Genomic DNA, 55,491 nt, shown 5'->3' with positions numbered 1-55,491 from the left:
CACGGCGGCCGACGTCGGGGTCGCCGCGCCTACCATCCTGGGGTTGCGCACCGCGGTCTGGAAGAAGGTCCGGTACTCGTCCAGCTTGCTGGCCGCGTTCTGCCCGACCTTGCCGATCTGCTGGTCCTGCTGTGGTGTCACGCTTCTCCTCGGTTGTCCCACGGCGTCGGCCTCGATCCCGGCGTCGAGCGTGATCGAACGTAGTGAGGCGCGGAGCGCCCACGCAACCCGCCGCAGCGGTGCAGTCGTGCAGCGTGACATCAATGTTGCGTGGAGTGACCGGGACGGCGTTGAGCTGCCCCGATGTGGAGTGCCCCATCGGCGGCGCGTACAGTGGAACATCGGCGCACTCGTAGCGCCGGTTCGTTGTGCCTGGGTATCCGCTTCCGAACATCCGGATCGGATCGTCATCGGTGTTTCGGGCCGGGCTGCGGTGTGCCCGTCGCGGGTGCCGGGGCCTCCGGTGCACGCGGCGGGACTTAGGTCCGCAAACCGTCACCGTCACGAAACGCGGAGGACATGGGCAAGAAAGACGGGGCCATTGAGGTCGAGGGTCGGGTGATCGAACCGCTTCCCAACGCGATGTTCCGTGTCGAGTTGGAGAACGGCCACAAGGTCCTCGCACACATCAGTGGCAAGATGCGTCAGCACTACATCCGCATCCTGCCCGAGGACCGGGTCGTGGTGGAGCTCTCGCCGTACGACCTTTCCCGTGGGCGCATCGTCTACCGCTACAAGTGACCTCCACGGTGTCCGGGTGACCGGACACGCGTCCGAGCAGGAGAGCACGACCGTGAAGGTCCAGCCGAGTGTGAAGCGAATCTGCGACAAGTGCCAGGTCATCCGCCGTCATGGGCGGGTGCTGGTGATCTGCGACAACGCCCGTCACAAGCAGCGTCAGGGCTGAGCGCAGCAGAGCGTCGCAAGCATCTAGAAGGAACTCCCTCGACCTGTCGGCCCAAACGCGGGCCGACTGACCCCCGGACCAGGCCGGGGCTCCGCACCAGTTGCGGGGGCGGCGGGGGAGCAGACCTGGACAAGAACGAAGGAGAACCGGCCAGATGGCACGGGTCGTCGGCGTTGATCTGCCGCGCGAAAAGCGCATGGAGATCGCGCTCACCTACATCTACGGGATCGGCAAGACCCGGTCGAAGGAGATCCTCTCCGCGACCGGAATCTCGCCCGACGCCCGGCCGCGCGACCTCGATGACGAGCAGCTGACCAAGCTGCGCGACTTCATCGAGAGCAGCTACCGGGTCGAGGGTGACCTCCGCCGCGAGGTCCAGGCCGACATCCGCCGGAAGATCGAGATCGGCTGCTACGCGGGGCTTCGGCACCGCCGGCACCTGCCGGTTCACGGGCAGCGGACGAAGACCAACGCCCGTACCCGCAAGGGGCCGAAGAAGACGGTCGCCGGCAAGAAGAAGGCCGGGAAGAAGTAAGCCTCGCTAGGAGTCAGGTAAGCCATGCCACCCAAGTCTCGCACTGGTGCCGTCAAGAAAGTGCGGCGCAAGGAAAAGAAGAACGTCGCTCACGGCCAGGCGCACATCAAGAGCACGTTCAACAACACCATCGTTTCGATCACCGACCCGACCGGTGCGGTGATCAGCTGGGCCTCGGCCGGCCACGTCGGGTTCAAGGGCTCCCGCAAGTCCACCCCGTTCGCCGCGCAGATGGCCGCCGAGAACGCGGCCCGCAAGGCCGCCGAGCACGGCATGAAGAAGGTCGACGTCTTCGTCAAGGGCCCGGGTTCGGGCCGCGAGACGGCGATCCGTTCGCTGCAGGCCGCCGGTCTCGAGGTCGGCACCATCCAGGACGTGACCCCGCAGCCGCACAACGGCTGCCGGCCGCCGAAGCGGCGTCGGGTCTGAGGCGCGGGAAGGAGTAGACAAAGATGGCACGTTATACCGGTCCCGCGACCCGCAAGTCCCGCCGTCTCAAGGTTGACCTCGTCGGTGGTGACCAGGCGTTCGAGCGCCGTCCGTACCCCCCGGGTCAGCACGGCCGCGCGCGCATCAAGGAAACCGAGTACCTGCTGCAGCTCCAGGAGAAGCAGAAGGCGAAGTTCACCTACGGTGTGCTGGAGCGCCAGTTCCGCTCGTACTACGAGAACGCCAACCGGCGCCCCGGCAAGACGGGTGACAACCTGCTGCAGCTGCTGGAGTCCCGGCTCGACAACGTCGTGTACCGGGCCGGTCTGGCCCGCACCCGCCGCATGGCGCGTCAGCTGGTCAGCCACGGCCACTTCACGGTCAACGGCAAGAAGGTGAACGTCCCCAGCTTCCAGGTTTCGAAGTGGGACATCGTCGACGTCAAGCCGAAGTCCCTGGGCACCACGCCGTTCATCATCGCCAAGGAAACCCAGGGCGAGCGTGTGGTTCCGGCCTGGCTGCAGGTCGTGCCCTCGAGCCTGCGGATCCTGGTGCACCAGCGCCCGGAGCGCGCGCAGATCGACACCCCGGTCACCGAGCAGCTCATCGTCGAGCTCTACTCGAAGTGACGCGTCCCGCCGGCGGCTCCCCTCGGGGTGCGGCCGCCGGCGGCTCGCAGCCAGCGGTGGCGGTGCAGGAATCCGCCACCGGCCCGCGCTTCGCGGGCAACGCCATTCCATCGGCGTCAAATAGCGGGCGTCGTGAGGAAAGGAAAACGAAGTGCTCATCTCCCAGCGACCCACACTGTCCGAAGAGGCGGTGTCGGAGACGCGCTCCCGGTTCGTCATCGAGCCGCTGGAGCCGGGCTTCGGCTACACCCTCGGCAACTCGCTGCGTCGTACCCTGCTCTCCTCGATCCCGGGGGCGGCGGTCACCAGCCTGCGCATCGACGGTGTGCTGCACGAGTTCACCACGATTCCGGGTGTGAAGGAAGACGTCACCGACGTCATCCTGAACATCAAGGAGCTGGTCGTCAGCTCCGAGGAAGACGAGCCGGTGACGATGTACCTGCGCAAGCAGGGTCCGGGTGAGGTCACCGCGGCCGACATCGTGCCGCCGGCGGGCGTCACGGTGCACAACCCGGATCTGCACATCGCCACCCTCAACGCGAAGGGCAAGCTGGAGATCGAGCTCGTCGTCGAGCGTGGTCGTGGCTATGTCCCCGCGATGCAGAACAAGCAGACCGGTGCCGAGATCGGCCGCATCCCGGTGGACTCGATCTACTCGCCGGTGCTGAAGGTGACCTACAAGGTCGAGGCGACCCGTGTCGAGCAGCGCACGGACTTCGACAAGCTGATCCTCGACGTGGAGAGCAAGCCGTCGATCACCCCGCGCGACGCGGTGGCTTCGGCGGGACGCACCCTCGTCGAGCTGTTCGGGCTCGCCCGCGAGCTCAACATCGACGCCGAAGGCATCGAGATCGGCCCGTCGCCGGCGGAAGCCGACACCATCGCGGCCTACGCGATGCCGATCGAGGACCTCGACCTGACGGTGCGCTCCTACAACTGCCTCAAGCGGGAGGGCATCCACACCGTCGGCGAGCTGGTCTCGCGCAGCGAGGCCGACCTGCTGGACATCCGCAACTTCGGTGCGAAGTCCATCGACGAGGTCAAGATGAAGCTGGTCGGCCTTGGGCTCGCGCTCAAGGACAGCCCGCCCGGATTCGACCCGTCGGCCGCGGCGGCCGAGTACCCGTCCGAAGGCTGGTCCTCCGAGGAGACCACCGTCGGCGCGGTCGGGCCCGTCGAGGACAACGGCTACGACGACGGTCAGGACTACGCGGAGACAGAGCAGCTGTAGCTGTTTTGCGCGTCCGGGGTACACCGGCGCGCCTTGAGAGGAGCAACCGATGCCCACCCCGACCAAGGGTCCGCGTCTCGGCGGGTCGCCGGCGCACGAGCGGCTCATCATGGCCAACCTGGCCACCTCGCTGTTCGAGCACGGCCGGATCACCACCACCGAGGCCAAGGCGAAGCGGCTGCGGCCGATCGCCGAGCGGCTGATCACCAAAGCCAAGAAGGGCGACCTGCACAACCGTCGCGAGGTCATGAAGACCATCCGCGACAAGGACGTCGTGCACAAGCTCTTCGCGGAGATCGGCCCGCACTTCGCGGAACGTCCTGGCGGTTACACCCGCATCATCAAGACGATGCCGCGCAAGGGTGACAACGCGAAGATGGCCGTCATCGCGCTGGTGACCGAGCAGCTCGTCACCACCGAGGCGGAAGCCGCTCGCGGTACGAAGTTCGCCAAGGACGAGGAGGCCCCGAAGGCCGAGGCGACCGAGGCTCAGGCGGAGACCACCGAGGCCGCTGAGGCCCCGGAGGCGACCGAGGCCAAGGCCGAGGACACCGCTGCCGAGAAGAAGGACGAGTCCTGATTCAGGCACGTAGTACTGCTGTGGACGAGCCCGTCGCTCCCGCTGGGGAGGGCGGGCTCGTTCGCGTGCGCCTCGATTTGTCCTACGACGGAACGGATTTCTGCGGCTGGGCGACGCAGCCGGGCCAGCGCACCGTGCAGGGCCTGGTGGAGGACGCGCTGGCGAAGCAGCCGCCGGGGCGGTCGGTGCCGCGGCACGTGGTGGTCGCGGGGCGGACGGACTCCGGGGTGCACGCTTCGGGTCAGGTCCTGCACTTCGACGTCGTGCCCCACGACCCGGCCGGTGGCGGGCGGATTTCCGTTGACGAGCAAGGGATCCCGGACCTGGGGCGGATGGTCCACCGGTGGAACCGGATCCTGCCGCCGGACGTGCGGGTGCTGGGGGCGCGAGTGGTGCCGACGGCGTTCGACGCGCGGTTCTCGGCGCTGCGGCGGCACTACCGGTACCAGGTGTCGGATGCGCCGTGGGGCGTGGACCCGCTGCGGCGCCGGGACACGCTCGCCTGGAACCGGCCGCTGGACGTGGCGACGCTCAACGCCGCGGCGCAGGAGTTGTTGGGGCTCAACGACTTCGCGGCGTACTGCAAGCCGCGGGACGGCGCGACGACGGTGCGCGAGCTCCAGCGCTTCGAGTGGGAGCGGGTGGCGGATCACCTGATCGTCGCGCACGTGAGCGCGGACGCGTTCTGCCATTCGATGGTCCGGAGCCTGGTGGGCACGCTGCTGATGGTCGGCGACGGCCGCAAGGCCGAGCCGTGGCCTGCGCGGCTCCTGGAGTCCACGACCCGGACGACGGCGGTGGCCCCGGCCCACGGCCTGACGCTGACGGCGATCGACTACCCGTCGGACGAAGACCTCGAAGCCCGAGCAACCCAGACCAGGGCGATGCGTACCCTCCCCTGACTGCAGCGGGTGGGTCCCCAATTTTGCCTAAAATTGGAGATCCGCACCCGGGCCTTGAGGTCACGTCACCAGGGCTGGTGGAAGTCCAATTTTGCCTAAAACTGGTACGTCTTCGCCCATGCAGGGGGTGGGCAACCATGCACAGGGGATTCGGTAGTCCACAGATTCGCCCGGGGTCCTTGTGACGATGGTCATCGTTGATCAGCTTTGATCCATGGCTATCAACGTTCTCGCCGTCGGCCAATGCCCCGGCCTGTTCACCCGTGTCGAAGCTCTCCAGGCCGGCCTGACCGATCACGACCTGAGGAACCCGGAGTACTGCCGCGTGATCCACGGCGTCTACAGGACTTCGGAAACGATTCTCACGCACGAGCTCCGATGTCGTGCCGTGGCGATGAAGCTTCCGCCCGGAGCGGTCATAACCGGGAAGTCGGCAGCGACGCTGCACGGCGTTCCTCTGGCCCGGCCGCAGGATCCAGTCGAGGTGCTGGTCAAGGGGTGCAAGAGGCTGCACGGAATCCGATGCTGGGCCGTGCGGCACTACGAGTTCGAGAGCATCGAGTGGTCTGGGGTTCGCCTCGCGACGTTGGAGCGAGCGGCGCTCGACATCCTCATGCGGAACTCGCTGCCCCAAGCGGTGGGGCTTTGCGACATGTTGTTGCACGCTGGCGTGATCGACAAGGACACGATCGGAAGGTATCTGGAGGGGCGGCACGACTACGGAATCCGCCGGGCTCGGAGGGCCTTCGAGTTCCTCGACCACCGGGCGGAGTCACCACCCGAGTCGGTTCTCCGGGTCATGTTCGTGATGGCTGGGCTAAATCCGGTGCCGCAGTTGGAGATTCCTGGGGAGAACGGCTCGCTGCTGCGGGCCGACCTTGGCTTCGACGAGGCACGGGTGCTGGTCGAGTACGACGGCGCCTGGCATGCGGATCCCGAGCAGTTCCGGCGTGATCAGCAGCGGCTTCGGTGGTTGCGGGCCAACGGGTGGCACGTCATCGTCGTGACTGCCGAAGACCTGGCGAAAGCGCCGCAGCGGATCGTCGACGCGGTCCAGGCGGCGGTTCGGAGGAGGCCCGATTTTGCCTAAAATTGGAAACCCTCCAAGTCTCGGCGTGCTTTGGCTTTCGGCGACTGGTCGGTGACTTGTCGTCATCGACCGGATGCTCGGCGCGAGTTGTTCCGCATCTGCGTGGCTCGTATTCGTCTTGAGTTGACGTAGGGGCTATTACCACTCGTTGTGCGCAGTGCCGGAAACGGGGAAGCCCCGACCAGTTCACAGTTCGGTCGGGGCTTCTCCGCTGCTTGCCGGAGAGGTCAGTCGCCGCGGCGGATGGGGCCCAGGATTTCCTGTTCCATCGCCTTCGTCACGAGGCGGATCATCGTCCACGTCATGTTGCCGAGGGCGATCGCCTGGTCGTCCTTGAGCTGGGTGAGCTGCTGGACCTGGTGACCGTGCAGGCTCCAGATGCGCTGGGCGAGCTGCGCCTGGTTCAGCGGGAGGCGTTGCAGGAGCACCAGATCCGCCGTGTTCGCCGCCGTGCCGCTGCTGACCTGCGGGTGCAGGTAGGGCAGCACGTACATGGTCGTCTGCCACGGCGCGCGCGGCGGGAACAGCTCCTGCGGCACCGCGCCGCCGTCGTGGATCACCAGCAGCGGGGTGTCCTCGGAGGACCGGGGCAGGTCGAACGGCGCCAGCCGCCGGATCTGCACCAGCGGCACCGGTTTCCCGTCCGGGGTCTGGCCCGCCGCCCGCTCCAGCATCTTCCACGCTGCCGGCCGACCGGTGGCGACGATCACCCACGCGCCGGTGGCCATCGCGCGCAGCGCCAGCTGCCGGGCGAGGTACAGGCCGCCGACGGTGACCATGCGGGTCGGGTGCGGCCGCAGCATCGACGCGGCCTGCGCGTTGCCCTGCGGGTCCGAGCCGATGATCACGCCGCCGCGGTCGGCGGACGGGCTGATGGCGTCCAGGGTTTCCGGGGTGACCAGGAATTCCGGTGCCGCGCCGCGGCTGCCCGGCACGTCGATGGTTCTGCTTCGGCTCATGCCGCACCTCCGAGCGGCAGCGTCGCCGCGTAGCCGGCCAGTTGCGAGCCGCGCAGCGGGGTCAGGGTCAGGCCGATGCGGTTGCTGATCGCCTTCAGCCGCTCGTCGGCGGTGTCGAGTTCGGCGGGCGTGCGGGCGCTGACCCGGACCAGGCCGCGCAGCCCGACCTCGCCTTGCTCGCCGACCGGCGAGATGGACAGCGCGATGCTGCTGGACAGCGCACGAATCCCGGTGAGCACGTTGAGGCTGTCGTTCATCTGGTTCGGCCAGCTGGTGATGGCGTAGCTGGAGTGGCCGACGCCACCCGCGGTCACGCCGTCCCACCGCTCCTTGAGGCCCACGGGCCGCTGCGAACCGAGCACGTTGTGCAGCTCTGCCGAGGAAATCCCGGCCTGCAGCAGCTCGTCCGGGTCCAGCGGGCGGGTCGGCACGCCGCTGCGCTCCAGCGCGTTGCGCACTCGCGACAGCGCGCCGATGAGCGCCCGCTGCGCACCGAGGATGCCGCCTCCGCGCTCGCCGATCGCCTTGGCGCAGCGCTGCGGGTCCAGCCGCACCGCGATCCAGGTGGTGCGCCGCGCCGCCGCGGGCAGCCGGCCCTGGACCTCGAGATAGGAGTTCAGCGCCGGGGAATTCGACGGCAGCGCCGCGCTTCCCGGGTAGCAGTGCCAGATGACCTGGATCGCGTCGAGCACCACGCCGCGGTCCTCCAGGCACGGCGTCAGCACGCCCAGCGGCAGGTTCGGCGTGTCCTCGATGGGATTCAGCAACGACGGCGACGGCTCGGCCATCAGCACCGCGGTCCACTTGCCCTTGTGCCAGGACATTCCGACCGGGTTGCGGTCGTGGTCCTGGGCGCGGGCGATCACCAGGTCTTCGACGACCAGCCGCAGCAGCGCGACCCGGTGGTTCTCGTCCGGGCCGATGATGCCGTCGCCGTCCTTGTCCTCAGCAGGCTCCATCGCGTCGACGCTGGCCGGCTGGGAAACGCGGGTGTGGTTGCGACTGCGGTATTCGAGCACCAGCCCGAACCACTGCGTGAACCAACGGCCGCGCCGCCGCAGCAGCGCGATGATGATCGACAGCAGCGCGATCCCGGCACCGACCGGCAGCAGCACCTGCACCAGGTTCAGCTTCGCGCCGATGATCGCCAGAATGAGCCCGATGGCGAGGCCCACCTCGATGAGCACGATGTTGGCCGCCGGAATGCCGCCGAGCGTCACGCCGTTGATCCGCCGACGGCGCGCGCGAATTCGAGCGCGGGGCGGATTGGCGGGCCCGGGAGCAGTCGGCTGGGCCGGATGTTGTGTGGTCACGGACATCCGTTCGGTCTCTCCCCCTCGCAGGTTGGTGCGGCGCACGGCGCGCTGGGACGCGTTCTGGAGTCAGCCGCCTGACGAGAATACTGACGGACTCGGTCGAACCGCACCCATTCGGTATCTCTCTGCGACTATCCTGCAAAACCGTACCTCGGACGGGAGAGCTGTAGGCGAAGAATGGCATCAACACCCACAACGAAGTCACAGGTTCAGGCGTATCGGTTCGTGCTGCGCCGCATGGAGTCGGCGCTGGTGCGCAAAGACGCGGTGATGATCCACGATCCGATGGGCTCGCACAAGCGGGCCACGATCGCCGGCGCGGTGCTAGCCGCGGTCGGCATGATCGGTTTCCTGGTTTGGGGTCTTTTCGGCGGCAAGGGTTCGGTGCCGGAACCGGGGTCGATCATCATCGCGAAGGAAAGCGGCAGCGTTTTCGTCGTCACTTCCGACCAGCAGGCCCAGAAGCGGTTGATTCCGATGATGAACATGGCATCGGCGAAGCTGCTGGTCATGGCCCAGGGTGGCGGCCAGGGCGGCGGCCCGGTGCCGACCACGACGGTGAAGCAGGCCGCGCTGGCGGACTTCCCGCGCGGCGCGCTGACCGGCATGGTCAACGCCCCGACCTACCTGCCGGACGCGAAGAACGTCGCCGAGGCGTCCTGGGCGATCTGCGATGTCGGCCAGGTCCGCGACACCCTCAGCAGCGCCCGCGTCGAGGCGTCGGCGAAGGTGGAGACGACGGTCATCGGCGGTGACGGCAACCACGGGACGGAGATCGCGCCGAACCAGTCGCTGTACGTCAAGGACCAGACGTCCGGCCAGGAATACCTCGTCTACCGCGTGAAGGACCTGCCGGGTCGCGCGCACACCCACGCGGTCAAGTCGAAGATCGACGAGACGGAGACCACCGTCATGGACATCTTCCGGCTGCGGGGCGCCACCCCGCGGACGATCAGCACGAACATGCTGAACGCGATCCCGGAGGTGCCCGCGCTGCAGGTGCCCACCGTGCCCAGCGAGGGCACGCAGCTGACCTACATGGCCCGCTACCAGGCCGGTGACGTGGTCAAGCGCACCGTGCCCGGCCAGCCGGACCAGTTCTTCCTGCTGCTGCCGAGCGGGAAGCAGGAGATCAGCGAGGGCGCGGCGGCCGTGCTGCACGCGTCGAAGACCAACAGCCAGGACGTCCCGAACGCGACCGGTGCGGTCACCGACGCCCCGATGGCGGACACCTCCGAACAGCTCAACCTGTCGGGCTTCCCGACCGCGGTGCCGACCCCGGTCACCTTCCAGCAGTCCGACACCTCGTGCCTGAGCTGGAAGAACGTCAACGGTGACCAGAACATCACGGTGACCCTGCACAAGGGCTCGCCGACGGCGAAGGGCGTCAAGCTGGCCCAGTATGACGGCGCCGACCAGAACGTGGACTACTTCTACCTCCCGCCGGGCAAGGCGGCCGTGGTGCGTAGTGCCTCGAACGAGGCGGGCGCGGACAGCGGCCCGATCTTCCTGGTCTCCGACCAGGGCGTGCAGTTCGGCATCAAGGACGTCGCGACCGCGCAGGGACTCGGCGTGATCGGTGGCGCCGGGGACATCAAGGCTGGGCCGTCCTGGCTGATGCGGGTGCTGCCGAAGGGCGACTTCCTCGACCCGGCGAACGCGAGCCTGACCTACGACTCGGTCCCGGTGGGGCCGGGCGGGGTGAACCGTCCGCCGCAGAACCCGCAGCAACAGCAGCAAGCTGGAGGCGCCCAGCCAGGTGGCTGATGGTTCGCGGGTGGTCGTGCAGAACCACCCGCGAACCTGGAACCGAACTGGTCGGCTCGAACGTCCGAGGAACAAGCGATCCGCCCGCAGCCCACGGTGAGCTGCGGGCGGATCGTTTTAGCAGCGGTCTCCGAACTCGGTGCCGGTAGCGGAATCTCAGCCGCCTGGACTGCGGGACCAGGAGGCTGAGAACCAGCGGCGGCGCCGGTTGCGGAGGCTGCGCCGCTTGAAAGACGAACGCTCGAGAGCGACCAACGTGGGAGGTGCCGGATGTCGGGGATCCGGATCGACGTCGAATGGCTGGCGACCTGCGCGCGCGAGGTGCGCGCCGCCGGCGAGGAGATCGAGGCCGCGCAGCCGGCCATGGCGGCCGCGGAACTGGCGCCGGAGGCCTTCGGCGCGCTCGGCCGCGAGGCGGGCGCTGCCGAGGCGTACCAACGGCTTTGCGACCTGTTGCTGGATCAGGGCCGCCGAGCAGGGGAGACGCTGACCCGGGCCGGCGACGAGCTGGGCGAGGTCGTGGACTTCCACAGCGGTGGCGACGACGACAGCGCCGTCGAGTTCCGGAAGCAGGAGGCGTGATCATGGCCAAGAGCCACGAGGTGGCCGAGCACCTCGACTACCTGTCCCGCGTCGCCGACGAGTTGGACTTCGCGAACTCGATCCCCGCCGACCTCGCCGAACTGGTCGGCCGCCACGAGGAACTGCTCGCAGCCGCGCGGGTCTGGCGCAAGGGCGCGGAAAGCATCGAGCACGCCGCGGAAGGCGTGCAGGGCAAGCTCGGCGGGATCGATTCGGCCTGGCAGGGCAAGGATGCCGACGCGTTCCTCGCGCACATCCACGAGGTCGGCGTCGCGAGCCACGACGTGGTCGACACGATGCGCGCGCTGGCGGATGTGCTGGACCACACGGTGGAAGCCCTGCAGTCGCAGTTCGAGGACCTGGGCGCACTGGTCGCAGAGGCGGCGGATTCGGTGTCCGGCGCGCTGCTGGAGCCGGACGAAGGCCACAAGCGGGCGCGCAAGCACCTCGCGGAGCTGGCACAGCCCGCGCAGGAACTGGCGGAGTCCATTTCGGACACCTATCGCGCGTTCGCCCGGTTCTGCGACGACGTGGCGGCGGGCGGCTCGACGGGTCCGGCCAAGCTCGAACACCGGATGCCCGCCGAGGCATGGGATTTCAACGCCCCGGCCGCTCCGGCGCCCGCCGATCCCGCCGCGGCCGAACCAGCTGCGGCCGGTGTTGACGGCGGCGGTGCGGCTGGTGGTGCTGGCGGCGGTGGCGCAGCGGGCGCTTCGGGTACCGCGGCGGCCGGTGGTCCTGATCAGGAGCTCACCCCGGGCGACACCACGCGGGCCGGGGAGCCATCGGTGATTCCGCCTGCGGCCGCTGCCGCAGCCGGTGCCGCCGCGGGTGGCGCGGCCGTGGCGGGTGGCGCCGCGGCCGGTGGCATGTACGGCGGCATGATGCCGATGGGCATGATGGGCGGCATGGCCGGCGGCCAAGGCGGTGGCCAGGAGCGCAAGAACCAGTCCCGGCTGAAGAGCAAGCCGGAGGAGCTGTTCGGCACGCCGCCGGACGCGGCCCCGCCGGTGTTCGGCGAAACCCAGCGGGACAAGCCGGAACCGGCCAAGCCGACGACGCCGCAATCGAGGCCGAGACTGGGCGTCCCGACGATCATCGAGCCGACGACGCCGCGCCCGTCGATCGCGGACGCCCTGCACCCCAAGCAGCCCGAAGCCCCGAAACCGGCCACGGCATCGGTCGGCGACACCCCACCACCGAAGCCGAAGAAGAGCACGGCGTCGGTGGGAGATGCGCCGCCGCCGAAGTCCAGGACGGCGTCGGTGGGAGATGCGCCGCCGCCGAAGCCCACGACCGGTACGGCTTCTGTGGGAGATGCGCCGCCGCCAAAGCCCAAGACCGGTACGGCATCGGTCGGCGATGCTCCGCCACCGAAGCCGAGGACCGGCACGGCATCGGTGGGCGACGCACCGCCGCCAAAGCGTCGGGGCTAAGAGGTCGTTTTAGAACGGCTCCGCCCGGCTCATCCTGAGGCGCTCGGAGCCTGACGGGGTGGCGATTTCGCGAAATCGCCACCTAGCCCTCACGTGGTGCGCTTCCGAGCTCCGTGCGGCTTCAGCGCGGGATCAGGCCGGTTTCGCAGGCCGCGATGATGAGATGAGTAAAGCCCTGGCGTCGTAAAAAGTGGACGATCGCCAGGGCAGCTTTCATAGGGAACTCAGCACCAGGACACCCAGTACCACGGCGCATTGATGAACTGCTTCTGGCTCCAGCCCCGCACGTGGGTTCGTGAGTTTGTGTGAAGAGCCCAGATCTGTCCGTCCGCACCACCGGCTTGGCACTCTACGATCAAGGCGTCCCGCTGGTTGCCCTGACCGACGATGTTGTTGACGTTTGGGTCAGGCGCTGAGCGGATGTTTATGCCAGTACCGATGTAGTCGCCGCCACGAGGGTCGGCAGATGCTTCGTATGCGCCAACTTGGCCCGCGCCTGTCACCAGCAACGTTGATACGACTACTGCGTACCCAAGACTCTTTAAAACTCGCATGTATATCCCCAAAGATAAAGTAAAGACCATCCTTGCTGGCTCGACTTTCGAGCTGCATTGAGTATAGGAACGGCTTCGTTCCGCTGCTGGTGCTCCGGGAAGTGTGATGCAGTGCACTTGCGGAAACGGCCCGGCATCCTAAGCGGACACCGGGCCGTTTCATCGTGCTGCTCAGCGGCCGCTGTTCTCCCGGGCTCTCGCCCGGACGCTTCGCACCGCGTTGATCAGGAACGCCGTGAAGATGATTCCCGCGACTCCCGCTCCAGCACCGCCCAGGGCGATGATCAGGGCCGGGAAGTCCTTCTGCGGGATGACGTCCGCGTCCAGTTTCGTCGGCTTCGGCGGCGGCGCCTGCTTGCCCCACTCGCCGGGCACCACGTCCGCCAGCGCCGCGGCCGGGTCGACCATGCCGTAGCCGACGATGTCGTTGCGTCCGTTGATGCCGCCCGGGTGCAGCGCCGTCTCCTTGATCCGGTCCATGATCTGCCCGGCGGTCAGCGGCCGGTTCTCGCGTTCGTACTTCTCCTTGATCAGCACCGCCAGGCCGGACACGTACGGCGCGGCGAAGCTGGTGCCCTGGATCGGGCCCGCCTGGCCGTTCTCACCCGTGGCGATCTGGCTGGCCAGTCCTTCGCCGCCGACGCCGGGGTCGAGCGTGATCAGGTTCTCGCCCGGCGCGGCCACGTCCACCCACGGGCCCGGCACGGTGAACTCCGACGGAGCACCCTGCTGGTTCACCGAGGCGACGGTGAGCACGTACTCGTCGAACCAGGCCGGCAGCACCGCGGTCGTCGGGCTGCCGGACGCGTTCTTCTGGCAGGCTTCGCCGACGTTTCCGGCCGCCACGACGACCACGACTTGGTGTTCGTATGCGCGCTTGACCGCGTTGTGCAACATCTGGTTGCCGCTGTCGTAATAGTTTCTGGCCTGCGCGATCGACTGGCAGGACGACTGCGAGATGTTGATGACGCTCACGTTGCGGTCCACCGCGTTGTTGATCGCCCTCGACATCGTCTCGGTGTCGCCGATCGTGGCGTTGGTGGCCTCGTTGATCCACAGCTTGGAGGACTGCCGGAGGGACAGGATCTCGGCGTCCGGCGCGACCCCGACGTAGCCGGACTGACCGGTGGGATCCGAGCTCGCCGCGATGATGCCGGCCACGATCGTGCCGTGCCCGTCGCAGTCCCTGTCCGCGCCGCCGTCCGGAACGCTGCTCCCACCGTTGATGACCTTGCCCCGCAGACGCGGGTGCGAGGCGTTCACGCCGGTGTCGATGACGGCCACCGTCTGCCCGGTGCCGCGCAGGCCTTCTTCGTGGGCCCGCTCGAAGCCGAGCACCAGCTGGCTCCACGGCTTCTCCTCGATCAAGGAGTTGCCGGGGTTGCCCCGCATGCAGCCCTGCTTCTGCTTGTAGTTCAGGGGCGTCAGGCCGCCAGTGGCCACTTTGGACGGATCCAGCAGCGGCGGGCCGACGGTCTGCGCGACCGCAGGTGCCGTCGGACCGCCCAGCGCGAGCGTGCCCGCCGCGGCGACCAGCGCGAATCCGCGCAGCCCGCCGCGGGAGCGGAAGGTCCTAGAGCGCATCACGCTGCCCCTCAGAAGAAGTTCAGGTTGAGGTCGCGGATCATCATGTAGAGGTCCATGGCGGCCAGTGCCAGCGGCAGCACCAGTGCGATCAGGACGGCTTCCAGGATGTCCACCATGCGGCGCTGCACCGGCGAGAACCGGCGGTTCGGGAACACCACGCCGAAGACGATCGACAGGATGCCGAGTAGCAGCAGCGGCGGGAACACCCACGCGACGGCCAGCGGCCACTGCGCGACCTGCACGAGCAGTCCGATGGTGACGCCAAGCGACGAGAGCAAGCCGCTCAGCAGCAGCGCGATCGCCTGGCTGCCGTTGGCGTAGTTGCGGCCGCGCAGCAGCAGGACCGCCGAGACGACGATGGCGAACACCGCGCCCCAGATGCTGGCCGCTGCCGCGAGGATCGAGCCGAGCGCGGCGACCACGCCGCAGCCGATGATCAGGCCGGTCATGTACTGGTGCGCCAGGCCGGTCTGCCGCTCGATCATCCGGTAGTCCGGGAACCCGGTGTCTTCCTTGAGGTCCTCGGCGCTTCCCGGCACGTGCGGCAGCGGCAGCTTCGCGAGCTGGATGGTGATGCGCGGCAGCAGTGAGATGCCCGCCAGGCCGACGGCCGCGGCGCCCGCGGCGATGCCCGCGGTGGTGGCGGCGTCCACCAGGGTCGCGATGAGGAAGGCGATGGTGCCGAACGCCGCCGCCGTGGCGGCCGCGATGAAGGTGACGATGCCCGCGCCGATCACCATGATCGACACCGCCGCGAAGATCAGCGTCAGCGCGCAGGCCAGCAGCAACCGCGGTTCGAGCGCGTTGCCCGGCACGATGTTGAAGCCGGTGACGAAGGCCATCGGCAGACCGCCGGCGGCGGCGATCACCGTGCCGGTCGTGGGGGCTGCGTAGGCGCGGGTCACGATCGAGCCGACGCCGGTCGCGAAGATCGCCACCACGACCGCCGTCACGGCGGCCACGATCTGGTAGACGATCGGCGCGGTGCCTTCCATGGTGGGGTGCAGCAGCCCGGCCGGGCCCGCGAGTCCCAATGCGGCGGCCGCGCCGATGAGCGCCAGCGCGCCGGCCGCGTGCCCGATCTTGGCCGCGGTTTCCTTGGTCCACGGCCGGTAACTACCCGGTTCCGCTTCCGCGAGCGCGTCGACGACGTCGTCGTACAACGGCGGCGGCGGGTCGTCCGAACGGCGCCGCAGCTGCAACATGTCGCCGTCGACGATTCCCTGCGAGGACAGCGTCTGGCTCGGGTCGAGGGGCTGGCTCTCCCCGAGCTTGGCCAGGCACCAGCCGCCGTGCCGCGAACCGCCGTCCGAGGTGATCCCGCGGGCCATGTCCAGCACCATCGGCAACAGGTCGGCCACCGCTACGTCTGCGGGAAGCGCCAGGTCGATGCGAGTTGTAGGCGCCACCACCGTCACGCGGCTGAACACCGTGGTACCGGTCGCCACTTGGGCCCCCTACTCCCTGAGGTTGATTGCCTTGCTTCATTTGTGTCGCTGGGCTCGATCCAACCAAGGCCGGTTTTTCTTCCGAAAGCCACCCGCCCGGTCGAAGAGCGCCCCTAGTATGGCCACACCGACCGTCGACGGGTGACAGGTTTGGTCGAACTCGTGCCAACTACTTCATATCTGGTTGGTCACGCCCGACTCGCTCCCCGGCGCCGGCGGTGTTGCGGCGATGCAGAATGCTGGCTGCGACACATTCGAGAGCACGTTTGACACGGAAAGGTTGTTGCGTCCGGTGAGCACGCTGCAGTTCAAGCGAACGCCACGCCTGGCCGCTCCCAGGCCACCGGGCGGGGAGGTGCACCTCGAACCACCGCCGGAGATTCCGCGGACGATTCCGGGCAACATCGTCCAGAAGGTCTTGCCGGGCGTCATGATCGTGGCCTCGCTGGGAATGATGGTCTTCATGCTCCAGCGGGCCAAGGACAACCCGATGATGATGATGATGCCGATGATGATGCTCATCTCAACGTTCGGGATGATGGCCGGCGGCGGCAAGGATGGCAGCCAGAAGAAGGCCGAGATGAACGAGGACCGCAAGGACTACCTGCGGTACCTCGGTCAGATGCGAGACCGCGCGCGGGAGGCGGCCGACGAGCAGCGCCTGGCGCGCGAGTGGGTGCACCCCGACCCGCAGACCCTGTGGTCGCTGGCCGCCGGGAGTCGGCGGATGTGGGAGCGCCGTCCCAACGACAACGACTTCTGCCAGGTCCGGGTCGGCCGCGGTTCGCAGCGGCTGGAAACCCGCCTGGTGCCGCCGCAGACCGGCCCCGTCGACGAGCTGGAGCCGATCACCACGCTGGCGCTGCGCCGCTTCGTGCGCGCCCACTCGCTGGTGCCGGAGCTGCCGATCGCGACCTCGCTGCGCGGCTTCGCCGCCGTCGGCCTGCAGGGCGACCGGGAACTGGTGCGCGGCCTGGCCCGCGCGATCGTGTGCCAGCTGGCCACCTTCCACACCCCCGACGACGTGATGATCGCGGTCGCCAGCAGCGGCCGCGCGCGCACGGAGTGGGACTGGGTGAAGTGGCTGCCGCACGCGCAGCACCCGACCGAGACCGACGGCATCGGCCAAATGCGGTTGATGGCCGGTTCTCTCGGCGTCATCGAGCAGATGCTCGCCGAGCAGCTGGCCGACCGGGCGCGCTTCCAGCGCAACGCGGCGCCGCCGGACGGCCAGCCGCACATCGTGATCATCATCGACGACGCCGAGATCAGCCGCGAAGAGGCGCTCTACGTCGAGGGCGGCCTGGCCGGCGTCACCATGATCGACCTGTCCGATCTGCTCGGGCAGCTCACCGCGCGCCGCGGCATGCGGATGGTCGTGGAGGAGGACCGCATCGGTGCCCGCGGTGGGTCCGGTGTGGAGTGGTTCGGCAAGCCGGACTCGCTGACCATGGAGGAGGCCACCTCGCTGGCCCGCCAGCTGGCCCCGTACCGGGTCGCCGGCGGCTTCTCCGGCGCCTCCGACGCCGACAGCGGTGGCTACGAGCCGCTGACCACGCCGCTGAACTACATCGAGCAGTTGGGGCTGGCCGGTGACGTCGTCACCTTCGACCTCAACGAGGCGTGGCGGCCCCGGTCGCGCGACGACCTGTACCGCGTCGCGATCGGTCCTGGCGAGCAGGGCGAGATCGTGCACCTGGACATCAAGGAGACCGCCTCCGGCGGCATGGGCCCGCACGGGCTGTGCATCGGTTCGACCGGTTCCGGTAAGTCCGAGTTCCTGCGCACCATCGTGCTGGGCCTGATGGCCACCCACTCGTCGTCGATGCTCAACTTCGTGGTCGTCGACTTCAAGGGTGGTGCGACGTTCAACGGTTTCGAGCCCGCGCCGCACGTGTCGGCGTCGATCTCGAACCTGGAGGGCGACGGCTCGCTGATCGACCGCATGCAGGATGCGCTGGCCGGTGAGATGAACCGCCGCCAGGAGATCCTGAACAAGGCGGGCGCGAAGAACGTCTGGGACTACCGGAAGATGGGCGAGGCGGGCGACGAGCGCTGCGCCGAGCCGCTGCCCGCGCTGTTCGTGGTCATCGACGAGTTCTCCGAGCTCCTGTCGCAGCAGCCGGACTTCGCCGAGCTGTTCGTGATGATCGGTCGACTGGGTCGATCGCTGCAGGTCCACCTGCTGCTGGCCTCCCAGCGGCTGGAAGAGGGCAAGCTGCGCGGTCTGGACACGCACCTCTCGTACCGGATCGGTCTGAAGACCTTCAACGCGGCGGACTCCCGTGCGGCGATCGGTGTTCCGGACGCCGCCGACCTGCCCGCCACCGGTGGTCACGGTTATCTGAAGCACCCCAACGGCATGGAGCGGTTCCGCGCCGCGTTCGTGTCCGGCCACCTGCACCAGACCAGTGGCCGCCGCCCGACGCTGAAGGGCGGCGCGGCGCCGGTCACCGGCGACAAGATGCCCCGGGAGTTCATCCCGGACTACATCGAGAAGCCGCCGGAACCGGAGAAGCCGGTCGTCGAAGAGGTCAAGGAGCAGAAGAGCGACCTCGACCCGACGGACTTCCAGATCATCATCGACAAGATTCGCGGGCAGGGTCCGCCGGCGCACGCGGTGTGGCTGCCGCCGCTGGACACACCGCCCACTTTGGACGCCATGCTGCCGCCGTTGCAGCAGACCGACGACCGCGGCTACACGGCCGCGGGCTACTCGGGCAGCGGTCGGCTCCAGGTGCCGGTCGGCCTGATCGACGTCCCGTACCACCAGCGGCAGGACCCGATGGTGGTGGACCTCGGCGGTCAGGGCGGCCACGGCGCGATCGTCGGCGGTGTCGGTGCCGGCAAGTCGAACACGGTGCGTGCGCTGATCGCCTCGATGGCGCTGACCCACACGCCGCAGGAAGTGCAGTTCTACTGCGTCGACCTCGGTGGTGGTTCGATCGGCGCGCTGCGCGGCCTGCCGCACATGGGCGGCTACGGCACGCGGCGCGACCAGGACACCGTCCGGCGGACGCTCGCGGAGCTGAAGACGATGCTGGCCGACCGCGAAGGCCGGTTCCAGCAGCACGGCGTCGAGAACATGAACGACTACCGCAACCGGAAGCGGCGCGGTGAGTTCGAGGACGACCCGTTCGGCGACGCGTTCCTGATCATCGACGGGTGGCGGACGTTCCGCGAGGAGTTCGAGGCGCTCGAACAGGACGTGCTGGGTCTGGCGGCCAACGGCCTGGCCTACGGCGTGCACGTGATCGTCACCGCCGCGCGGTGGGCGGAGATCCGCCCGGCGATGAAGGACCTGATGCAGACCCGCATCGAGTTGCGCCTCGGTGACCCGAGCGAGTCGGAGATCGACCGCAAGTTCGCGGTGAAGGTGCCGCCGGGCCGCCCCGGCCGCGGCATGCACGGCACCAAGCTGCACTTCCTGACCGCCATGCCCCGCGTGGACAGCGAGAAGATCGGTGACCGCGTCGAGGCGGAGATCGAGCAGGTCAAGCGGGACATCGAGGACGGCAAGGAGGTCCGCGCCCCCCGGATGGGCTGGGAGCTGTACAACGACGACCTCCCCGACGGTGTCGCCGACCTGGTGAACCGGGTCAAGAGTTCGTGGAAGGGGCGGCCGGCGCCGCAGGTCCGGCTGCTGCCCGATCTCCTGCCGTTCCAGCAGTTGCCGCGTCCGGAGCAGCAGCCGAACCCGAAGCTGGTGCCGATCGGCATCAACGAGGACGGCCTGCACCCGGTGTACCTGGACTTCAACGCCGAGCCGAACTTCTACGCGTTCGGCGAGCGGGAGTCGGGCAAGACGGCGCTGCTGCGGACCATCGTCCGCGGCATCACCGAGCGGTACGGCCCGAAGGAAGCGCTGATCATGCTGGTCGACTACCGGCGCAGCCTGCTCGGCGTCCTGCCGGAGTCGCACAAGCTGGACTACGTGGTCAACGCGGATCAGCTCAAGGGCGATGTCAAGGACATCTGCGGGTCGTTGAAGAAGCGGCTGCCGGGTCCGGATGTCACGCAGGAGCAGTTGCGGAACCGTTCCTGGTGGAAGGGTCCGGAGCTGTTCGTGATCGTCGATGACTACGAGCTGGTCGCGCCGCAGGGTGGCAACCCGCTCGCGCCGTTGGCGGAGTTCGTGCCGCAGGCCAACGATGTGGGCTTGCACATCGTGGTGGCGCGCAACTCCGGTGGTGCCAGCCGTGCTCTGTACGAGCCGATCATCGGCAAGATGCGGGAGACGTCGTCGCCGGGTCTGGCGATGAGTGCGAACAAGGACGACGGTCAGCTGGTGGCCAACATCAAGTCGCGGCAGCTGCCGCCCGGCCGGGGCACCCTGGTCAGCCGCAGCCTGCGTGGTGGGCCGCAGATGATCCAGACCGCGTTCCTCCAGCCGGAGTGACGATGGGCTAGCGCGACGAACCTCCTCCGCCTCCGGGCGGGGGAGGTTTTTCGTCGGGAAGCGCCGGACGGCGCGGACCCCGATCACGTGTGAGGTGACGGTATGAGCGGATTCATCAAGCCGGCCGGCTGGAGCGAGCGCCTCGCGCGCCGCAAGGCCGACGACGAGCGGTTGCTCCAGGAGTACGCCCGGGGTGAAGGGGCCGGCCGGAACCTGCGGCCGCTGCGCGACTGGGTGCACCACGTGCGCCAGGACATCGGCGCGAACGGCGTCATCACCAAGGTGGAGCTGAAGCCGGACGGCGAAACGGTGGCGTGGTTCTACGTGGAACCGGAACCGGAGGAACAGCCGGCGCCCGAGCCCGAACCGCGGCTGCCGAACGTCCCCGTGGTGACGAGCGTCGACGTCCCCGACATGCCGTCGCGCTCCGAGACGCCGACGCGCTCCGGACCGCGCCAGGCCACGGCCGCGCGCGCCCGAAGCCTGCCGACCGAAGCGCAGTCCTGGTGACCTCGCGCGGTGGGTTCTAGCCGGTGACCGGGCGCGTGGGTCGGGGGCATCGCGCCCGGTCACCGGTGTGGGCCGGTGCGGTGGGGGTTGGGGGAGGTCGCCGCACCGGCCCTGCTCGGGGTTCGTGAGTGTTCGTTCCGGTAAGAACCGGAGTGAGCGCTCACGAGCGGCTAAGTGCGCAGGTGGTGGCTCCCGGTGGGTTCGTCGGGGTCGGTGGTGGGGAATTCCGGTGGTATGCGTGGATGTTCGTGCTCCGACCCGCCCTCGTCTTGTCGGGTTTCGGCTTCGATGTCGGCGATGAGATGCCAGACCGTGTAGGCGCCTTCGCCGCCTCCGGCGTGCTGCCCTGTAGAGAACGCGATCATCCGAGCGGGGATCTGGGTGGTGAGCATCGCGAGGATCAGCAGGTTGAACAGAATGAACGTGCTGAGCTGGATCCAGAACATGAGATCGGTTCCTTTCGTGGGTTGGGGTGCGCCGTTTTCGCGCGAAACCGGCGTTTCGCACGCGTGGCGGGCGCCGTTTTCGCGCGAAAACGCCACCTCCACCCGGACGTGTCAAGGGTGGGCGGTGAGGACGTGCCAGCAGCGCATGCAGGTGTCCTCGCGGATCCAGTCCACTTCGGAGCGATCGTGCAGCTCTGCTGCGTCGGCTTCTGCCCCGCAGAACGCCACTACCGGCACACCCGCAGGGGTTTTCGTCGCTGAGACTGGGAAAGCGTGGCGGCCTCCCGTGACCGGGCGCCAGACGTAGGTCAAGTAGTCAGCCATCAGGCCTCCGATCAACTTTGATCGCCATACTGGGAACCGTACTGGGATTCCTAGTTGAGTTCCTAGTGAATGTCTTGATGTTCGCCGAATGGAGGGAAGGCACACTGGTGCGCATGACCAGCAACGACCCCGGTCCGCTCGTGCAGCGGCTCGTGCTCGGAGCCGAGTTGCGGGAGCTCCGCGAGAGTCACGGGTTGTCTGCCGATGAAGCTGCGGCAGCTCTTGGTTGGTATCGGAACAAGATCAGCAAGATCGAGACCGGTGAGAGCAAGCTGTCCGATAAGGACGCTCATGCGCTCGTCGAGCTCTACGGTGCCGCCGCGAAGTCGACCGACAAAGTTCTGGCCCTGGCGAAGGAAGCTCGGCGCAAGATTCCACCTGCTCGTGTTCCTGACTGGGCAAAGAAGTACGTCAACCTGGAGGCGAACGCTTCGGAGATCAAGCTCTTCTTCGGAGACTCGATCCCGGGGATGCTGCAGACGCGCGAGTACGCCCGCGAACTGCTTTCGGCGTCAGTCGTCGTGCCGTCCATGGACGTGGACGAGATGGCCGAGTCGCGTGAACGTCGTTCCGCGAGGTTCTTCAGCGACAGTTCCCCGATGCTCTGGGTGGTGCTGGGCGAGGAAGCCATTCGTCGGCGCGTGGGTGGCCGTGACGTTCATCGTGCCCAGCTGGAACAACTCCGCTCGTTGGCCGAACTCGATCACGTCACCGTCCAGGTCATCCCACTGGAAAGCGGCGCGCATGCGGGTTTGGGCATCGCGTTCACGCTGCTCCACCTGGAGCACGCCAACTCCAGCATCGCCTACATCGAGAGCCTGACGAGCTCCGACTACTTGTCTCGACCCCAGCACACCCGCGCATATAGCCTGGTCTTCGACCGGTTGCGGGTCGCAGCTCTGAGCGACCGGGACACCTTGTCCTTGATCAACCGAGAGATTGCAGCGCTTGGCTAGGAGTTGATTCTGTTGCGTGGCTCGGACGGGATGATCTGGCGGAAGTCCAGCCGCAGCAACGGGGCTCAGAACTGCGTCGAGATCGCGCTGGCCGCCGGGTTGGTCGGGGTTCGGGATACGAAGGATCGAGACGGCGGCACCTTGGTGTTCCGTCGTCGGCAGTGGCAGGACTTCATCGCAGGGTTGCGCCGCGGCTGATCGGTCGGGCGAGAGTCCCTGCGGCGCTTTCGGATGGAAACAATCCGTGACGGGTACTCGCGCCGATCGCCCGGTCAGGGGCAGACTGTTGGTGCGCTCGTACCCTTAACCTCTAGGGTGCTCGGGGGGAGTCGGCGCGCCGGATCGGCGGTCGGACGACAGACGTCGCCGGAAAAGGCGCTTCGGCGACGGTGAAGGAGTTCTGGGTGTCCCTGCACGTCTCGATCGACTTCGGCACCTCGAGCACATGCACGGTGGTGTCAGTCGGCGGTGCCGAACCGCAGGTGGTCGTCATCGACGGGCAGCCGCTGGTGCCGTCCGCGGTGTTCGCCGCGGCCGACGGCACGCTTTTCGTCGGGCACGAGGCCGAACGCCAGGCGGCGGTCGATCCGGCCCGCTTCGAACCGCACCCGAAGCGCCGCATCGACGAGGGCGAGCTGCTGCTCGGCAGCAGCGTGCTGAAGGTCGCCGACGTGATCCGCGCCGTGTTGCAGCGCGCGGTCGGCGAGGCCCGCCGCTTCGCCGGCGGCGCGGCCGTCGACCTGCTGGTGCTGACCCACCCCGCGGACTGGGGCTCGATGCGCACCGCGGCGCTGCGCCAGGCCGCCGCCGGTCTGGGCAAGGAACTCGTCATGGTGCCGGAACCGGTCGCGGCGGCGGTGTTCCACTCCGCCGGGCACGGGCTCCCGGACGGCGGCGCGCTGGCTGTGCTCGACCTCGGCGGCGGCACCGTGGACGCCAGCGTCGTGCGCAAGCAGGGCTCGTCGTTCCAGGTGCTCGCCACCCACGGCGAACCGAACTTCGGCGGTGCCGACATCGACCAGGCGCTGCTGGACCACATCGGCCGGCTCGTCTCCGGCGCCGATCCAGAAGCCTGGGGCAAGCTCGTCGACGGCCGCGAGATGCCCGACCGCCGTCGGCGCCGGGTGGTGCGGCAGGACGTCCGCGGCGCCAAGGAAACCCTGTCCCGGCACGCCTACACCGACGTGCCGATGCCGCCGCCGTTCTCCGACGCGCACGTCACCCGCGTCGACCTGGAGGCGCTGATCGCCGCGCCGCTGGCCAAGTCCGCCGACCTGGTGCTGACCACGCTGCGCGAGGGCAAGGTGGCCCGGCAGCAGCTGGCCGGGGTGTTCCTGGTGGGCGGGTCGAGCCGGATCCCGATGGTGGCGCGGCTGATCCACGAGCGCACCGGCGTCGTTCCGACCACATTGGACCAGCCCGAGACGGTCGTGGCGCGCGGCGCGTTGCGCGCGGTCCGGCTCGACCCGGATCGCAGCGGTGGGCTGGCGCCCGCCGGCGCCTGGGCGGGCACCTCGACGGTGCGATCGCGTCCGCTCCCGGTGATCCCGCCCCCGACCGGCCCCGGCGTGACCGCGGGCGACTCGCTCAGCGGGGCCCGGACCGTCGTCATCGGCGGCAGCGATCAGACGATGCCGGTCGCGCACCAGCGCAGCCGCCGCAAGAAGAACGGCAAGCTGCCCTGGCTGATCGGCGCCGGGGCGGCGGCAGTGGTGGCCGCGGGCGTGGTCCTGACCCTGGTCCTGACCAACAGCGGCCAGCCGCAGGCCGAACCGGAGGTGCCACCCCGGGCGATCGCGCAGTACGACTACGGGTTCTCCTACCCCAGCGACTGGAAGCAGATCGGCGGCGACGCGAAGAAGTGGCAGACCATGATCGGCCCGCAGAACGGTGAGCAGGATTCGCTGATCGCGGTCGAGGAGGGCAAGCTCAACTTCGACACCGACACCGACCGGAACCGGGCGGTCCAGCAGCTGCTCAGCGACTACCAGCAGAACGTGGCGAACGGCGCGCAATTCTCCCTGTTCAACGCATCCACCAGTTTCGCGGGCCGGGACGTGGTCTACTACCGGCAACAAATGCAGGCCGCGACCGTCGAGTGGTACGTGCTGCACCAAGGGCAATTCCGGGTCAGCGTCGGCTGCAAGTACGGCGCGGTCGGCAAGGACGACGTGCTGCGCGCCTGCCAGCAGGTCGTCGGGTCGCTCAAGGTGCGTTGAACCGGCGGTGAATTCGCCGCGGCGGAATGGATTTCGCGTGCGGCCGTCGGACAGGGAGGCATTGCCATGGCAGATCCAGCGGATTCCGTCCGGCGGTTGCGGGCCGAACTCGCGGATGCGGTGGGCCGCAGCCGGCGAGCCCGCGGCGAAGCGAACCACCGCGCGCAGGATTTCCAAAGGCACACAAAGGAACTCGTCGGGGCGAAGCCGGCGGGTGCCGAATCGGGCCGGCGGGCCGCGGCGATCGCCTACCGCGCCCGGATGGGATTGGAAGTCGTAGATTTCGCCGAAACCGAGTCCAATGTGCGCCCGGACACCGCCGAGAACGAGTCGGCGACCGGGAAATCGCAAGAGCAAACGCCTTCCGACGGCAGCGATCTCGACTTTTCGCAAGCGCGAATCATGCGATGACCTGCGGGTTCCCCGTTTGGCGTTTACATCAGCAACGGGTTCCGGAGAAATCCAGGACAACATGGAACCGAACATGGCAATGTCTGCGTCGCAGGTTCATCAGGACTTGATGACGAGTTTGAAGGGGGTCTCCCAGACATGAGCGGTATTGGTGCAGATGTCGAACTGATCGAGCAGGCGTCGCGCGACATCGACGAGGCTCGCAACGCCGTCGAGCAGGCGCTCTCGCAGCTGAGCGGCCAGCTGGAGGGGCCGGTCGCGAACTGGAAGGGCGCCGCTGCGGACGTGTTCCGCAAGCTGATGGGCTCCTACGAGGAGAGCGGCAAGAAGATCATCCAGAAGCTGGATGAGCTGGGCCAGAACGTGCAGAGCTCCGGTGCCGACTACGCGGCGACCCAGGAGGAGCAGGCTTCCGAGATCTCCAAGATCACGAGCATGCTCGACGGCTGAGCCGCACTTCGACCTTCGCATCTTCCGAAATCTTCACCACAGGCATTTGAGGGGATAAGCAATGAGCGAGATTGCAGTCAACTTCGCCGAGCTGCAGCAGGCCGCTGACGACCTGCAGGCCGCGGCGCAGAAGATCCAGGGCGAGCTGGACGACCTCGAGGGCAAGGTCAACAAGCTCAAGGAGAGCTGGGACGGCGCCGCCAAGGAGTCCTACGAGCAGGCGCAGCGCGAGTGGGACGCGGAAGCGGCCAAGATGCAGGAGACCGCCGCGAAGATGGGCATGGCCGTTGGTGCCGCCAACGAGTCCTTCCAGGCCGGTGAGCGCAAGAACGCCGGTCGCTTCGGTGGCTGATCCCGCCTGCTGAAGAGCGATCTGCGGCCCCGGCGAACGCCGGGGCCGCGACGCTGTCCGGGGCCGCGCGGGTACCGCGCCCGGCGTTCGCTATCCTGTTAGCGGCGATCTGCCAGGTCAGAAACCTCCGAGCAAGTATCGAGGACCCGTTTTGACCGGGCCAGAAGCCACCAAGTACCCTGATTCTTTGTTGTGCGGTGCGCGGCTGCAGTTCGCGTCAGCGGATCGGATCCCCAGCGGATCGCGGTCCCGGCGGCGGTACTGGCGGACGTGCCGGTTCCCAGGGGAGTTCCTGCGGGAACCGACCGGCGTGATCGAGACGGGCTCCGCACTGACGATTCCGACGCGAACGACGACGAGGTAGATCCGTGCGCACGTACAGCCCGAAGCCCGGCGAGGTGACCCGCGCCTGGCATGTGATCGACGCCGAGGATGTGGTGCTCGGCCGGTTGGCAACTCAGGCCGCGACGCTGCTGCGCGGCAAGCACAAGCCGACCTACGCGCCGCACATCGACACCGGCGACTTCGTCGTCATCGTCAATGCCGAGAAGGTCGCCCTGACCGGTAACAAGCGCACCCAGGCGTTCCAGTACCGGCACAGCGGTTACCCCGGTGGTCTGCGCAAGCAGTCCTTCGGCGAGGTGCTCGAGAAGCACCCCGAGCGGCTGCTCGAAAAGGCGATCAAGGGCATGTTGCCGAAGAACAAGCTCGGCCGCGCGATGGGCAAGAAGCTCAAGGTCTACGCCGGCGCGGAGCACCCGCACCAGGCCCAGAACCCGCAGCCGTTCGAGATCAACGCGAAGGTCGAGAAGTGACTGACGAACTTCAGCAGGAAGAGAACGTGACCCCGACTCCGGAGGAGACCACCGAGGTCGCCGTCGAGGAGACCGCCGAGGTCGCCGTCGAAGACGCCGCGGAGGAGACCGCCGAAGAGGCGGCTGCCCCGGCCCCGATCCCGGTGCCGACCGGCCGCCCGGTCCAGACCGTGGGTCGCCGCAAGGAAGCCGTCGTCCGGGTCCGGCTGGTGCCGGGCACCGGTGGCTTCAAGCTCAACGGCAAGACCCTCGAGCAGTACTTCCCGAACAAGGTGCACCAGCAGCTGATCAAGGAGCCGCTGGTCACCGTCGAGCGCGTGGAGAACTTCGACGTGTTCGCCACCCTGCGCGGTGGCGGCCCGTCGGGCCAGGCCGGTGCGCTGCGCATGGCGATCGCCCGTGCGCTGGTCGCCTACGAGGCCGAAGACCGCCCGGCGCTGAAGAAGGCCGGCATGCTCACCCGTGACGCGCGGGAGAAGGAGCGCAAGAAGTACGGTCTCAAGAAGGCCCGCAAGGCGCCGCAGTACAGCAAGCGCTGACGCGAACTTCATCCGATCTGCGGGAGCAGCCTCGTCCGTCATGGACGAGACTGCTCCCGCAGTCGTATGCACCGCCGCGCGGTTTTCCGCGTCACACGAGGAGGAAGTGCTGCTGATGGCTCGGTTGTTCGGCACCGACGGGGTGCGCGGGTTGGCCAACGCCGATCTGACGCCGGAGCTTGCGATGTCGGTGGCCGCTGCGGCGGCACGCGTGCTCTACGACCGGGACGATTCGCAGCGCCGGGTGGCGCTGGTGGGCAGAGATCCCCGCGCCAGCGGCGAGATGCTGGAGGCGGCGGTCACGGCGGGCCTGACCTCGGCCGGAGCCGATGTGCTGCGGGTCGGCGTGCTGCCCACCCCGGCCGTCGCGCATCTGGTCGCCGAGCTGGGCGCGGACTTCGGCGTGATGATCTCCGCCTCGCACAACCCGATGCCGGACAACGGGATCAAGCTGTTCGCGGCCGGCGGGAACAAGCTCGCGGACACCGTCGAGAACGAGATCGAGGCGCGCCTGAACGAGCAGGTCGACCGGCCCACCGGGGCCCAGGTCGGCCGCGTCCGCGACGTCCCCGACGCGGTGCGGCGTTACGTCGATCACCTGCTGACCGCGGCACCGCAGCCGCTCGATGGGCTGAAAGTCGTCGTGGACTGCGCCAACGGTGCGGCTTCGGTCGCGGCGCCGGAGGCGTACCGCCGGGCGGGTGCCGAGGTGATCGCGATCAGCGCCGAGCCCGACGGCATCAACATCAACGACGGCGTCGGCTCCACCCACCTCGAAGTGCTGCAGGCGGCGGTGCTCGAACACGGCGCGGACCTGGGCATCGCGCACGACGGTGACGCGGACCGCTGCCTCGCGGTGGACGCCACCGGTGCCGCGGTGGACGGCGACCAGATCATGGCGGTCCTCGCGGTGGCCATGTACGAGGCAGGCGAGCTGACCGAGAACACGCTGGTCGCGACCGTGATGAGCAACCTCGGCCTGCACCTGGCGATGCGCGAGCAGGGCGTGGCGCTGCGCACCACGGCCGTCGGCGACCGGTACGTGCTGGAAGAACTGCGGGCGGGCGGGTTCGCGCTCGGCGGCGAGCAGTCCGGCCACGTCGTGCTGCCCGGCCACGCCACGACCGGCGACGGCCTGCTCACCGCGCTGCGGCTGATGGGCCGGATGGCGGCCACCGGCACCCCGCTGGCGTCGTTGGCCAAGGTCATGCGGCGGTTGCCGCAGGTGCTGATCAACGTGCCGGTGGCCGACAAGGCCACGGTGTGCGCGGCGGCCGACGTCGCGTCGGCGGTGGCCGCGGCCGAGGCCGAACTCGGTGACACCGGCCGCATCCTGCTCCGCCCGTCGGGCACCGAGCAGCTGGTTCGGGTGATGGTCGAGGCGCAGAGCGAGGACCGGGCGCAGGCGGTGGCCGAGCGTTTGGCCGAACTTGTTGCCTCAATTCGGTGATCTTGTGACTTTGATCTCTCATCGCGACGCGATCTATGAGACCCTGCTCACATGGGTGCCATCGTTGTCGCCATGGTTGTCGGGCTCGTCGCTGTCGGGCTCGTCGTCGGAATCGTGATCTTCTCCGCGCTCGCGCTCGCCGGCATGAAAGCCGTCAACGCCGCGCACGAGAGCAGGTCGTGGTTCGTCAACCGCAGGCGGAGCTGAGCGTGAGCCATGCGCGGACGACTCTTCGGTGACCTGCTGATCGTTCTGGTGGTGCCCGCGGTGCTCATGGTCCTGGGCGCATTCGTGTTCGCCGTCGTGCTGGCGCAGGGCTGGGGCCTGCCGCTGATCCTCGAGGGCGGGGTCCACTACTGACCACCGGCTGAGCCCGCGCGGTGTGATCCGGGATCATGCGGTGCTGTGATCTCCATCGATCTGCGGCTCGTCGTTCTGCTGCTCGGCCTCTTGGCGAGCGTCGGCTTCATGGTGCTCTTGGTGGTGCTGTTCCGGCGGCGCTGAACTTCGCCGTCGCCGGCCCGTCGCCGCGGTGCCCTCCGATAGGTTCGAGCCGAACGATTGGAGGCCGTAGTGATCTTCACCATCCTGATCGTGATCGTGCTGAGCGTGATCTTCGGTGCCGGTGGCGGCGCGGTCGTCGCGCTGATCATGAAGGGCAAGTCTCCGGCGCAGCAGCCGATGCAGCAGTTCCCGCCGCAGCAACCCCAGCCCCCGCAACACCCGCAGCAGCCGATGCAGCAGCAGTTCCCGCCGCAACAGGGCTTCGGGCAGCCGCCGCAGGGCCCCTACCAGCAGTGAATCCGCGACGGCGCGAAGAGGAGGAACGTTGCACCTGGTGATCACGCTGGTGGGCAGCCTGATCTTCGGCGGCGGCGCTGGTGCGCTGACGGCGATGCTGATCCTGAAGAGCGGCGGCGCGCCGCGGCCCGCGCCGTTCCCGCAGCAGGGCTTCGCCCCGCAGCAGCCGCAGCAATTCCCGCAACAGGGCTTCGGGCAGCCACCGCAGGGGCCGCACCCGCCGCAGTGATCGACTTCTCGCTTCGCGGATGCAAGCACCTCGGTGGATCTGCAGTTTCGCCTCGGGGAACCTGCCAAGATGAGGAACCTGTGAGGCGCGCGTGCCGTCACACCCCTGGTGCGACGTGCGCGACAGGTCCGGTGAAGGGGGCACGATGAGTGGGGCGCAGACCTCGGGGACCGACATCTCGAAAGCGGCCAATGCGTTCTCCGACGGTGCCGGGTCGCTCAAGGAGCAGGCCAAGAAGGCCACCGATACGAAGCTGACCGCGGAGAAGTTCGGCAAGAAGTTCCACGAGGCCGGCAAGGCCTACAAGGACGCGTTGGACAAACTGGGGAAGAACATCGAGTCGTTCGGCGAGCACGGCTCGAAGCTGTCCGAAGACTTCTCGTCGACCGCGAAGGAATACCAGGCCAGCGACGAATCCGGGGCCAATGAGGTCGGGAAGGTGCAGGCCTGATGGCGGACGAGAAGAAGGAAGAGGAAAGCAGCTTCGGCGAGGAGTTCGGTTCCGTCGTCGGCGGCATCCAGGGCGGCATCACCGGCCTGGTGGCGGGCCCGGCGGGCGTCGTGGCCGGCGCGAAGATCGGCTCGGAGGTCGGGGAAGCGGTCGGCGGGGCCGTGCAGGACGCGGGCGAATGGGTCGGTGAGACCGTCTCCGACGCAGGCAGCTGGCTGGTCGACAACGCGGGCGGCATCGCCGACACCGCGATGAGCATCGTCAACCCGGTCGGTGGCGCGCTTTTCGAGAAGATCACCGACGGTGGTTTCTCGGCGCTGCAGGAGAAGGCCAAGGCGGCCGAGGAGCGCAAGGGCAAGTTCGACGACGCCAAGAAGAAGCTCGAAGGCGGCGGCTCCGTCGGCACCTCCGACGAACTGCTCGACGACGGCAAGATGGGCCTCGACTTCTTCGAGAAGTTCCTGCCGTTGTACAAGGACTGGGCGGGCAAGGGCGCGGACTTCAAGGCCGACGTGGTCGAGCAGTACGACCAGCTCCGCGAGATCGACTTCGGCGCGTTCCGGGAGGACGCCGAGCGGCTGGGCGGCGTGCAGCAGGCGCTGCTGGACCAGAACGACTCGATGGGCCGGTCGTTCCAGGGCAGCAGGCAGACCTGGCAGGGGAAGGCCGCCGAATCGGCCGAGGCCAAGGTCGGCAAGTACAGCATGGCGGGCACGACGGTCACCAACGAGACCGAGAACATGGCCGGCGCCATCACCCCCGCCGTCGACGGCATCCAGCAGACCGTGCGCGAGTACGCGAAGTTCGTGCTGGAGCTGGGCAAAGAGATCAAGTGCGCGGGCAAGGACCCCGACGACACCAAGGACGAGATCCGCAAGGCGCGCGGCGACATCAATCTCGAGGACCTCAAGGACATCGGGATCGACGACATCTTCTCCGGTGCCTGGTCGATGATCAAAGACCAGGCGATCGGCCTGATCCTGGGCGGCCCGATCGGCGGGATGATCGGCCAGTTCTTCGGGGCCAAGGACGCCTGCGACCAGATCCGCCAGGGCCTGATCGACGATGCCAAGAAGTGGCTCGACGAGTCGTTCAAGCCCGAGATGGAGCAGAAGTACCAGAGCTTCAAGGACCAGAGCAAGTCCACTCAGGACGCGGTCCAGGCCTCGTACGACAAGATGCTGGAGGCCTCCAAGGTCAGCGACGACCCGTTCAAGGGCCTCGACGGCGACGGCGACAAGGGCGGCAACGACAAGGGCGGTAACGGAACCGGCGGCGGCGGTGGCAACGGAACCGGCGGCGGCGGTGGATCGGGCACCGGCGGTGGCGGTGGCTCGGGCACCGGCGGCGGCGGTGGCTCGGGCACCGGCGGCGGCGGTGGCTCGGGCACCGGCGGCGGCGGTGGGGCGCCGGAGATGCCGGAACAGCCGGAGATGCCGAAGCCGCCGGAGATGCCGGGAATGGACGGCGGCGCCGGCGAGCAGGGCGAGCAGGAGAAGGTGACCCTCGGCGAGGGCGACGACGCGGTCACCGTGCAGAAGCCAGGCCCCGACGGCAAGACGCAGGTCGAGCTGATCGGCCCGGACGGCAAGCCGAAGACCTACGAGGTCGACTTCGGCCCGGCGGGCGGCGCTCCCGGCGGGGCCGACGGCGTGCAGACGATGCCCGCGCCGGGTGGGGTGCCGGGGCAGCCGCCGGTCGGCGGGCCGCCCGGCGGCGAAGGCCCGACCCAGGTGAAGGCGGGCGAGGACGGCAAGGCCGTGATCAAGGAGGGCGACCGCACCATCACGCTGGAGCGGACGCCGGACGGCCAGGTCAAGGTCAACATCGACAACGGTGGCGGGCAGCCGCCGATGAACCAGACGATCGACTTCGGCAGCGACCCGAAGTCGCCGATCGACGAGCGCATCGGGACCATGCCCGCCGACGCGGGCGGGCTCCGCCCGCCGGAGACCGGCGTGCCCGGGCCCGACATCGGCACGGGAACTCCGGAGAACGTGCGGCCGATGCCCGCGGACGTCGGCCCACCGATGGCCGAACCGGGCGTGGGCGGTCCGATGCCCGCGCCGGACATGGGTGTTCCGATGCCCGCACCGGACCTCGGGGCTCCGATGCCCGCTCCCGACGCGGGATTCGGCACCACGATGCCCGCCTACGACACCGGAGTGGGCACCATGCCCGCGGCGGATCCGGGCTTCGGCGCGCCCGCCTTCGGCGGCGGTGCGAGCACCATGCCCGCGTTCGACACCGGCGCCGGTGTCCCGGCGACCACCGAGGCCGCGTCGGCGGGCGCCCCGGCGTCCACCTCGCCGCAGTCGGCCGGCATGAGCTCGTTCAGCAGCCTGGGCGAAGGGGTGCAGAACTCGTTCGGCAGCGCCTCCGGCCAGCTCTTCGGCGGCCAGGACCAGCCCGGCATGCCCGGCGGCTCCGACCAGAACGGCTCGACCGGCCTCGCCTCGCTGTCGTCGTCCGCGGGCGACTCCGCCGGCGGCAGCCCGCAGGGTGCCACCGGCCTGTCGTCGCTGGGCGACCCGGGCGGCGCCGGGCAGGGCCAGGCCGGACCGCAGAGCGGCCAGGGGGGCAACCAGAGCGCCGCCATGGGCGGCGGGATGATGGGCGGCATGGGCGCGATGGGCGGCGGCCACGGCGCTCAGCAGGGCGGCGATCAGGAGCGGACCAACGACAGTCCGTGGCGCACCCAGGGCCAGCTCTTCGACGACGGGGTTGATGCTTCCGGAATGCGGTTCCGGTCGGTCCTCGGCGAAGACCGGGATAGGTGAGCGTGATGGTTCTGATCAACCAGCAGGTCGCGGACGAGATCGCGACCCTGGTCGCGCGGCACCGCTACGGCGTCGAGGACAGCATGGATGCGGTCCGCGCCGCGGAAGCCGCGTCGGCGCAGAAGAACGAGGAGATCAAGGCGGCCGCGGACGAGCGCAAGCAGGAGCTCGTCGAGAAGGCCGCCAACGCCCAACCACCGGAGGACGACAAGCCCCGGAACGACTGGGCGGGCAAGCGGGACGAGCAGAGCAACGAGATCAGCCTCGGGGGCGACGACGAGTTCGAGGAGGAGCAGCAGCCGGCCGCCCGGCCTACGCCGCCTCCCGCACCGCCACCGCCGCCTCCGGCTGCGCCGAAGCCGGCACCGCGCCGGCGGGCGGCGTTCGACGATGACGACGACTACGAGAACCAGAGCTGGTTGAGATAGCACTCGCGGCGGGGCGCGGAGATTTCCGCGCCCCGCTTGGTTTTTCGGGCTGTGGCCCCGCGAAAGGCGTGCCGAGGCGCTGATTCGGGACAAACGTGCCGTAACCGTCTTTTTATCGTGTGTTCACTGTCCACAGTGCACAGTTCGGAACTCCGCTTCGGAGCTGGGGATTCGGGCCGGGGTTTCCCGCTGACACGATCGTGGTCGGGGGTCGCCTATTCTCTGCGGGTGCATCCGCAACAGCCTGGCCCGTCGGGGCAGCCGCAGTACCAGTTCCAGCAGCCCGCTCCGCCTGGCCCGCCGGTCCAGCAAGGACAGCAGATCCCCCCGGGTCCGCCCGGCCCGCCGGGATTCGCCGCTCCGCCGCCGAAGAAGAAGAGCCGAGCCGGTTGCATCATCGCCGCGGTCCTGGTCAGCATCCCGGTCGGCCTGATCTGCTTGGTGGCCGCCGGTTACTTCTACTGGAAGTATCAGCACGTCAACGAACCGGTCGGGTCGGAACCGCTGGGTGTCCAGATGATCCCGGAATGCGATCTGCTCCGCGCCGACACGCTGAAGAAGCTGCACGTAACCAACTTCAGCAGCGGCACCTTCGACGAAGATGTCCAGTGGGCGGACTGCTTCTGGGCGCCGACGAAGGGCAAGGACGGCACCAACGACCGCGATCTGCACATCCAGATCAACGGCAGCGCCTCGACGTTGGCCCAGGAGCAGACCGAAGATGCCGAGGCGGAATTCGACTACCAGCGCGAGAGCACGAAGGCGACCCGCATCAACGACATCGAGGGCCCGTGGGACGAGGCCTTCCTCGCCGGTGACACGTCCACCGTCGAGGGGCTCCTGGTCTTCCGCAAGGGCACCAAGGTGGTCGGCATCAGCTACGACGGAACCGACAAGAGCTACGGCCTTGAAGACACCGGGATGCCGATCGACGAAGCCGAGCAGGGTGCCAAGGCGGTCGCCTTGGAGATCGCGCCGAAGTTGTGAGTCATGTCGCGGCGAGGTCGCCGCGGCTGTGCTCGTGATCGATGTGGCTGCCGCCGATGTCGGCGGTCAGCAGCGCCTCGCCGCGCCGGTCGCCGGTCAGCGTGCGGAGGAAGAACGCGGTGAGCAGGGCCTTGGTGACGCGCTGCGTCGCGTACTCGGGCTTGCCGTGCAGCACCAGCTGGGTCCAGTGCCGTCCCTCGGTGAAGCCGAGGTGGCTGGCCTTCTTCACCGTCCGCAGCTGCACCGGGCCGCCCCAGGCCCGGGCGATCGGCTCGGCGTTGGCCACCGGTGGCGCCAGCAGGTCTTGGCCCGCGGCGATGTGCAGGCCGGGCACCTCGACGCGGCTCGCGGTCTCGAACGCCGACGGCATGGTCTCGGCGGCGGCCAGCGTCGCGACCGAGCGGATCCGCGGGTCGTCGGCCGCCGCGAGCACCGCGCAGCCGCCGCCCATGGCGTGCCCGGCGACCCCGAGCCGCTTCTCGTCGACGCTGATCTCGCCCTCGCCGAGCCGGACGCCGACGCAGATGTCCAGCGCGGTCCGCAGGTCACCGGCGAACAGCCGGTGCGATGCGAACGCGCCGCGCTGCGAGCCGGGCGCGGCGACCACGATGCCCCACGACGCGAGGTGCCGGAGCAGGCCGAGGTACCGGCGGGGCGGCTGCAGCCAGCCGTGCCCGAACGCGATCGCGGGCAGGCCGAGCCCGCTGCGCGGCGTGCAGACGATGCCGGGCAGCCCGACGAGGGCGAGATCACCGTGCAGGACGTCGTGCGGTCCGCGGCGGGACAGCTCTTCGAACGCGTTCTTCGCGGAAGGGGCCTTCTTGGCAGTGCGCGCCATGGTCAGCAACGGTAGCGGACCTGCTCATGCGCACGCGGTAGCCGCCACGGGAGGGGTTCGCCGTTCCGGCTGACGCGAACAGGTTCAGACCATGTGGAGTAGCTACGCTGGGCCGAGTGTGCGGCATCGTTGGTTACGTAGGACATCGCCAGGCGCTCGAAGTCGTCCTCGGCGGACTCCGGCGACTCGAGTACCGGGGTTACGACTCGGCCGGGGTTGCGCTGCTCGACGGCGAGGGCGGCCTCGCGGTGGAGCGCGCCGCGGGCGCGCTGGCGAACCTGGAGAAGCGCCTCGCCGAGGTCGACGGCAGCAAGTTCGCAGGTCACAGCGGCATGGGCCACACCAGGTGGGCGACGCACGGCGCGCCGACCGACCGCAACGCCCACCCGCATCGCGACGCCAGCGGCCAGGTCGCGGTGGTGCACAACGGCATCATCGAGAACTTCGCCGCGCTGCGCGCCGAGCTGGAAGCGGCGGGCATCGAGATGGCCAGCGACACCGACACCGAGACCACGGCGCACCTGGTCGCCGCCGCCTACGCGGACGGCCCGACCGCCGGTGACCTGACCGCCAGCGTGTGCGCGGTCGCCCGGCGCCTGGAGGGCGCCTTCACCCTGGTCGTCACGCACGCCGCCGAGCCCGGGAAGATCGTGGCCGCGCGCCGGTCGTCGCCGCTGGTCGTCGGGGTCGGCGAGGGCGAGCACTTCCTCGCCTCCGACGTCGCCGCGTTCATCGAGCACACCCGCGACGCGGTGGAGCTCGGCCAGGACCAGGTGGTCACCATCACCCGCGACGGCTACCGGGTGACCGACTTCTCCGCCGTGGACGTCGAGGCCAAGCCGTTCACCGTGGACTGGGACCTGTCGGCCGCCGAGAAGGGCGGCCACGACTACTTCATGCTCAAGGAGATCGAGGAGCAGCCCGAGGCGCTGGAGAACACGCTGCGCGGGCACTTCGCCGGCGGCGGCATCGTGCTCGACGAGCTGCGGCTCACCGAGCAGGACCTGCGGGACATCGACAAGGTCTTCGTCGTCGCCTGCGGCACCGCCTACCACTCCGGGCTGCTCGCCAAGTACGCCATCGAGCACTGGTGCCGGGTGCCCGTCGAGGTCGAGCTGGCCAGCGAGTTCCGCTACCGCGACCCGGTGCTGGGGCGGGACACGCTGGTGGTGGCGATCTCCCAGTCGGGTGAGACCGCCGACACGTTGGAGGCGGTGCGGCACGCACGCACCCAGCGGGCGCGGGTGCTGGCGATCTGCAACACCAACGGCGCGCAGATCCCGCGCGAGTCGGACGCGGTGCTCTACACCCACGCCGGGCCGGAGATCGGCGTCGCGGCGACCAAGACGTTCCTGGCGCAGGTGGCGGCGAACTACCTGGTCGGGCTGGCCCTGGCGCAGGCGCGCGGCACGAAGTACTCCGATGAGGTGGCGCGGGAGTTCGCGGAGCTGTCGGCGATGCCCGACGCGGTGCGCCGCACGCTGTCCACGGTGGAGCAGGTGCGGGAGCTGGGCCGGGAGCTCGCCGACGCGAAGGCGGTGCTGTTCCTAGGGCGGCACGTCGGCTACCCGGTGGCGCTGGAGGGCGCGCTCAAGCTCAAGGAGCTCGCGTACATGCACGCGGAGGGCTTCGCGGCGGGTGAGCTCAAGCACGGGCCGATCGCACTGATCGAGGAAGGCCTGCCGGTGGTCGTGGTGATGCCGTCCCCGAAGGGGCGGGCGCTGCTGCACTCCAAGCTGGTCTCCAACATCCGCGAGATCCAGGCGCGCGGCGCCCGGACGATCGTGATCGCCGAGGAGGGCGACGACGAGGTCCGGCCGTTCGCGGACGAGCTGGTGACCATCCCGGCGGTGCCGACGCTGCTGCAGCCGCTGGTGTCGACGGTGCCGCTGCAGGTGCTGGCGGCGGAGATCGCCCGGGCCCGCGGCTACGACGTCGACAAGCCCCGGAACCTCGCCAAGTCCGTCACCGTCGAGTGATCCTCGCCGGGCCTCGAGCCCGGATCGGCGTTTCTGCCGACGATCCGGCCGTGGGTCTTCTGGGCTGCTAGCGCGACCCGGAAGGCTCACGGCCGGAGCCGTCGGCGGAAACTGTGCGGCTTGCCGGAAGATCGGATGCCGACGGGCCGCGCGAGGCAGACTGTGCGGCGATTGCCGACTGCGAGGAGGAACGCGATGCACGGAGTGTGGACGCCCGACCAGATTCGCGCCGCCGAGCAGCGGCTTTTCACCCGGACACCGGAGCCCGCGGTGATGCGCCGCGCCGCGTACGCCGTCTCGGTCCACACCGCGCGGGTCCTCACCGAGTTCACCGGCGGCGTCGCCGGTCGCCACGTCGCGCTGCTCGTCGGCGCGGGCAACAACGGCGGCGACGCGCTGTGGGCCGGGGCGTTCCTCCGGCGCCGCGGCGTCGGCGTCACGGCGGTGCTGCTCGCCCCGGAGCGGGCGCACGCCGAGGGCCTCGCCGCGCTGCGGCGGGCCGGTGGCCGCGCTGTCCCGGCGGAGGGCGCGAGCCCGGACACCGCGGGGATCGGGGCGGAGGCCGCGGATGCGGTGGAGCGCGCCGACGCGGTGATCGACGGGATCGTCGGCCTGTCCGCGCGCGGTCCGCTGCGGCCGGTGGCTGCGGAGCTGGTGCGCCGGGTCGACGTGCCGATCGTCGCGGTCGACCTGCCCAGCGGCGTCGATCCGGTCACAGGCGCGGTCGACGGCCCGGCGGTGCTGGCCGACGTCACGGTGACCTTCGGCGGGCGCAAGCCCTGCCACGTGCTGGGCGCCGGCGCGGTGCACTCCGGGGACGTCGAGGTGATCGACATCGGGCTGGCCGACGACCTGCCCGATCCCGAGCTCTACCTGCTGCAGGCCGCCGAGATCGGCCTGGGCTGGCCGGTTCCGGGCCCGGCCGACGACAAGTACAGCCAGGGCGTGGTCGGGGTCGCCGCCGGCTCGGCGACCTACCCCGGCGCGGCGGTGCTGGCCTGCGGCGCGGCGGTGCAGGCGACCGCGGGAATGGTGCGCTACGCCGGTCCCGCCGCGGACGTGGTGCGCACGCACTGGCCGGAGGTGGTGGCGACCGGTTCCGTCAGCGACGCCGGGCGCGTGCAGGCGTGGGCGGTGGGGCCGGGGATCGGCACCGGAGCCAGCGGCCGCGACGTGCTGCGGCACGTCCTGGATTCCGGGCGGCCGGTGTGCGCGGACGCCGACTCGATCACGCTGTTCGCCAACGACAGCACGCTGTGGGACGCGCGTGACCCGGACGCGCCGCTGGTGCTGACGCCGCATGCGGGCGAGTTCGCGCGGCTGGCGGGCAGGGAGCCCGGCGAGGATCGGGTCGCCGCGGCGCGGGAGGTCGCCGCGCGCTTCGACGCGGTGCTGCTGCTCAAGGGCAACACCACCATCGTCGCCGCCCCGGACGGCCGGGTGCTCGTCAACGACTCGCGGCACGCCTGGCCGGCGACGGCTGGCTCCGGCGACGTGCTCACCGGATTGATCGGCGCGCTCCTGGCCGGCGGCGTGGAGCCGTGGCTGGCCTGCGGCTACGCCGCGCACGTCCACGCCCTCGCGGCGGACCTCGCCGCCCACGGCGCCCCGGCCCGGACCCCGGCGGAGGTCGGCGCCCCGATCGGGGCCTCGGCGCTGCTCGCGGCGGTCCCCACGGCGATCCGAACGGTCCGCGAAGCGGCGCTGTCCTGAGTCGCTGAGCGGCCCGCCGTCAAGGGCCTTGGTGAGCTGCGAAAACACTGCCGTGTTCGCGGCCGGGGCCGTGCGAGGCGGTGTCCGATTCCGCCTAGAATCGGACACGTCAGAAGCATTGCTCCGGATCGTGGAAGTTCTCCCGTGGTGAGCGGGGAGATTTCGTCGGACGTTCATGTTCGGCGGGGTCGGTTTCGCGGCGGTGCGATGCGGCCGATCGGAGAGGGTGCCGGGCTCCGGTACCTCGAGAGGGGCATCGGAGTGGTGTGCGACCATGTGCCTGCCATGAGTGACCAGCCCGCGTACCGCGCCGACCTGCGCATCGACGTCGACGCGATCCGCCACAACGTGAGGGTGCTCTCGGCGCGTGCCCGCGATTCGGGTGCCCGCACGATGGCCATCGTGAAGTCCGACGGCTACGGCCACGGCGCCCTCACGGTCGCCGCCGCTGCCCTCGAATCGGGCGCGGACCAGATCGGCGTCGCCTCCATCGGAGAAGCCCTGCAACTGCGCGCCGGCGGCATCACCGCCCCGGTGCTGTGCTGGCTCTACGTCGAGGACGACGACTTCGGCCCGGCCGTCGCCGAGGACATCGAGCTCTCCGCCGCCTCGCAGGAAAGCCTGCGCCGGATCGCCGCCGCGGCCGAGCAGCAGGGCCGCGTCGCCCGCGTGCACCTCAAGATCGACACCGGGCTGTGCCGCAACGGCTGCCCGGCCGAGCTGTGGCCCGCGCTGGTGGAGGACGCGGCGAAGGCCGAGGCGGACGGGCACGTCGAGGTCGTGGCGGTGTGGTCGCACCTGGCGTGCGCCGACGAGCTCGACCACCCCTCGATCGACCGGCAGGCCGAGCGCTTCGGCCTGGCCTACGAGCAGGCGCGGGCGGCGGGACTGAACCCGATCCGGCACCTGGCGAACTCGGCTGCCGTGCTGACCCGCCCCGACCTGCACTTCGAGCTGGTCCGGCCGGGCATCGCGGTCTACGGCCTGGATCCCGTTCCGCAGCACGGGGATCACGACCTGCGCCCGGCCATGACCTTCCGCTCCTCGGTGACGTCGACCAAGCGCATCGCGGCGGGGGAGAGCGTCTCCTACGGGCAGCATTGGACGGCCGAGCGGCCGACGAACATCGCGCTGGTGCCGGTCGGCTACGCCGACGGCGTGCCGCGCACCCTGTCGGGCCGGATGTCGGTGTGGCTGGCCGGGAAGCGGCGGCCGGTGATCGGCCGGGTGTGCATGGACCAGCTGGTGGTGGACCTCGGCGACGACCAGGTCGCGGACGGCGCCGAGGTGCTGTTGTTCGGGCCCGGCGACCGGGGCGAGCCGACGGCCGCGGAGTGGGCCGACACGATCGGCACCATCCACTACGAGATCGTCACCGGCATGTACCGGCCGCGGGTCACGCGCACCGTCGCCGACACGGGGACGCCGTGAAGCCGGTCTGGCAGGCGTTGGCCTGGACGAGCGGGGTGCTCGGCGCCGCGATCACCGGCGCCGCGGTCGGCGTCGCCGCGCGCAGCTCGCGGATCGCCGCGCAGCGCAAGGCCGAAGACCCGCTCGCCGACGAGCCTCTCGGCAGGCTCCGCCCGGACCGCCAGTCCACTGTGGCCGCCGACGACGGGGTTCCGCTGTCGGTGCAGGAGATCTGGCCCGCCGACGGCGGCGAGGCGGAGCTGACCGTGGTGCTCGTGCACGGCTTCGCGCTCGACTCCCGCTGCTGGCACTTCCAGCGCCGCGACCTGCCCGAGCTCACCGAGCCGCGGGTCCGGCTGGTGCTGTTCGACCACCGCAGCCACGGCCGTTCCGGCCACTCCGCCAAGCGCAACAGCACGATCGACCAGCTCGGACGGGACCTCGACGCGGTGCTGCGCTCGGCGGCGAGCCGGGGCCCGATCGTGCTCGTCGGGCACTCGATGGGCGGCATGTCGATCATGGCGCTCGCCGAGCAGCGCCCCGAGCTGTTCCGCGACCGGGTCCGCGCGGTCGCCCTGATCGGCACTTCCGCAGGCGCGGTCGGCGCCTCCGGGCTGCCCCGGCCGTGGCTGCACCGCGCCAACCCGGTGCCGCGCGGCCTCGCGCTGCTCGCGGACTTCCAGCCGGACCTGGTGGAACGCACCCGGCGGCTCGGCGACAAGCTGACCTGGACGCTGGTGCGCAACCTGTCCTTCGGGGATCGCGAGATCTCGCCGAAGATCGTGGACCTGATGGCCGAGATGATCGGCGCGACCACCGTCGAGGTGGTGACCGACTTCCTGGAGACGATCAGCCTGCACGACCGCAAGAAGGCGCTGGCGGCGCTGCGGACCTGCGAGGCGCTGGTGCTCACCGGCGACGCCGACCGGGTCACGCCGTTCTCGCCGCACGCCGAGGTGCTCGCCGCGGAGCTGCCGGACTCGACGCTGGTGCGCGTGGAGGGTGCCGGGCACCCGGTGATGCTGGAGCGTCCGGAGCTGGTCACCGCGGAGTTGATCGCGCTGATCAGGCGGGCCGTTGGAGGAGCAAGCGGAGAGGTGACCGGGAGTTGAGCCCTGCACTGCAGACCGTCGAGCTGCCGGCGGAGTCCGACACGTTGGAGTTCGGCCGCCGGCTGGGGGCCGCGCTGCGCGCCGGCGACCTCGTGCTGCTGGACGGGCCGCTGGGCGCCGGGAAGACCGTGCTCGCGCGCGGGATCGCCGCGGGCATGGGCGTCACCGGCTCGGTGACCTCGCCGACGTTCGTGATCGCGCGGGTGCACCGGCCGGAGTCCGGCGACGGCCCGGCGCTGGTGCACGTCGACGCCTACCGGCTGGGCGGGTTGGACGAGATCGACGACCTCGACCTGGACACGGATCTGACGGATGCCGCGGTGGTCGTCGAGTGGGGCGAGGGCCTCGCGGAGCGGCTCGCCGATGCGTACCTGCTGCTGCGGATCCGCCGCCGGGACGACGACGTCCGCGAGATCACCCTCGAACCGCACGGCGAATGCTGGGGCCCGCGGCTGGGCGAGCTCGCTGCTCGATGACGGATTTCCTGGCCGGGATCCCCGGCCCGCTCGCGCTCGTCGTCGTCGCGGTTCTGCTGTTCGCCGAATCAGGCCTGCTGATCGGGGTTTTCCTGCCGGGGTCGGGCACGGTGCTGGCGCTCGGCTGGCTCGCCGGGCAGGGCGTCGTGGAGGTGTGGCTGGCCGCGATCAGCGCTTTCGGTGCGACGGCTTTGGGCTGCCAGCACGGGTACTTCCGCGGCCGCCGGGACGGTTTGCTGCGGCGGCAGCTGGTCAAGCGCTTCGGCGAGCAGCGGTTCGCGCGCGCGGAGTCCGCATTGGACGGACGCGCGGAGCTGACGGTGGCGGCGTCGCAGTGCTTCGCCGTGGTGCGGACACTGGTGCCCCGGCTGGCGGGGCACGCCAAGGTGACCCACCTGCGGTTCACGATCTGCAACGTGCCGGTGGCGGCGGCCTGGGCGACGACGCTGGTGCTGCTCGGCGCCTGGTCGGGCGAGGCCTACGAGCAGGTGCAGTCGACGGTGGGCCTCCTAGGCCTGCCGCTGCTCGGCATCGCCGCCGTGCTCGTGCTGGCGGTGTGGTGGCTCCGCCGCCGCAAACAGCTCCGCCAGGTCCAGCAAGTGCCTTCGCCGCTTGCCGGACCTGTCTCAACCTCGTCTAAGCCGCCCGTCGGTCAACGCGAGACCTCGGACTGACGCAGTTTCAATTGAAACTGGACCCCAGTTTCCATTGAGGGTTTTTCATCCTGGTCGGGTACCGCAGCTGCGGCGTCTGACCTGCGCCTGAGTGCGCGCCGTCGCCAAGCGCCGTCAGGCGCTTTCAGGCCCGCCCTCGCAACTGGCACCGCCGCGGGTTCACGGAGCCCACCCCTCTGGGGTTCCTCCGGCGAGGACGGCCCTGACGCCGTGTATTGGCATACATATAGTAAGTCAGGGCACCCACAGCCAGGCGGGCGCTGTAACTCCCGCAGGGGGGCCGCCACCCGCACCGCCACGCAGAACGAGGTTGGAAAAACCTCATTGAAACTGCCAGGTGCACCAGCCAGATGGTGCTGGATTCGGCAGTTTCAATTGAAACCGCGGCGGATCAGGCCGTGTTGCTGACGCTCAGCTCGGCCGACAGGTCGTTGGCCAGGCGCTTCATCAGCGGGATGACCTCGTCCGTCGAGATCCGCGTCATCCGGCCCTCCGGGCCGGAGATCGAGATCGCCGCTCCCGCCGGCGCTCCCGGCACGGCTACGGCGTAGCAGCGCACGCCGACCTCCTGCTCGCCGTCGTCCAGCGCGTAGCCCTGCTGGCGGATGCGGCCCAGCTCCTCCTGCATCGCCTCGACCGTGATGATGGTGCGCTCGGTCTGCGGGTGCATCGTCGTGCGGGAGAGCAGCTGCGTCACCGTCTCCGGCGGCATGGTGGCCATGACGGCCTTGCCGACGGCCGTGGCGTGCGCGTCGACCCGGCGGCCTACCTCGGTGAACATCCGCATGGAGTGCTGCGAGGGGACCTGCGCGACGTAGACGATCTGCTCGCCGTCGAGCACCGCCATGTTGGACGTCTCGCCGGTGGCGTCGGTGAGCTCCGCGAGGTACGGGCGGGCCCAGGAGCCGAGCGCGCGGCTGGCGGTCTCGCCGAGCCGGATCAGCCGGGGGCCGAGCGCGTACCGGCGCGACGGTTGCTGGCGGGCGTAACCGTTGCTCACCAGCGTGCGGATGATGCGGTGGATCGTCGGGAGCGGCAGGCCGGACTTCTCGGCGAGCTCGGACAGGGCGACTTCACCGCCGGCGTCGGCCATCAGTTCCAGGAGCTCGAAGGTGCGTTCGACCGACTGCACCCCTCCGCCCTGAGTCGCCCGCTGCGGGCCAGTGGTCATCGCAGAACTCCCTTTCCACTGTGCTGGCTGAGCAGAGTCTAGTCCGTAGCGGGTGCGCCAGCTCATGTTGCTTCGAACGCTATATGGAAACTAACATCCACGATGCAGAAAACATAACGGGCGTACCGCTAGCGGAACGGCCGCCGCGCGCCTCGTCGGGTGCGCGACAGTCCGCCACGCGGCAAGGTGAGCCATCAAGCCACCGTCTGGAACCCGGCAGCAGAAAGAGGTGGACTTCCCATGTCCGAAACCCCGGCAGGAGTGCAGGTGCTCGGCGGTGCCGTCGAGCGCGGGGACGAGATCCTCACCAAGGAAGCTCTTGAGTTCGTCGCTGGTCTGCAGCGCGCCTTCGGTGCCCGCCGCGACGAACTGCTCGCCCGGCGCAAGGAGCGCCGCGCCGAAGCCACCGCCAAGGGTCGGCTGGACTTCCTGGAGGAGACCCGGCACATCCGCGAAGGCGACTGGCAGGTGGCCGCGCCGCCGGCCGACATCGCCGACCGGCGCGTCGAGATCACCGGCCCGACCGACCGCAAGATGGCCATCAACGCGCTGAACTCCGGCGCGCGCGTCTGGCTCGCCGACCTCGAGGACGCCAACACCCCGCACTGGCGCAACGTGGTCTCCGGCCAGGTCAACCTCTACGACCTGGTCCGCAAGCAGATCGAGCTGACCACGCCCGAGGGCAAGCACTACAAGCTGCGCGACGACGTCAAGCACGCCGTTCCGCTGGTGCGCCCCCGCGGCTGGCACTTCGACGAGAAGCACATCCTGGTCGACGGCAAGCCGGTGGTCGCCGCGTTCGTCGACTTCGGCCTGCACTTCTTCCACAACGCCAAGGAACTGATCAGCCGCGGCAGCGGGCCGTACTTCTACCTGCCGAAGATGGAGAGCCACCTCGAGGCGCGGCTGTGGAACGACGTGTTCACGCACGCCCAGCAGGAACTCGGCGTCCAGCACGGCTCGGTGCGCGCCACGGTGCTGATCGAGACCTACCCGGCCGCGTTCGAGATGGAGGAGATCCTCTACGAGCTGCGCGACCACTCCGCCGGCCTCAACGCGGGCCGCTGGGACTACCTGTTCAGCGTGATCAAGACCTTCCGCGACTCGGACAAGTACATCCTCCCGGACCGCAACTCGGTGACCATGACCGCGCCGTTCATGCGCGCCTACACCGAACTGCTGGTGCGCACCTGCCACAAGCGCGGCGCGTTCGCGATCGGCGGCATGGCCGCGTTCATCCCCACCAAGGACGAGTCCAACGCGGCCGCGATGGACAAGGTGCACGCCGACAAGAAGCGCGAGGCCGGCGACGGCTTCGACGGCTCCTGGGTCGCCCACCCCGGCCTGGTGCCGATCTGCTTCGAGGAGTTCGACGCGGTGCTGGGCGACAAGCCCAACCAGATCGACCGCACCCGCGACGAGGTCTCGGTGACCGCCGACCAGCTGCTGTCGGTGGCCGACACCCCCGGTGAGAAGACCATCGAGGGCCTGCGCGCCGCGGTCGACGTCGGCGTTCGCTACATCGTGTCGTGGCTGGGCGGCAACGGCGCGGCGGCGATCCACAACCTGATGGAGGACGCCGCGACCGCCGAGATCTCGCGTTCGCAGATCTGGCAGTGGCTGCACAACAACGTGGTGCTGACCGGTGGCGAGCGGGTCACCGCGGACCTGGTCCGCGAGGTGCTGGCCGACACCGAGAAGCAGCTGCGGGCCGAACACGGCTTCCCGGTCGACAACCTGGGCCGGGCCGTCGAGCTGTTCGAGCAGGTGGCGGTGGCCGACGAGTTCGTCGACTTCCTGACGCTGCCCGCCTACGAAGAGATCGACTGAGTCGAACTGCGGTGATCCGCCGGGGCCGTGCGTCCTCCGCGATTCCAACGGGTATCACTTACCCGGAATCGCATCCCCGAGGACGTGCGGCCCCATTGCCGCAGCCGAGCTGGGCAGCCGGGGACGCCTCCCGGCTGCCGGACGAAGGGAGCGCAAGTGGCCAGAACCTCGCTGGAATCCGCCGAGATCAACCGTCGGCTCGCCCGCCTGTCCGAGGTGGACGAGCACATCGCGCGCACGTACCCGGGCGCGCGCGCGGCCCGGCAGCCGGTGCACACCTGCTACGTGCCGGCGAGCAAGGTCGACGCCGACACGGTGCGGCAGTGGGGGCGGGATGCGCTGGCCGCGCTCGACCGGGACGCCGCCCGGCCCGAGGACCTCGTCGAGATCCTCGGCATGGACGAGCAGATCGCCCGGGCCGTGCACCCGCGGGTGCGGGCGAAGCTGCAGAACACGCCGGTCGAGGACCTGCGTATCGACTTCGAGGACGGCTACGGGCGGCCCGGTGACGACGTCGAGGACGCCGACGCCGAGCGGACCGCCGGGGTGGTCGCCGGGTGGCTGCGCGACGGCGTGGAGCCGGCGAACTTCGGCCTGCGGGTGAAGTCCTTCGACACCCCGGAGCTGCGCGCCCGCTCGGTGCGCACGCTGGACGTCTTCCTCACCGCGCTGCTGCAGCAGTGGGGCAGCCTGCCCGCCGGATTCGTGCTCACCTTCCCGAAGGTCGTGGACGTCGCGCAGGTCGAGGTGTTCGTCGAGCTGCTGGAGCTCTTCGAGCAGCAGCTGGGCATGCCGGAGAAGTCGCTGCGCTTCGAGATCCAGGTGGAGACCACGCAGTCCATCGTGGACTCGCACGGCCGCTTCGCGCTGCCGCTGTTCCTGCGGGCGGGCGACGGCCGGGTCACCGGGCTGCACTTCGGCACCTACGACTACACCGCCAGCTGCGGGCTGACCGCCGCGCACCAGCACCTCGCGCACCGCGCCTGCGACTTCGCGCGGCACGCCATGCAGGTGTCCGCCGCGGGCACCGGGGTGTTCCTGTCCGACGGCTCGACGAACGTGCTGCCGGTCGGCGACCAGGTGCACCACGGCTGGCGCACCCACTACGAGCTGACCCGCCGGTCCCTGGAGCACGGCTACTACCAGGGCTGGGACCTGCACCCGGCGCAGCTGGTGACGCGGTACGCGGCGGTGTTCGCGGCGTTCCGCGACTCGGCTGCGGCGGAGGCGGCGCGGCTGTCGGCGTACGTGTCGGCCAGCGGCAGCGCGGTGCTGGACGAGCCGGCGACGGCGCGAGCGCTGGCGGCGTCCTTCGTGCGGGCGCTGGACAACGGCGCGATCGACGCGGACGAGGTCAAGGAGATGACGGGCCTGGCGGAACCGGAGATCCGCAAGCTCGGCCGACTCTGACATGCCTGGTGAAGGGCATCATCGCGATGACGCGGTGGTGCCCTTCACCGTTGTCCGATCCGGGCGAGCGGTCAGGTCGCGATGAAGGGCTGCGATCCGTCTGCGTTGCCCGCAGAACCGGCCACCATCAGCCGCCCGTCGTCCAGCACTGCGACACCGCTTGGCAGGACCATCTTTCCCTGCGGTCCCGAGGGGCCCGGTCGGCGCCGCGGGCAGGGGTTGAAAGTCGGTGTTCGGTGTGAGCAGATGGGCACTGGTTCGGTGGCGTGGAGGAGCGTGGTGATGGAGATCAGGGGCGCGGTGCTGCAGGAATGCGGTCGGCCTGGGCCGTGGGAGCGGTCGCGGCCGCTTGCCGTCACCGAACTCGACCTCGACGCGCCCGGGCCGGGTGAGCTGCTCGTGCAGCTGGAGGCCGCCGGGGTCTGCCACTCCGATCTGTCCGTTGTGGACGGAAACCGGGTGCGTCCGGTGCCGATGCTGCTCGGGCACGAGGCCTGCGGCCGGGTCACCGAGGTCGGCGACGGCGTCACCGACCTCGCCGTCGGGCAGCGCGTCGTCCTGTACTTCGTGCCGCGGTGCGAGGAATGCGACGCGTGCCGCGCGGGTGGGCGGGCGCTGTGCTCGCCGGGCTGGGCCGCCAACGGCGCGGGCACGCTGCTTTCCGGCGCTCGCCGCCTGAAGTGGGACGGCCGCGAGGTGCACCACCACTGCGGCGTTTCCGGATTCGCCACGCACGCCGTGGTCGACCGCCACTCGGTCGTGCCGGTCGCCGACGACGTGCCGCCCGAGATCGGCGCGCTGCTCGGCTGCGCGGTGCTCACCGGTGGTGGCGCGGTGAAGAACGCCGCCCGCATCGAGCCCGGCGAGGACGTCACGGTGGTCGGCGTCGGCGGGGTCGGCATGGCGGCGGTGCTGGTGGCGCTGGCCTGCGGCGCGGGCAGCGTGACCGTCGTGGATCCCTTGGCGGGCAAGCGTTCTCGCGGCCTCGAACTCGGCGCGGCGAAGGCGTTGACGCCGGCGGAGGCCGTCGAATCCGGGCACAAGGCCTCGGTGGTCGTCGAGGCGAGCGGCAACGCGAAGGCGTTCGAGACGGCGGTTTCGGTGACCGCGCCCGCCGGGCGGACGGTCTCGGTCGGCCTGGCCTCGCCGGAGGCGCGCAGCAGCATCTCGCCGTTGGCGCTGGTGAGCGAGACCCGCACGATCATCGGCTCGTTCCTCGGTTCCGGCCTGCCCGCGCAGGACATCCCGGAGTACGCGGCCCTGTGGCGGGCCGGGAAGCTGCCGGTCGACCAGCTGGTGTCGGGCACCATCGATCTCGACGACATCAACCACGGGATGGACGAGCTCGCCGCCGGGCGGGCCATGCGCCAGGTCATCCGCTTCTGACCCGTCGTTGGCTGGTGTGGAGTGAACGGCCCGTTCGCCTCGGTAGGGGAGGTGAACGGTCCGTTCGCTGCAGCCGTCCGGCGTCGGCGGGCATCGGCTGGTGTGGAGTGAACGGCCCGTTCGTTCCGATAGGCGAGGCGGACAGGCCGTTCGCTGCAGCACTTCGAAGCCACCAGCCGATCACCGCTCTCAGCGGCGTCTCCTCGCACTGGGCCGACGGGTCGAGGCAGACGGCACGCATGCCCTCGTACAGCATCGAGTTGTGGCCGTCGGAGCCGATCGACCGGGACGACGTGGTGCTGGGCCGATTCGTGCGGGACGAAGAACCGGCGGAGCCGCTGGGCCCGGAGTTGGCTGCACTACCGGATTCCGCTGGGCCGCAGGGGATGTGACGAGGTGATCGGCGCAGTGCGCCGGCATGCGCCGCAGCTGTGGCTGGGGCAGGTGCGGGCACTCTCCCGTACGAGTAGGCCGCTACGCGGCGGCTTTCGCGACGACGAGGCTGTCCTCGTAGATGTGGTAGCGGGTGATCAGGCCGTCCTCGCCGGTCAGGTGCAAGGCGAACGGGGTGGTGAAGGCCCGGCCGTTGGCCCTGATGACCTGCGACACCTCGCCGAGCACCACCGCGTGCGGCCCGTCGACCAGGAGGTGGTCGATGCGCACCGCGGTCTCCTCGGCGACGAAACCGCCCAGCATCGTGCGGAAGAACTCGGCGACGTCGGCGCGTGTCGTGCAGTGCCGGATCCACGGCACCGCAGGCGATCCGACGATCTTCCAGTCGACGGTCTCGGCGAACAGCGCGGCGATGGCGTCGGGGTCGCCGCCGGCCAGGGTCTGCAGGAAGTCGTCGACGGTTGTCCTGAAGGTCATCGCGTTTCCCCTCGGTTCGGAACTGCCACGAGTCTCGCGGCGATCCCGCATCGCGTCGATTACCCCGTAGGTAATGGGAGAACTGCGCGGCACGGCACCGCGGCTCCGGCTAGCGTCGGTTCGGTCCGACAGCGTCGCGAGGAGCAGATCATGGAAGAGCAGTCCGCCCAGGGAGATATCCTGGAAGCGTTGGCCGAGCGGTTGGGCAAGCGCCAGGTCTTCGGGGAACCCGTGCGGCAGGGCGACACCACCCTGCTGCCGGTCGCCCACGTCCGCACCGGCGGCGGTCGCCACGGTCATGCCGATGACGACGGCGTCGGCATCGGCGTGGATGCCCGCCCGGTCGGGGCGTTCTCGATCTCCGCCGACGGCAAGGTCAACTGGCACCCGGCCGTCAGCGTCAACAGGATCGTCTGGGGCGGCCAGCTCGCGCTCGCCACCGCCCTCGTCGCCTTCGCGATCGCCTTCCGCCGCAAGCGCTGATCCGCGATCAGGCCTTCGGATCTCCGCCGGCGAAAGCCGGCGCCAGCTGCTCGAAGGCCCGGTCGATCGATTCCATCCGGTCCGCGTCGCCGCGCAACCACTCCCGGGACGCGGTGTCGAGCGCCGCTGTCGCCGCGTTGGTCAGCAGATCCGCGGTGAACGCGTCGAGTCCGGAGCGCTCGCGCAGGACATCGGCGACGTCCTGCCGCCACTGCTCCCGCTTCTGGTGCAGCCGGGCGCGCAGGGACTGCGTCGTTTCGATCAGCCGGAGGCTGGTCAGGTCGCGCTGCGAGGAGTGGATCTTCTCCGCCCAGCGGCGCAGCACGTGGTGCAGGCATGCCCACGGCGGCTGGTCGGCGGGCTGGGCGCGCAGGTCTTCGACGACCTGTTCGCCCAGCGCGTCGATCCCGCCGAAGACGGCGTCCTCCTTCGACGGGAAGTACCGGAAGAAGCTGCGCTTCGTCAGCCCCGCCGCCCGGGCTATCTCGTCCACGGTCGTCTCGTCGAAGCCGTGCTCGACGAACATCTCCAGGGCCAGCTCGGCGAGTTCCGTGCGGACCGCACGCCGTGCCCGCGCCCGCAGCCCATCGGTGCCACTCGCGCTGTTCACGCACCCTAGTCTACTTTATGTCACCAGGTGTCGAATACGACATCTGGTGACATGGGAGGCGAGAAGTGGCGACGATGAGCGGCAAGAGGGTGCTCGTGACCGGCAGCACCGGTGGGATCGGCAAGGAGACGGCGCGCGGCCTCGCGCGGCTCGGGGCCGACGTGATCCTGGTGGGGCGCAACGCGGATCGAGCCGAAGCGGCGGCCGCGGAGCTCCGGCGCGACACCGGCAATCCCGGCGTCGAGGCGCTGATAGCCGACGTGACCAGGCAGGACGACCTGCGTCGCCTGGCGGAGCAGGTGCGGGCTCGCGACGGCGGCCTGCACGTGCTGATCAACAACGCCGGGGTTGCCAAGCAACACCGGGAGCTGACCGCGGACGGCGTCGAGACGGCGTTCGCGGCCAACGTACTGGCCCCGTTCGTGCTCACCCATCTCCTGCTGCCCGAGCTTCGGCGCGCCGGTCGCGGGCGGGTCGTCAACATCGCCGGCGGGGTGCCGCGCGGCCGGATCGACCTGGACAACCTGCAGGGCGAGAAGTCCTACGTGGGGCTCGCCTCCTACAACCAGACCAAGCTCGCGCTGATGGCGATGAGCTACGCCTTCGCCGAGCGCCTGGCGGAGCCCGGGGTCACGATCAACGTCGCGTATCCCGGACATGCCTACACGTCCATGAACCAGAACCTGACGACGAGCGCGTATCCCTTGGTGGCGCGGCCGTTGGTGCCGTTGCTCAAGCTCCTGATGCCGGTCCTCTACGGCGGCGCGGCGGTCGGGAGGGCGTCTGTTTCCAGCATTCGCCTGGCGTCCGATCCGGGCCTCGCCGACGTGCACGGCGTCTACTTCACCAGCAAGGCGCGGCGGGCCCCGTGGCCGGCGAGCGTCCGCGACCGGCACACCCGGGACGCGATCTGGGCGCGGTGCCGGGAGCTCGGTCAGCTCGGGGATTGATCTAGCGGTCGGCCGCGAGCAGGCCGGGGAACCTGGCTTCGAGGTCTTCGTGGCGCAGGGAAAGCACGTTCTCCGGTCGGCCTCTGGCGGATCACGCCGCTGACCCGCCAATGCCTGGTCAGGTGGACTTCGACACGCCTTCGACGGTGCTCCCGCAGCTCTGCTCGCCGCCGGATCCGGCGGCGTTGCGGGGAACAGGGCGTCGCGTCCGGCATTCGACGACGCTGAACCCGGGCAACGCCATCGGCATCGCCGTGCTGACCGCCGTCGCCTAGGCCGGGCGCCGCCGAACCCGCCGTGCTGCTCGCGTTCGCCTTGCCGCGCAAGGAGATCCGATAGCTCAGGCGCCGACGGTCTCCGGGTTCATGCCGGACCAGGCGATCAGCCGATCCGCGACCTCTCCCACCGTCGGGCGGGACTTCGGGTCCGGGTCGAGGCAGGCGTCGACGGTGCGGGACAGCGCCGCGGGCAGGCGGCGGTGGGTGCGCAGCGGCGCGGCAGGGTTGTGCCGCTGCGGGTAGTAGCGGGTGCCGTCGTCGTTGCGCTCGCCGGAGGACACCTCGGCCCACGGCGTGGTGCCGGAAAGGGCCTCGTACAGCGTGATGCCGAGGCCCCAGATGTCCGCCGCCGGCGTCATCTCGCCGCCGGCCGCCTGCTCCGGGGAGAGGTAGTCGAACGTCCCGGCCGAGCTGTGCTCGCCGATCCGGCAGGCGAGGCTGAGGTCGAGCAGCACCGCCCGGCCGCCGACCTCGACCACGTTCGACGGCTTCACGTCGATGTGCACCCAGCCGCGGCGGTGCAGGTAGCCGAGCACCGAGCACAGCTGGATGCCCAGCACCGCGGTGTCGATCGGCCGCAGCCGCCCGAGCTCCTCGATCAGGAAGCCCAGCGTGTGCCCCGGCAGCGTCTCGGTGATCACCACCGGGCGCGCCGGCTCGTCGGCCTGCGCGATCTCGTAGGCGCGCACCAGGTGCGGATGCGTGAACTGGGTCAGCAGCACGCCTTCGTTGCGCAGCCAGCCGATCGCGCGCTCGTCCGCGGCGCGCTCCGGCCGGACGGTCTTGGCGATGCAGCGGCAGGTCCGCTCCTCGCTCCACACGTCGTAGACGTCCAGCCGGCTGCCGCGGCGCAGGTGTCCGACCACCCGGTAGCCGGGGGCGAGCACGTCACCCGGCGCGAGCGGCGGGCCCGGCGGTCCCCAGTCCTGGTCGGGTTCGCCGTAGTAGTAGGAGCTCAACGAATCGATCAGCACCGAACCGAGCCGATTGCGCGGCGTCAGCTGTGGCTGCGACGGCGGTAGTGGCCGTCGCTGCTGCTGCGCGAGTGGTGGCGGCGACGGTGGTGATCGCTGCTGCTGTCGTACCGGCGGCGGTGCCCACTGCTGCTCGAATGCCTGCGGCGGTGCCCGCCGCTGCTGGAGTGCCCGTGCGAGTGGTGCTTCGCCGGCGACACCATCTTGAACAGCTTCGAAAGGTCCATCGGCCCCAGCTCCCGGATCGATCGGCGCCCGCGCGGTCGCGCGGCCCTTTGATCATTGTTCCTGGATTTCGGGGCGCGGTCGAGGAGTTTTGTACCTTTCGCGAATTCGGCCCAATGGCGGACTCGTCAGCGGTGATGGTCAGTGGTATGACCATCACCGCCGACGAGCGGTCATCGCCTGGTCACAGCGGCTGCTGGACCGCCGCGGCGGCGTCGACGACGCCGTAGCCGTAAACCGGGTTGAAGACCCCGCGCAGCCCCACCAGCGGCGTGCGGGCGGTGGTCATCAGCGCCTTCTCGATGCCGTCGGCGTCGCGGCCTTGCGCGCCGAGCAGCGCCGCGACACCCGCGACCTGCGGGGCCGCCATGGAGGTTCCGGCGAAGGAGTCGTAGTCGGCCTGCCCGCACTTCGACGAACCGGCACCGCGCGGCACCGTCGACCAGATGTCCGCGTCGCAGCCCTGCTTGGACTTGCCGCCCGGCGCGGACACGGCCCTGGTGTCCAGCTTGAGGGCGAGGTTGGAGTACGTGGAGTGGAGCTCGTCGGCGTCCGTGGCGGCGACGCACAGCGCGCCGGACTCCCAGGCCGGGGTGTCGCACAGCGGAGCGGTTTCGTTGCCCGCCGAGGCGACCACGACCACGCCCTTCTCGCGGGCGTAGGCGATGGCGTCCTTCGTCTCGTTGGCCAGCCCGAGCAGCGTCAGCAGCTGCGTGCCGGGCTGCGCGCCGAGGCTGAGGTTCACGACGTTCGCGCCGTGGTCGGCGGCGTAGCGGACGCCCGCACCGATGTCGGCGAACGAGCCGGAACCGTTCTCCAGCGCCTTGATCGGCATGATCCGCGCGTCCGGCGCGACACCCGCGATCCCGATGCCGTTCCCGGCGACCGCCGCGGCGATGCCCGCGACGTGGGTGCCGTGCACGTCGGTCGGCTGGCCCACGCCGTCCACGCCCCGCCAGTCGCCGTTGCCGCACGGCGCCGGCCGGTCGCCGCAGCCGGCGAAGGTCGCGCCCGGCACCAGCTTCGGCGCCAGGTCGGGGTGGCCGAGGTCGACGCCGGTGTCCACCACGGCGATGACCTGGCCCGCGCCGGTGCTGGTGGCCCACGCCTCGGGGGCCCGCAGCTGGGCGAGTCCCCACTGCTTCTCGCCGAGCGGGTCCACCGCGGACTGCCCGCTCGCGGCCGCCTGGGTCGCGAGGACCGATAAACCGACCAATCCGGCGGTGATCAGGGCCCGCATCCGCATCGAGATCTCCCAACGTAGGCAGGAATTTCGCCGGATCAACGAGTCCTGCCGGGAGCGGGTGTGCGGGAGGGGGCAGAAGCGGCCGTTCGCCGCGTCAAGTTCGGACGCTCGGCCCAACGTCGATGCCGGAAACGCGTTCCTGGTCCGGATCTCCGGCTCCGCCCGTGTAGGTGGAGGGAACCTGCGGGAGGGGGATCTCGTCAACGCGGAGGGCGCCTTCCGCCGGTTCAGCCGGCGAAAGGCGCCCTCCGCTCGTCGTCGGGACAGGTGGTCACCTGGTGGATTCGGACTCCTGCGCGGACGTCCGCGGCTCCGGGACGGAGTTCACCTGACCGGCGTCGGCCTCGTCGCGGTGGTACTCCCCGGGGGCCGTGCCGACCACCGCGACCGTGTCACCGCCCACCGTCGCCTCCGCCTCCGCGGGGTGCTTCCGCCAGGCGTTGAACAGGATGTTCAGCAGCAGGGCCGCGATGCAGCCGGTGCTGATACCGGAGTCGAGCACCGTGCGCAGAGCGGCCGGGAAGTGCTCGTAGAAGTGCGGCGCGACGACCGGGATCATGCCGATGCCCAGCGCCCCCGCCACGATCAGCGAGTTGAACGGGTCGCCCAGGTCGGACTTGCCGAGCGTCCGGATGCCGCTGGTGGTCACCGAACCGAACAGCACCAGCGCGGCGCCGCCGAGCACCGGCTGCGGGACCAGCGAGACGACCGCGCCGACCACCGGGAAAAGGCCCAGCAGCACCAGCACACCACCGGCGGTGGCGACCACGAACCGGCTGCGGACGCGGGTCAGCGCCACCAGGCCGATGTTCTGCGCGAAGGCGCTGCAGGTGAAGCCGCCGAAGACGGCGCTGATCGCGCTGCCGGCGCCGTCGGCGCGCAGGCCGGCCGCGATGGTCTTCTCGTCCGCGGGCCGGTCCACGATCTCGCCGAGCGCGATCATGTCCGCGGTGGTCTCCATCATCGCCACCAGCATCACGATGCAGATGGAGATGGTCGCGGTGATGTTGAAGGTCGGGGTGCCCAGCGCGAACGGGGTCGGGAAGTTGAACAGCGGCGCCGATTCGAAGGTCTCGGTCTTGATCAGCCCGACCGGCCAGGCGATCAGGGTGCCGGCCACCAGGCCGAGCAGCAGCGCGATCCGGTTCCAGAAGCCCTTGAGGAAGCGGTTGAACAGCAGCACCAGCGCGAACGTCGCCGCGCCGAGCGCGATCTTCTCCGGCGCCGCGTAGTCGGGCGCCTCGGCGTTGTTGCCCGCGATCCACTTGATGCCCACCGGCATCAGGGACAGGCCGATGAGCGTGATCACCGTGCCGTTGACCACGGGCGGGAAGAACCGCACCAGCCGGGAGAAGTA

59 protein-coding genes (2 of these 59 only partly in view) are annotated in these 55,491 nt (G+C 69.7%); 44 read left to right on the top strand and 15 right to left on the bottom strand.

The window, feature by feature from the left end:
* Window positions 1-141, bottom strand: partial view of a class I SAM-dependent methyltransferase gene (locus BLW84_RS14245; RefSeq protein WP_245761138.1) — the 5' portion only. 501 nt of this gene lie to the left of the window's left edge; the window shows 141 of its 642 coding nt (coding positions 1-141); it begins with the start codon at window positions 139-141; the stop codon falls past the left edge of the window.
* 378 nt (window positions 142-519) lie between these two features.
* Here BLW84_RS14245 and infA point away from each other — a divergent pair, with 378 nt between their 5' ends.
* From infA to BLW84_RS14200, 9 genes are all read left to right on the top strand, one after another.
* Window positions 520-741, top strand: coding sequence for a translation initiation factor IF-1 (gene infA / locus BLW84_RS14240; protein ID WP_009948665.1), 222 nt, complete (start codon window positions 520-522; stop codon window positions 739-741).
* 52 nt (window positions 742-793) lie between these two features.
* Window positions 794-907: a 50S ribosomal protein L36 gene (gene rpmJ, locus BLW84_RS14235; RefSeq protein WP_010315372.1), complete on the top strand. Its 114-nt coding sequence runs from the start codon at window positions 794-796 to the stop codon at window positions 905-907.
* A 154-nt stretch (window positions 908-1,061) separates the two neighbouring features.
* Entirely contained in the window at window positions 1,062-1,442 is a 381-nt protein-coding gene (gene rpsM, locus BLW84_RS14230) for a 30S ribosomal protein S13 (RefSeq protein ID WP_010315370.1), read from the top strand.
* A 24-nt stretch (window positions 1,443-1,466) separates the two neighbouring features.
* A complete protein-coding gene (gene rpsK, locus BLW84_RS14225) occupies window positions 1,467-1,871 on the top strand; it encodes a 30S ribosomal protein S11 (RefSeq protein ID WP_093265619.1) in 405 nt (134 codons plus the stop codon).
* A 23-nt stretch (window positions 1,872-1,894) separates the two neighbouring features.
* Window positions 1,895-2,500: a 30S ribosomal protein S4 gene (gene rpsD, locus BLW84_RS14220; protein WP_093265617.1), complete on the top strand. Its 606-nt coding sequence runs from the start codon at window positions 1,895-1,897 to the stop codon at window positions 2,498-2,500.
* A 151-nt stretch (window positions 2,501-2,651) separates the two neighbouring features.
* Complete coding sequence (locus tag BLW84_RS14215; protein ID WP_093265616.1) at window positions 2,652-3,731, top strand: DNA-directed RNA polymerase subunit alpha; 1,080 nt, start codon at window positions 2,652-2,654, stop codon at window positions 3,729-3,731.
* 49 nt (window positions 3,732-3,780) lie between these two features.
* A complete protein-coding gene (gene rplQ, locus BLW84_RS14210; RefSeq protein ID WP_093265614.1) occupies window positions 3,781-4,311 on the top strand; it encodes a 50S ribosomal protein L17 in 531 nt (176 codons plus the stop codon).
* Between the two features lie 65 nt (window positions 4,312-4,376).
* Window positions 4,377-5,213 carry a tRNA pseudouridine(38-40) synthase TruA gene (truA, locus tag BLW84_RS14205; protein WP_245761137.1) on the top strand — a complete coding sequence of 279 codons (837 nt, stop codon included), beginning with the start codon at window positions 4,377-4,379 and terminating at the stop codon, window positions 5,211-5,213.
* A 214-nt stretch (window positions 5,214-5,427) separates the two neighbouring features.
* The gene (locus BLW84_RS14200) at window positions 5,428-6,303 is read left to right on the top strand and encodes a DUF559 domain-containing protein (protein ID WP_093265611.1); all 876 of its coding nucleotides are present in this window, start codon (window positions 5,428-5,430) and stop codon (window positions 6,301-6,303) included.
* Window positions 6,304-6,530: 227 nt separating this feature from the next.
* Here BLW84_RS14200 and BLW84_RS14195 read toward each other — a convergent pair whose 3' ends face one another.
* Complete coding sequence (locus BLW84_RS14195) at window positions 6,531-7,262, bottom strand: hypothetical protein (RefSeq protein ID WP_093265610.1); 732 nt, start codon at window positions 7,260-7,262, stop codon at window positions 6,531-6,533.
* A complete protein-coding gene (gene eccE, locus BLW84_RS14190; protein ID WP_245761136.1) occupies window positions 7,259-8,581 on the bottom strand; it encodes a type VII secretion protein EccE in 1,323 nt (440 codons plus the stop codon). Before eccE ends, BLW84_RS14195 begins: the two co-directional genes overlap by 4 nt.
* A gap of 174 nt (window positions 8,582-8,755) precedes the next feature.
* Between eccE and eccB the strand changes: the two genes are divergently transcribed.
* The 3 genes from eccB (at window position 8,756) to BLW84_RS14175 (ending at window position 12,363) form a co-directional block, all read left to right on the top strand.
* Entirely contained in the window at window positions 8,756-10,345 is a 1,590-nt protein-coding gene (eccB, locus tag BLW84_RS14185) for a type VII secretion protein EccB (protein ID WP_093265607.1), read from the top strand.
* A 270-nt stretch (window positions 10,346-10,615) separates the two neighbouring features.
* The gene (locus BLW84_RS14180) at window positions 10,616-10,927 is read left to right on the top strand and encodes a hypothetical protein (protein ID WP_093265605.1); all 312 of its coding nucleotides are present in this window, start codon (window positions 10,616-10,618) and stop codon (window positions 10,925-10,927) included.
* 2 nt (window positions 10,928-10,929) lie between these two features.
* Window positions 10,930-12,363, top strand: coding sequence for a WXG100 family type VII secretion target (locus BLW84_RS14175; RefSeq protein ID WP_093265604.1), 1,434 nt, complete (start codon window positions 10,930-10,932; stop codon window positions 12,361-12,363).
* Window positions 12,364-13,088: 725 nt separating this feature from the next.
* On the opposite strand, the gene mycP is transcribed toward BLW84_RS14175, so the two are convergent.
* Together mycP and eccD are read right to left on the bottom strand one after the other, a co-directional pair.
* On the bottom strand, window positions 13,089-14,501 hold the full coding sequence (mycP, locus tag BLW84_RS14170) for a type VII secretion-associated serine protease mycosin (protein WP_093265602.1): 1,413 nt from the start codon (window positions 14,499-14,501) through the stop codon (window positions 13,089-13,091).
* Between the two features lie 11 nt (window positions 14,502-14,512).
* Complete coding sequence (gene eccD / locus BLW84_RS14165) at window positions 14,513-15,952, bottom strand: type VII secretion integral membrane protein EccD (protein ID WP_093265601.1); 1,440 nt, start codon at window positions 15,950-15,952, stop codon at window positions 14,513-14,515.
* 292 nt (window positions 15,953-16,244) lie between these two features.
* On the opposite strand from eccD, the gene eccCa reads away from it, so the two are divergent.
* Both eccCa and BLW84_RS14155 read left to right on the top strand, forming a co-directional pair.
* Entirely contained in the window at window positions 16,245-20,351 is a 4,107-nt protein-coding gene (gene eccCa / locus BLW84_RS14160; RefSeq protein ID WP_093265599.1) for a type VII secretion protein EccCa, read from the top strand.
* Window positions 20,352-20,453: 102 nt separating this feature from the next.
* Window positions 20,454-20,861, top strand: a complete 408-nt coding sequence (locus tag BLW84_RS14155) for a hypothetical protein (RefSeq protein ID WP_093265598.1) — start codon at window positions 20,454-20,456, stop codon at window positions 20,859-20,861.
* 170 nt (window positions 20,862-21,031) lie between these two features.
* On the opposite strand, the gene BLW84_RS14150 is transcribed toward BLW84_RS14155, so the two are convergent.
* Together BLW84_RS14150 and BLW84_RS14145 are read right to left on the bottom strand one after the other, a co-directional pair.
* Entirely contained in the window at window positions 21,032-21,409 is a 378-nt protein-coding gene (locus BLW84_RS14150) for a hypothetical protein (protein WP_245761134.1), read from the bottom strand.
* A 9-nt stretch (window positions 21,410-21,418) separates the two neighbouring features.
* Complete coding sequence (locus BLW84_RS14145; protein ID WP_093265768.1) at window positions 21,419-21,631, bottom strand: HC3 family zinc finger protein; 213 nt, start codon at window positions 21,629-21,631, stop codon at window positions 21,419-21,421.
* 113 nt (window positions 21,632-21,744) lie between these two features.
* Between BLW84_RS14145 and BLW84_RS14140 the strand changes: the two genes are divergently transcribed.
* From BLW84_RS14140 to BLW84_RS14070, 17 genes are all read left to right on the top strand, one after another.
* On the top strand, window positions 21,745-22,587 hold the full coding sequence (locus BLW84_RS14140) for a helix-turn-helix domain-containing protein (protein ID WP_177226467.1): 843 nt from the start codon (window positions 21,745-21,747) through the stop codon (window positions 22,585-22,587).
* Between the two features lie 12 nt (window positions 22,588-22,599).
* Window positions 22,600-22,785: a DUF397 domain-containing protein gene (locus tag BLW84_RS14135; RefSeq protein WP_342743146.1), complete on the top strand. Its 186-nt coding sequence runs from the start codon at window positions 22,600-22,602 to the stop codon at window positions 22,783-22,785.
* 206 nt (window positions 22,786-22,991) lie between these two features.
* Window positions 22,992-24,806, top strand: a complete 1,815-nt coding sequence (locus BLW84_RS14130) for a type VII secretion-associated protein (RefSeq protein ID WP_177226466.1) — start codon at window positions 22,992-22,994, stop codon at window positions 24,804-24,806.
* Window positions 24,807-24,902: 96 nt separating this feature from the next.
* Window positions 24,903-25,217: a hypothetical protein gene (locus BLW84_RS14125; protein ID WP_143060946.1), complete on the top strand. Its 315-nt coding sequence runs from the start codon at window positions 24,903-24,905 to the stop codon at window positions 25,215-25,217.
* A 138-nt stretch (window positions 25,218-25,355) separates the two neighbouring features.
* Window positions 25,356-25,667: a WXG100 family type VII secretion target gene (locus tag BLW84_RS14120; RefSeq protein ID WP_093265588.1), complete on the top strand. Its 312-nt coding sequence runs from the start codon at window positions 25,356-25,358 to the stop codon at window positions 25,665-25,667.
* 61 nt (window positions 25,668-25,728) lie between these two features.
* Window positions 25,729-26,019: a WXG100 family type VII secretion target gene (locus tag BLW84_RS14115; protein WP_093265587.1), complete on the top strand. Its 291-nt coding sequence runs from the start codon at window positions 25,729-25,731 to the stop codon at window positions 26,017-26,019.
* Window positions 26,020-26,387: 368 nt separating this feature from the next.
* On the top strand, window positions 26,388-26,834 hold the full coding sequence (gene rplM, locus BLW84_RS14110; protein ID WP_093265585.1) for a 50S ribosomal protein L13: 447 nt from the start codon (window positions 26,388-26,390) through the stop codon (window positions 26,832-26,834).
* Window positions 26,835-26,860: 26 nt separating this feature from the next.
* Window positions 26,861-27,373 (top strand): 30S ribosomal protein S9, encoded by a 513-nt coding sequence (gene rpsI, locus BLW84_RS14105; RefSeq protein WP_093265766.1) that lies wholly within the window; start codon window positions 26,861-26,863, stop codon window positions 27,371-27,373.
* A 115-nt stretch (window positions 27,374-27,488) separates the two neighbouring features.
* The gene (glmM, locus tag BLW84_RS14100; RefSeq protein WP_093265765.1) at window positions 27,489-28,823 is read left to right on the top strand and encodes a phosphoglucosamine mutase; all 1,335 of its coding nucleotides are present in this window, start codon (window positions 27,489-27,491) and stop codon (window positions 28,821-28,823) included.
* A gap of 51 nt (window positions 28,824-28,874) precedes the next feature.
* A complete protein-coding gene (locus tag BLW84_RS47465; RefSeq protein ID WP_177226465.1) occupies window positions 28,875-29,030 on the top strand; it encodes a hypothetical protein in 156 nt (51 codons plus the stop codon).
* A 9-nt stretch (window positions 29,031-29,039) separates the two neighbouring features.
* A complete protein-coding gene (locus BLW84_RS47460) occupies window positions 29,040-29,183 on the top strand; it encodes a hypothetical protein (RefSeq protein ID WP_177226464.1) in 144 nt (47 codons plus the stop codon).
* A 213-nt stretch (window positions 29,184-29,396) separates the two neighbouring features.
* Window positions 29,397-29,624, top strand: a complete 228-nt coding sequence (locus BLW84_RS14095) for a hypothetical protein (RefSeq protein WP_177226463.1) — start codon at window positions 29,397-29,399, stop codon at window positions 29,622-29,624.
* Window positions 29,625-29,652: 28 nt separating this feature from the next.
* Window positions 29,653-29,853, top strand: coding sequence for a hypothetical protein (locus BLW84_RS14090; protein WP_093265584.1), 201 nt, complete (start codon window positions 29,653-29,655; stop codon window positions 29,851-29,853).
* A gap of 145 nt (window positions 29,854-29,998) precedes the next feature.
* Window positions 29,999-30,304 carry a hypothetical protein gene (locus BLW84_RS14085; protein WP_093265582.1) on the top strand — a complete coding sequence of 102 codons (306 nt, stop codon included), beginning with the start codon at window positions 29,999-30,001 and terminating at the stop codon, window positions 30,302-30,304.
* Window positions 30,304-33,084, top strand: coding sequence for a hypothetical protein (locus BLW84_RS47455; RefSeq protein WP_177226462.1), 2,781 nt, complete (start codon window positions 30,304-30,306; stop codon window positions 33,082-33,084). The genes BLW84_RS14085 and BLW84_RS47455 overlap by 1 nt, the downstream gene beginning before the upstream one ends.
* A 5-nt stretch (window positions 33,085-33,089) precedes the next feature.
* Window positions 33,090-33,512: a hypothetical protein gene (locus BLW84_RS14075; RefSeq protein ID WP_143060945.1), complete on the top strand. Its 423-nt coding sequence runs from the start codon at window positions 33,090-33,092 to the stop codon at window positions 33,510-33,512.
* A gap of 228 nt (window positions 33,513-33,740) precedes the next feature.
* Complete coding sequence (locus BLW84_RS14070; protein WP_093265579.1) at window positions 33,741-34,499, top strand: hypothetical protein; 759 nt, start codon at window positions 33,741-33,743, stop codon at window positions 34,497-34,499.
* Window position 34,500: 1 nt separating this feature from the next.
* On the opposite strand, the gene BLW84_RS14065 is transcribed toward BLW84_RS14070, so the two are convergent.
* Entirely contained in the window at window positions 34,501-35,337 is an 837-nt protein-coding gene (locus BLW84_RS14065; RefSeq protein WP_177226461.1) for a dienelactone hydrolase family protein, read from the bottom strand.
* 116 nt (window positions 35,338-35,453) lie between these two features.
* Here BLW84_RS14065 and glmS point away from each other — a divergent pair, with 116 nt between their 5' ends.
* The 6 genes from glmS (at window position 35,454) to BLW84_RS14035 (ending at window position 42,701) form a co-directional block, all read left to right on the top strand.
* The gene (glmS, locus tag BLW84_RS14060) at window positions 35,454-37,316 is read left to right on the top strand and encodes a glutamine--fructose-6-phosphate transaminase (isomerizing) (RefSeq protein WP_093265576.1); all 1,863 of its coding nucleotides are present in this window, start codon (window positions 35,454-35,456) and stop codon (window positions 37,314-37,316) included.
* 195 nt (window positions 37,317-37,511) lie between these two features.
* Complete coding sequence (locus BLW84_RS14055) at window positions 37,512-39,029, top strand: NAD(P)H-hydrate dehydratase (RefSeq protein ID WP_093265575.1); 1,518 nt, start codon at window positions 37,512-37,514, stop codon at window positions 39,027-39,029.
* Window positions 39,030-39,314: 285 nt separating this feature from the next.
* Window positions 39,315-40,460, top strand: coding sequence for an alanine racemase (gene alr / locus BLW84_RS14050; protein ID WP_093265573.1), 1,146 nt, complete (start codon window positions 39,315-39,317; stop codon window positions 40,458-40,460).
* Window positions 40,457-41,551, top strand: coding sequence for an alpha/beta fold hydrolase (locus BLW84_RS14045; protein WP_093265571.1), 1,095 nt, complete (start codon window positions 40,457-40,459; stop codon window positions 41,549-41,551). The genes alr and BLW84_RS14045 overlap by 4 nt, the downstream gene beginning before the upstream one ends.
* Window positions 41,548-42,027 (top strand): tRNA (adenosine(37)-N6)-threonylcarbamoyltransferase complex ATPase subunit type 1 TsaE, encoded by a 480-nt coding sequence (gene tsaE / locus BLW84_RS14040; RefSeq protein WP_245761133.1) that lies wholly within the window; start codon window positions 41,548-41,550, stop codon window positions 42,025-42,027. Before BLW84_RS14045 ends, tsaE begins: the two co-directional genes overlap by 4 nt.
* Window positions 42,024-42,701 carry a DedA family protein gene (locus tag BLW84_RS14035; RefSeq protein ID WP_177226460.1) on the top strand — a complete coding sequence of 226 codons (678 nt, stop codon included), beginning with the start codon at window positions 42,024-42,026 and terminating at the stop codon, window positions 42,699-42,701. Before tsaE ends, BLW84_RS14035 begins: the two co-directional genes overlap by 4 nt.
* 391 nt (window positions 42,702-43,092) lie before the next feature.
* Here BLW84_RS14035 and BLW84_RS14030 read toward each other — a convergent pair whose 3' ends face one another.
* Entirely contained in the window at window positions 43,093-43,872 is a 780-nt protein-coding gene (locus BLW84_RS14030) for an IclR family transcriptional regulator (RefSeq protein ID WP_093265570.1), read from the bottom strand.
* Between the two features lie 240 nt (window positions 43,873-44,112).
* Here BLW84_RS14030 and aceB point away from each other — a divergent pair, with 240 nt between their 5' ends.
* The 4 genes from aceB (at window position 44,113) to BLW84_RS47450 (ending at window position 48,890) form a co-directional block, all read left to right on the top strand.
* A complete protein-coding gene (aceB, locus tag BLW84_RS14025) occupies window positions 44,113-45,702 on the top strand; it encodes a malate synthase A (RefSeq protein WP_093265568.1) in 1,590 nt (529 codons plus the stop codon).
* Window positions 45,703-45,858: 156 nt separating this feature from the next.
* A complete protein-coding gene (locus BLW84_RS14020; RefSeq protein ID WP_093265567.1) occupies window positions 45,859-47,112 on the top strand; it encodes a DUF6986 family protein in 1,254 nt (417 codons plus the stop codon).
* 282 nt (window positions 47,113-47,394) lie between these two features.
* Complete coding sequence (locus BLW84_RS14015; protein ID WP_093265565.1) at window positions 47,395-48,498, top strand: alcohol dehydrogenase catalytic domain-containing protein; 1,104 nt, start codon at window positions 47,395-47,397, stop codon at window positions 48,496-48,498.
* 239 nt (window positions 48,499-48,737) lie between these two features.
* Entirely contained in the window at window positions 48,738-48,890 is a 153-nt protein-coding gene (locus tag BLW84_RS47450) for a hypothetical protein (protein WP_177226459.1), read from the top strand.
* Window positions 48,891-48,972: 82 nt separating this feature from the next.
* Here BLW84_RS47450 and BLW84_RS14010 read toward each other — a convergent pair whose 3' ends face one another.
* Window positions 48,973-49,368, bottom strand: a complete 396-nt coding sequence (locus BLW84_RS14010) for a nuclear transport factor 2 family protein (RefSeq protein ID WP_093265563.1) — start codon at window positions 49,366-49,368, stop codon at window positions 48,973-48,975.
* A gap of 150 nt (window positions 49,369-49,518) precedes the next feature.
* Between BLW84_RS14010 and BLW84_RS14005 the strand changes: the two genes are divergently transcribed.
* On the top strand, window positions 49,519-49,851 hold the full coding sequence (locus BLW84_RS14005; RefSeq protein ID WP_093265562.1) for a hypothetical protein: 333 nt from the start codon (window positions 49,519-49,521) through the stop codon (window positions 49,849-49,851).
* A gap of 7 nt (window positions 49,852-49,858) precedes the next feature.
* Here BLW84_RS14005 and BLW84_RS14000 read toward each other — a convergent pair whose 3' ends face one another.
* On the bottom strand, window positions 49,859-50,461 hold the full coding sequence (locus BLW84_RS14000; RefSeq protein WP_245761132.1) for a TetR family transcriptional regulator: 603 nt from the start codon (window positions 50,459-50,461) through the stop codon (window positions 49,859-49,861).
* Between the two features lie 74 nt (window positions 50,462-50,535).
* Here BLW84_RS14000 and BLW84_RS13995 point away from each other — a divergent pair, with 74 nt between their 5' ends.
* Complete coding sequence (locus BLW84_RS13995) at window positions 50,536-51,411, top strand: SDR family NAD(P)-dependent oxidoreductase (protein ID WP_093265758.1); 876 nt, start codon at window positions 50,536-50,538, stop codon at window positions 51,409-51,411.
* A 122-nt stretch (window positions 51,412-51,533) separates the two neighbouring features.
* Window positions 51,534-51,686 carry a hypothetical protein gene (locus BLW84_RS47445; protein WP_177226458.1) on the top strand — a complete coding sequence of 51 codons (153 nt, stop codon included), beginning with the start codon at window positions 51,534-51,536 and terminating at the stop codon, window positions 51,684-51,686.
* A 65-nt stretch (window positions 51,687-51,751) separates the two neighbouring features.
* Here BLW84_RS47445 and BLW84_RS13990 read toward each other — a convergent pair whose 3' ends face one another.
* The 4 genes from BLW84_RS13990 to BLW84_RS13975 all read right to left on the bottom strand — a co-directional run.
* Complete coding sequence (locus tag BLW84_RS13990) at window positions 51,752-52,663, bottom strand: serine/threonine-protein kinase (protein ID WP_093265560.1); 912 nt, start codon at window positions 52,661-52,663, stop codon at window positions 51,752-51,754.
* 23 nt (window positions 52,664-52,686) lie between these two features.
* On the bottom strand, window positions 52,687-52,890 hold the full coding sequence (locus BLW84_RS47440; protein WP_093265558.1) for a hypothetical protein: 204 nt from the start codon (window positions 52,888-52,890) through the stop codon (window positions 52,687-52,689).
* 182 nt (window positions 52,891-53,072) lie between these two features.
* Window positions 53,073-54,134 carry a S8 family serine peptidase gene (locus BLW84_RS13980; RefSeq protein WP_218157316.1) on the bottom strand — a complete coding sequence of 354 codons (1,062 nt, stop codon included), beginning with the start codon at window positions 54,132-54,134 and terminating at the stop codon, window positions 53,073-53,075.
* Window positions 54,135-54,405: 271 nt separating this feature from the next.
* Window positions 54,406-55,491: the 3' portion of a nucleobase:cation symporter-2 family protein gene (locus tag BLW84_RS13975; RefSeq protein WP_177226457.1), read on the bottom strand. Its footprint extends 420 nt past the window's final position; only the last 1,086 of its 1,506 coding nucleotides appear in the window; its start codon lies off the right edge, out of view; its stop codon occupies window positions 54,406-54,408.

Source organism: Saccharopolyspora shandongensis (assembly GCF_900106995.1).
Taxonomy (GTDB): Bacteria; Actinomycetota; Actinomycetes; order Mycobacteriales; family Pseudonocardiaceae; genus Saccharopolyspora; species Saccharopolyspora shandongensis.
Note: the sequence above shows the minus strand (reverse complement) of the source record. Positions and strands in the feature narration are given on the sequence as shown.

What these genes read in the sequence shown, in the direction of transcription:
- infA (WP_009948665.1), top strand. Translation starts at nt 520, where the DNA reads ATGGGCAAGAAAGACGGGGCCATTGAGGTCGAGGGTCGGGTGATCGAA.
- rpsM (WP_010315370.1), top strand. Translation starts at nt 1,062, where the DNA reads ATGGCACGGGTCGTCGGCGTTGATCTGCCGCGCGAAAAGCGCATGGAG.
- rpsK (WP_093265619.1), top strand. Translation starts at nt 1,467, where the DNA reads ATGCCACCCAAGTCTCGCACTGGTGCCGTCAAGAAAGTGCGGCGCAAG.
- rpsD (WP_093265617.1), top strand. Translation starts at nt 1,895, where the DNA reads ATGGCACGTTATACCGGTCCCGCGACCCGCAAGTCCCGCCGTCTCAAG.
- rplQ (WP_093265614.1), top strand. Translation starts at nt 3,781, where the DNA reads ATGCCCACCCCGACCAAGGGTCCGCGTCTCGGCGGGTCGCCGGCGCAC.
- BLW84_RS14200 (WP_093265611.1), top strand. Translation starts at nt 5,428, where the DNA reads ATGGCTATCAACGTTCTCGCCGTCGGCCAATGCCCCGGCCTGTTCACC.
- BLW84_RS14195 (WP_093265610.1), bottom strand. Translation starts at nt 7,262, where the DNA reads ATGAGCCGAAGCAGAACCATCGACGTGCCGGGCAGCCGCGGCGCGGCA.
- eccE (WP_245761136.1), bottom strand. Translation starts at nt 8,581, where the DNA reads ATGTCCGTGACCACACAACATCCGGCCCAGCCGACTGCTCCCGGGCCC.
- eccB (WP_093265607.1), top strand. Translation starts at nt 8,756, where the DNA reads ATGGCATCAACACCCACAACGAAGTCACAGGTTCAGGCGTATCGGTTC.
- BLW84_RS14180 (WP_093265605.1), top strand. Translation starts at nt 10,616, where the DNA reads ATGTCGGGGATCCGGATCGACGTCGAATGGCTGGCGACCTGCGCGCGC.
- BLW84_RS14175 (WP_093265604.1), top strand. Translation starts at nt 10,930, where the DNA reads ATGGCCAAGAGCCACGAGGTGGCCGAGCACCTCGACTACCTGTCCCGC.
- mycP (WP_093265602.1), bottom strand. Translation starts at nt 14,501, where the DNA reads ATGCGCTCTAGGACCTTCCGCTCCCGCGGCGGGCTGCGCGGATTCGCG.
- BLW84_RS14155 (WP_093265598.1), top strand. Translation starts at nt 20,454, where the DNA reads ATGAGCGGATTCATCAAGCCGGCCGGCTGGAGCGAGCGCCTCGCGCGC.
- BLW84_RS14145 (WP_093265768.1), bottom strand. Translation starts at nt 21,631, where the DNA reads ATGGCTGACTACTTGACCTACGTCTGGCGCCCGGTCACGGGAGGCCGC.
- BLW84_RS14140 (WP_177226467.1), top strand. Translation starts at nt 21,745, where the DNA reads ATGACCAGCAACGACCCCGGTCCGCTCGTGCAGCGGCTCGTGCTCGGA.
- BLW84_RS14120 (WP_093265588.1), top strand. Translation starts at nt 25,356, where the DNA reads ATGAGCGGTATTGGTGCAGATGTCGAACTGATCGAGCAGGCGTCGCGC.
- BLW84_RS14115 (WP_093265587.1), top strand. Translation starts at nt 25,729, where the DNA reads ATGAGCGAGATTGCAGTCAACTTCGCCGAGCTGCAGCAGGCCGCTGAC.
- glmM (WP_093265765.1), top strand. Translation starts at nt 27,489, where the DNA reads ATGGCTCGGTTGTTCGGCACCGACGGGGTGCGCGGGTTGGCCAACGCC.
- BLW84_RS47465 (WP_177226465.1), top strand. Translation starts at nt 28,875, where the DNA reads ATGGGTGCCATCGTTGTCGCCATGGTTGTCGGGCTCGTCGCTGTCGGG.
- BLW84_RS47460 (WP_177226464.1), top strand. Translation starts at nt 29,040, where the DNA reads ATGCGCGGACGACTCTTCGGTGACCTGCTGATCGTTCTGGTGGTGCCC.
- BLW84_RS14085 (WP_093265582.1), top strand. Translation starts at nt 29,999, where the DNA reads ATGAGTGGGGCGCAGACCTCGGGGACCGACATCTCGAAAGCGGCCAAT.
- BLW84_RS47455 (WP_177226462.1), top strand. Translation starts at nt 30,304, where the DNA reads ATGGCGGACGAGAAGAAGGAAGAGGAAAGCAGCTTCGGCGAGGAGTTC.
- BLW84_RS14075 (WP_143060945.1), top strand. Translation starts at nt 33,090, where the DNA reads ATGGTTCTGATCAACCAGCAGGTCGCGGACGAGATCGCGACCCTGGTC.
- BLW84_RS14065 (WP_177226461.1), bottom strand. Translation starts at nt 35,337, where the DNA reads ATGGCGCGCACTGCCAAGAAGGCCCCTTCCGCGAAGAACGCGTTCGAA.
- BLW84_RS14055 (WP_093265575.1), top strand. Translation starts at nt 37,512, where the DNA reads ATGCACGGAGTGTGGACGCCCGACCAGATTCGCGCCGCCGAGCAGCGG.
- alr (WP_093265573.1), top strand. Translation starts at nt 39,315, where the DNA reads ATGAGTGACCAGCCCGCGTACCGCGCCGACCTGCGCATCGACGTCGAC.
- BLW84_RS14035 (WP_177226460.1), top strand. Translation starts at nt 42,024, where the DNA reads ATGACGGATTTCCTGGCCGGGATCCCCGGCCCGCTCGCGCTCGTCGTC.
- BLW84_RS14030 (WP_093265570.1), bottom strand. Translation starts at nt 43,872, where the DNA reads ATGACCACTGGCCCGCAGCGGGCGACTCAGGGCGGAGGGGTGCAGTCG.
- aceB (WP_093265568.1), top strand. Translation starts at nt 44,113, where the DNA reads ATGTCCGAAACCCCGGCAGGAGTGCAGGTGCTCGGCGGTGCCGTCGAG.
- BLW84_RS14015 (WP_093265565.1), top strand. Translation starts at nt 47,395, where the DNA reads ATGGAGATCAGGGGCGCGGTGCTGCAGGAATGCGGTCGGCCTGGGCCG.
- BLW84_RS47450 (WP_177226459.1), top strand. Translation starts at nt 48,738, where the DNA reads ATGCCCTCGTACAGCATCGAGTTGTGGCCGTCGGAGCCGATCGACCGG.
- BLW84_RS14010 (WP_093265563.1), bottom strand. Translation starts at nt 49,368, where the DNA reads ATGACCTTCAGGACAACCGTCGACGACTTCCTGCAGACCCTGGCCGGC.
- BLW84_RS14005 (WP_093265562.1), top strand. Translation starts at nt 49,519, where the DNA reads ATGGAAGAGCAGTCCGCCCAGGGAGATATCCTGGAAGCGTTGGCCGAG.
- BLW84_RS13995 (WP_093265758.1), top strand. Translation starts at nt 50,536, where the DNA reads ATGAGCGGCAAGAGGGTGCTCGTGACCGGCAGCACCGGTGGGATCGGC.
- BLW84_RS47440 (WP_093265558.1), bottom strand. Translation starts at nt 52,890, where the DNA reads ATGGACCTTTCGAAGCTGTTCAAGATGGTGTCGCCGGCGAAGCACCAC.
- BLW84_RS13980 (WP_218157316.1), bottom strand. Translation starts at nt 54,134, where the DNA reads ATGCGGATGCGGGCCCTGATCACCGCCGGATTGGTCGGTTTATCGGTC.